The organism is Capnocytophaga sp. oral taxon 336 str. F0502, from assembly GCF_000411575.1.
In the GTDB taxonomy this organism is placed as follows: domain Bacteria; phylum Bacteroidota; class Bacteroidia; order Flavobacteriales; family Flavobacteriaceae; genus Capnocytophaga; species Capnocytophaga ochracea.
Map to the genome: position 1 here is coordinate 1 of NZ_KE150493.1, position 57,671 is coordinate 57,671.

General features: G+C 40.8%; 46 protein-coding genes and 2 pseudogenes (1 of these 48 running past the window's edge). 31 read left to right on the forward strand and 17 right to left on the reverse strand.

The window, feature by feature from the left end; translation table 11 throughout:
* The 3 genes from HMPREF1528_RS12675 to HMPREF1528_RS10775 form a co-directional block, all read left to right on the forward strand.
* A partial coding sequence (locus HMPREF1528_RS12675; protein ID WP_016479770.1) for a gliding motility-associated C-terminal domain-containing protein occupies nt 1-720 on the forward strand: 720 nt, incomplete at its 5' end.
* 637 nt (nt 721-1,357) lie between these two features.
* Complete coding sequence (locus HMPREF1528_RS10770; protein ID WP_016479771.1) at nt 1,358-2,275, forward strand: hypothetical protein; 918 nt, start codon at nt 1,358-1,360, stop codon at nt 2,273-2,275.
* A 15-nt stretch (nt 2,276-2,290) separates the two neighbouring features.
* Complete coding sequence (locus HMPREF1528_RS10775) at nt 2,291-3,157, forward strand: bile acid:sodium symporter family protein (RefSeq protein ID WP_016479772.1); 867 nt, start codon at nt 2,291-2,293, stop codon at nt 3,155-3,157.
* A 151-nt stretch (nt 3,158-3,308) separates the two neighbouring features.
* Here the strand turns inward: HMPREF1528_RS10775 and HMPREF1528_RS10780 are convergent, their stop codons facing one another.
* Nucleotides 3,309-4,232: an aspartate carbamoyltransferase catalytic subunit gene (locus HMPREF1528_RS10780; RefSeq protein ID WP_009410853.1), complete on the reverse strand. Its 924-nt coding sequence runs from the start codon at nt 4,230-4,232 to the stop codon at nt 3,309-3,311.
* 118 nt (nt 4,233-4,350) lie between these two features.
* Nucleotides 4,351-8,808, reverse strand: coding sequence for a DNA polymerase III subunit alpha (gene dnaE, locus HMPREF1528_RS10785; protein ID WP_034568065.1), 4,458 nt, complete (start codon nt 8,806-8,808; stop codon nt 4,351-4,353).
* Nucleotides 8,809-9,288: 480 nt separating this feature from the next.
* On the opposite strand from dnaE, the gene HMPREF1528_RS10790 reads away from it, so the two are divergent.
* Together HMPREF1528_RS10790 and HMPREF1528_RS10795 are read left to right on the forward strand one after the other, a co-directional pair.
* A complete protein-coding gene (locus tag HMPREF1528_RS10790) occupies nt 9,289-9,657 on the forward strand; it encodes a DUF1573 domain-containing protein (RefSeq protein WP_002673576.1) in 369 nt (122 codons plus the stop codon).
* Nucleotides 9,658-9,747: 90 nt separating this feature from the next.
* Nucleotides 9,748-10,338: a hypothetical protein gene (locus tag HMPREF1528_RS10795; protein WP_016479774.1), complete on the forward strand. Its 591-nt coding sequence runs from the start codon at nt 9,748-9,750 to the stop codon at nt 10,336-10,338.
* Nucleotides 10,339-10,421: 83 nt separating this feature from the next.
* On the opposite strand, the gene asnS is transcribed toward HMPREF1528_RS10795, so the two are convergent.
* A complete protein-coding gene (asnS, locus tag HMPREF1528_RS10800) occupies nt 10,422-11,852 on the reverse strand; it encodes an asparagine--tRNA ligase (RefSeq protein WP_016479775.1) in 1,431 nt (476 codons plus the stop codon).
* Nucleotides 11,853-12,238: 386 nt separating this feature from the next.
* On the opposite strand from asnS, the gene HMPREF1528_RS10805 reads away from it, so the two are divergent.
* The gene (locus HMPREF1528_RS10805) at nt 12,239-12,550 is read left to right on the forward strand and encodes a hypothetical protein (protein ID WP_009410857.1); all 312 of its coding nucleotides are present in this window, start codon (nt 12,239-12,241) and stop codon (nt 12,548-12,550) included.
* A 42-nt stretch (nt 12,551-12,592) separates the two neighbouring features.
* Here the strand turns inward: HMPREF1528_RS10805 and HMPREF1528_RS10810 are convergent, their stop codons facing one another.
* From HMPREF1528_RS10810 to HMPREF1528_RS10820, 3 genes are read right to left on the reverse strand one after another with little or no spacing between them, the layout of a single operon-like run.
* On the reverse strand, nt 12,593-14,254 hold the full coding sequence (locus HMPREF1528_RS10810; RefSeq protein WP_016479776.1) for an MBOAT family O-acyltransferase: 1,662 nt from the start codon (nt 14,252-14,254) through the stop codon (nt 12,593-12,595).
* A 5-nt stretch (nt 14,255-14,259) separates the two neighbouring features.
* Entirely contained in the window at nt 14,260-15,723 is a 1,464-nt protein-coding gene (locus HMPREF1528_RS10815; RefSeq protein ID WP_016479777.1) for a hypothetical protein, read from the reverse strand.
* A 3-nt stretch (nt 15,724-15,726) separates the two neighbouring features.
* Complete coding sequence (locus tag HMPREF1528_RS10820; RefSeq protein WP_016479778.1) at nt 15,727-17,619, reverse strand: ABC-F family ATP-binding cassette domain-containing protein; 1,893 nt, start codon at nt 17,617-17,619, stop codon at nt 15,727-15,729.
* An 828-nt stretch (nt 17,620-18,447) separates the two neighbouring features.
* On the opposite strand from HMPREF1528_RS10820, the gene HMPREF1528_RS10825 reads away from it, so the two are divergent.
* The 3 genes from HMPREF1528_RS10825 to xerD all read left to right on the forward strand — a co-directional run bounded on the left by HMPREF1528_RS10825 (nt 18,448) and on the right by xerD (nt 21,069).
* The gene (locus tag HMPREF1528_RS10825; RefSeq protein WP_016479779.1) at nt 18,448-18,993 is read left to right on the forward strand and encodes a DUF1599 domain-containing protein; all 546 of its coding nucleotides are present in this window, start codon (nt 18,448-18,450) and stop codon (nt 18,991-18,993) included.
* Between the two features lie 12 nt (nt 18,994-19,005).
* Nucleotides 19,006-20,088, forward strand: a complete 1,083-nt coding sequence (locus HMPREF1528_RS10830) for a BT_3928 family protein (protein WP_002673587.1) — start codon at nt 19,006-19,008, stop codon at nt 20,086-20,088.
* A 69-nt stretch (nt 20,089-20,157) separates the two neighbouring features.
* The gene (gene xerD, locus HMPREF1528_RS10835; protein ID WP_016479780.1) at nt 20,158-21,069 is read left to right on the forward strand and encodes a site-specific tyrosine recombinase XerD; all 912 of its coding nucleotides are present in this window, start codon (nt 20,158-20,160) and stop codon (nt 21,067-21,069) included.
* A gap of 63 nt (nt 21,070-21,132) precedes the next feature.
* Here the strand turns inward: xerD and HMPREF1528_RS10840 are convergent, their stop codons facing one another.
* Nucleotides 21,133-21,510 (reverse strand): PUR family DNA/RNA-binding protein, encoded by a 378-nt coding sequence (locus HMPREF1528_RS10840; RefSeq protein ID WP_016479781.1) that lies wholly within the window; start codon nt 21,508-21,510, stop codon nt 21,133-21,135.
* A gap of 281 nt (nt 21,511-21,791) precedes the next feature.
* Complete coding sequence (locus tag HMPREF1528_RS10845; protein WP_016479782.1) at nt 21,792-25,310, reverse strand: efflux RND transporter permease subunit; 3,519 nt, start codon at nt 25,308-25,310, stop codon at nt 21,792-21,794.
* A 73-nt stretch (nt 25,311-25,383) separates the two neighbouring features.
* On the opposite strand from HMPREF1528_RS10845, the gene HMPREF1528_RS10850 reads away from it, so the two are divergent.
* The 12 genes and pseudogenes from HMPREF1528_RS10850 to HMPREF1528_RS10905 all read left to right on the forward strand — a co-directional run bounded on the left by HMPREF1528_RS10850 (nt 25,384) and on the right by HMPREF1528_RS10905 (nt 37,235).
* Nucleotides 25,384-25,644: a hypothetical protein gene (locus tag HMPREF1528_RS10850; RefSeq protein WP_016479783.1), complete on the forward strand. Its 261-nt coding sequence runs from the start codon at nt 25,384-25,386 to the stop codon at nt 25,642-25,644.
* A gap of 657 nt (nt 25,645-26,301) precedes the next feature.
* Complete coding sequence (locus tag HMPREF1528_RS10855; RefSeq protein WP_016479784.1) at nt 26,302-27,636, forward strand: TolC family protein; 1,335 nt, start codon at nt 26,302-26,304, stop codon at nt 27,634-27,636.
* A 64-nt stretch (nt 27,637-27,700) separates the two neighbouring features.
* Complete coding sequence (locus HMPREF1528_RS10860; RefSeq protein ID WP_016479785.1) at nt 27,701-28,930, forward strand: efflux RND transporter periplasmic adaptor subunit; 1,230 nt, start codon at nt 27,701-27,703, stop codon at nt 28,928-28,930.
* Nucleotides 28,931-29,680 carry an ABC transporter ATP-binding protein gene (locus tag HMPREF1528_RS10865; protein WP_034568067.1) on the forward strand — a complete coding sequence of 250 codons (750 nt, stop codon included), beginning with the start codon at nt 28,931-28,933 and terminating at the stop codon, nt 29,678-29,680.
* 93 nt (nt 29,681-29,773) lie between these two features.
* Entirely contained in the window at nt 29,774-30,298 is a 525-nt protein-coding gene (locus HMPREF1528_RS10870) for a TetR/AcrR family transcriptional regulator (protein ID WP_016479787.1), read from the forward strand.
* 12 nt (nt 30,299-30,310) lie between these two features.
* Nucleotides 30,311-31,150, forward strand: coding sequence for a type II CAAX prenyl endopeptidase Rce1 family protein (locus tag HMPREF1528_RS10875; RefSeq protein ID WP_016479788.1), 840 nt, complete (start codon nt 30,311-30,313; stop codon nt 31,148-31,150).
* A gap of 33 nt (nt 31,151-31,183) precedes the next feature.
* Nucleotides 31,184-32,168: pseudogene (locus HMPREF1528_RS10880) on the forward strand (alpha/beta hydrolase).
* A 219-nt stretch (nt 32,169-32,387) separates the two neighbouring features.
* Nucleotides 32,388-33,608, forward strand: a complete 1,221-nt coding sequence (locus tag HMPREF1528_RS10885) for an ABC transporter permease (protein ID WP_016479791.1) — start codon at nt 32,388-32,390, stop codon at nt 33,606-33,608.
* Nucleotides 33,609-33,645: 37 nt separating this feature from the next.
* The gene (locus tag HMPREF1528_RS10890) at nt 33,646-33,873 is read left to right on the forward strand and encodes a hypothetical protein (protein ID WP_016479792.1); all 228 of its coding nucleotides are present in this window, start codon (nt 33,646-33,648) and stop codon (nt 33,871-33,873) included.
* Nucleotides 33,870-34,865 carry a sensor histidine kinase gene (locus tag HMPREF1528_RS10895; RefSeq protein ID WP_016479793.1) on the forward strand — a complete coding sequence of 332 codons (996 nt, stop codon included), beginning with the start codon at nt 33,870-33,872 and terminating at the stop codon, nt 34,863-34,865. The genes HMPREF1528_RS10890 and HMPREF1528_RS10895 overlap by 4 nt, the downstream gene beginning before the upstream one ends.
* Before the next feature lie 655 nt (nt 34,866-35,520).
* Entirely contained in the window at nt 35,521-36,516 is a 996-nt protein-coding gene (locus tag HMPREF1528_RS10900; RefSeq protein ID WP_016479794.1) for an NAD(P)H-dependent glycerol-3-phosphate dehydrogenase, read from the forward strand.
* Nucleotides 36,517-36,650: 134 nt separating this feature from the next.
* The gene (locus HMPREF1528_RS10905) at nt 36,651-37,235 is read left to right on the forward strand and encodes a riboflavin synthase (protein ID WP_016479795.1); all 585 of its coding nucleotides are present in this window, start codon (nt 36,651-36,653) and stop codon (nt 37,233-37,235) included.
* On the opposite strand, the gene HMPREF1528_RS10910 is transcribed toward HMPREF1528_RS10905, so the two are convergent.
* The gene (locus tag HMPREF1528_RS10910) at nt 37,222-37,962 is read right to left on the reverse strand and encodes a lysophospholipid acyltransferase family protein (protein WP_016479796.1); all 741 of its coding nucleotides are present in this window, start codon (nt 37,960-37,962) and stop codon (nt 37,222-37,224) included. The genes HMPREF1528_RS10905 and HMPREF1528_RS10910 overlap by 14 nt on opposite strands.
* Nucleotides 37,963-38,253: 291 nt before the next feature.
* On the reverse strand, nt 38,254-38,697 hold the full coding sequence (locus HMPREF1528_RS10915) for a hypothetical protein (RefSeq protein ID WP_002676861.1): 444 nt from the start codon (nt 38,695-38,697) through the stop codon (nt 38,254-38,256).
* 821 nt (nt 38,698-39,518) lie between these two features.
* Between HMPREF1528_RS10915 and HMPREF1528_RS10920 the strand changes: the two genes are divergently transcribed.
* The 6 genes from HMPREF1528_RS10920 to rpoN all read left to right on the forward strand — a co-directional run bounded on the left by HMPREF1528_RS10920 (nt 39,519) and on the right by rpoN (nt 46,241).
* Nucleotides 39,519-39,983, forward strand: a complete 465-nt coding sequence (locus HMPREF1528_RS10920) for a DinB family protein (protein WP_016479797.1) — start codon at nt 39,519-39,521, stop codon at nt 39,981-39,983.
* Nucleotides 39,980-41,032 (forward strand): thiamine-phosphate kinase, encoded by a 1,053-nt coding sequence (gene thiL, locus HMPREF1528_RS10925; protein ID WP_016479798.1) that lies wholly within the window; start codon nt 39,980-39,982, stop codon nt 41,030-41,032. The genes HMPREF1528_RS10920 and thiL overlap by 4 nt, the downstream gene beginning before the upstream one ends.
* Before the next feature lie 6 nt (nt 41,033-41,038).
* Nucleotides 41,039-42,448: an alkaline phosphatase gene (locus HMPREF1528_RS10930; RefSeq protein WP_016479799.1), complete on the forward strand. Its 1,410-nt coding sequence runs from the start codon at nt 41,039-41,041 to the stop codon at nt 42,446-42,448.
* A gap of 31 nt (nt 42,449-42,479) precedes the next feature.
* Nucleotides 42,480-43,463: a cation diffusion facilitator family transporter gene (locus tag HMPREF1528_RS10935; RefSeq protein WP_034568069.1), complete on the forward strand. Its 984-nt coding sequence runs from the start codon at nt 42,480-42,482 to the stop codon at nt 43,461-43,463.
* 139 nt (nt 43,464-43,602) lie between these two features.
* A complete protein-coding gene (locus tag HMPREF1528_RS10940; RefSeq protein WP_016479801.1) occupies nt 43,603-44,742 on the forward strand; it encodes a glycosyltransferase family 4 protein in 1,140 nt (379 codons plus the stop codon).
* A 32-nt stretch (nt 44,743-44,774) separates the two neighbouring features.
* Nucleotides 44,775-46,241: an RNA polymerase factor sigma-54 gene (gene rpoN, locus HMPREF1528_RS10945; RefSeq protein ID WP_016479802.1), complete on the forward strand. Its 1,467-nt coding sequence runs from the start codon at nt 44,775-44,777 to the stop codon at nt 46,239-46,241.
* A gap of 149 nt (nt 46,242-46,390) precedes the next feature.
* Here the strand turns inward: rpoN and HMPREF1528_RS13110 are convergent, their stop codons facing one another.
* The 7 genes and pseudogenes from HMPREF1528_RS13110 to HMPREF1528_RS13030 all read right to left on the reverse strand — a co-directional run.
* The gene (locus tag HMPREF1528_RS13110) at nt 46,391-46,522 is read right to left on the reverse strand and encodes a hypothetical protein (RefSeq protein WP_255348477.1); all 132 of its coding nucleotides are present in this window, start codon (nt 46,520-46,522) and stop codon (nt 46,391-46,393) included.
* A gap of 47 nt (nt 46,523-46,569) precedes the next feature.
* Nucleotides 46,570-48,714, reverse strand: coding sequence for a S46 family peptidase (locus HMPREF1528_RS10950; protein WP_016479803.1), 2,145 nt, complete (start codon nt 48,712-48,714; stop codon nt 46,570-46,572).
* Nucleotides 48,715-48,755: 41 nt separating this feature from the next.
* Nucleotides 48,756-49,442, reverse strand: a complete 687-nt coding sequence (locus HMPREF1528_RS10955) for a TIGR00730 family Rossman fold protein (protein ID WP_016479804.1) — start codon at nt 49,440-49,442, stop codon at nt 48,756-48,758.
* A gap of 25 nt (nt 49,443-49,467) precedes the next feature.
* Nucleotides 49,468-50,187 (reverse strand): hypothetical protein, encoded by a 720-nt coding sequence (locus HMPREF1528_RS10960; protein ID WP_016479805.1) that lies wholly within the window; start codon nt 50,185-50,187, stop codon nt 49,468-49,470.
* Nucleotides 50,188-50,232: 45 nt separating this feature from the next.
* Nucleotides 50,233-51,399 (reverse strand): VWA domain-containing protein, encoded by a 1,167-nt coding sequence (locus HMPREF1528_RS10965; RefSeq protein ID WP_016479806.1) that lies wholly within the window; start codon nt 51,397-51,399, stop codon nt 50,233-50,235.
* Nucleotides 51,399-52,142, reverse strand: coding sequence for an outer membrane beta-barrel protein (locus HMPREF1528_RS10970; RefSeq protein WP_016479807.1), 744 nt, complete (start codon nt 52,140-52,142; stop codon nt 51,399-51,401). The genes HMPREF1528_RS10965 and HMPREF1528_RS10970 overlap by 1 nt, the downstream gene beginning before the upstream one ends.
* A gap of 139 nt (nt 52,143-52,281) precedes the next feature.
* Nucleotides 52,282-52,359 (reverse strand): annotated as a pseudogene (locus HMPREF1528_RS13030) (phosphinothricin acetyltransferase); the annotation flags it as partial.
* 687 nt (nt 52,360-53,046) lie between these two features.
* Between HMPREF1528_RS13030 and HMPREF1528_RS10980 the strand changes: the two are divergent.
* From HMPREF1528_RS10980 to metF, 4 genes are all read left to right on the forward strand, one after another.
* Nucleotides 53,047-54,024 (forward strand): alpha/beta fold hydrolase, encoded by a 978-nt coding sequence (locus HMPREF1528_RS10980; RefSeq protein ID WP_016479809.1) that lies wholly within the window; start codon nt 53,047-53,049, stop codon nt 54,022-54,024.
* A gap of 96 nt (nt 54,025-54,120) precedes the next feature.
* A complete protein-coding gene (gene thrA, locus HMPREF1528_RS10985) occupies nt 54,121-56,535 on the forward strand; it encodes a bifunctional aspartate kinase/homoserine dehydrogenase I (RefSeq protein WP_016479810.1) in 2,415 nt (804 codons plus the stop codon).
* Nucleotides 56,536-56,590: 55 nt separating this feature from the next.
* Nucleotides 56,591-57,184: a GrpB family protein gene (locus HMPREF1528_RS10990; RefSeq protein WP_016479811.1), complete on the forward strand. Its 594-nt coding sequence runs from the start codon at nt 56,591-56,593 to the stop codon at nt 57,182-57,184.
* Nucleotides 57,162-57,671, forward strand: the 5' portion of a protein-coding gene (gene metF, locus HMPREF1528_RS10995) for a methylenetetrahydrofolate reductase [NAD(P)H] (protein ID WP_016479812.1). It continues 444 nt past the right edge of the window; 510 of the gene's 954 nt are visible here — the first part of the coding sequence; its start codon is at nt 57,162-57,164; its stop codon lies off the right edge, out of view. Before HMPREF1528_RS10990 ends, metF begins: the two co-directional genes overlap by 23 nt.

Here is a 57,671-nt window from a genome sequence, read left to right on the forward strand (position 1 = left end):
CTCGACCCTAATACCGGTAAGGTAACCATTCCAGGTAATACCCCAGCAGGTAATTATACCATTACCTACAGTTATTGTGAGGTCTTGAACCCTACTAACTGCACCGGTACGCAAACCTTGGTGGTAACAGTAGTGGGAACAGCAACACCTACACCTACTCCGGTAGCGGTAGACGATAGGGTTTCTACAGCGTTGAATACTCCTGTAAATATTGCTGTGTTAGCGAACGATACCCTCAACGGAGCGACTACTCCTAATGTAGTAACTCAACCTGCAAACGGTACAGTAGTTGTAAATGCCGATAATACGGTAGAATACAGACCTCACACAGGCTTTGTAGGAACCGATACTTTTGTGTACGAAATCTGTAACTCCGCAGGCTGTAGCAGTGCTACTGTAACGGTTGATATAGTGAATAAGCTCATACCTTACAACGGTATGTCAGTAAATGGCGACGGTAAAAACGACCACTTCCATATTGGTGGCATAGAAAACTATCCGAACAATGTGGTACGTATCTACAACCGTTGGGGCGTGAAAGTATTTGAGGTAAGTGGCTACGACAACGTAACCCGCGTGTTTAAAGGTATCTCCGACGGTCGTGTGACAGTAGAAGCTGCCGATAAACTCCCACAAGGTACTTACTATTATGTGATTGAATACTACGATCAAAATAATAATAAACAATCTGAAGTAGGCTGGTTATATATCAAAAAATAGTACTTTTATAATAAACTAAAAAGGGCTGTCCAGAAACTCTCTGGCAGTCCTTTTTGTTTTTAAGCCTATTTCCTTATTTTCTTTACCCCTATCTCCCCAAACTTCTATCACTTTTCTTCACCTGCTTGTATGGCACGCACCGTCTTACTGCCGCCACAATTCCCTTTTAAAGAAAGTCCATATTCATCATTCGTCACTGGTCATTCGTCATTTCTCCCACTTTTCTATCGCTACATTCCCCCCTTTGAAGGGGGATAGGGGGATGTTATCCCCTAGTGTCTATGGCCTAAGGCCTAGTGCCTTTTCCCTTTCTTTCGCCTCGAAACCCCGTTTTTAACATTTTTAGCGCTGTTGTATTATATTATGAATCAACTATTTATATACCCTTTCTATACCAATCGTCCAAGATTCGTATAAGCTTCCTATAAGCTCTCTATAAGCTAACCCCACCCTTCTCATAGCCTTTTTTCACCAAAATTCCTCTCAGCTCTCTTTCGTTCTCCTCCGCTATATTTCGAACTCCTCAACCCTCCACATTTCCTCATTCTCTCATTTCCTACCCGTCCGTGTGGCTCACACTTCTTATTGTTAATTAAAAAATGTTTCGTACCTTTGTCGCCATAAAAGTATATAACCAATGAAAAAAACATTATTATTAGCCATAGGTCTTACACTTATTTTTCTTTCTTGTAAAAAAGACAACAATGATGAAACCACCCCCGGCGGTGCTTTTCCTAAAACAATAGTAGAGGAAACTATTGGTAGTATAGGCACTGTTAAAACTACTGAAACCTATACGTTAAGTGGTAATAAAATTACTGCTTTTGAAAGAAAAGTAGTCGATAACGGTACCCCCACTACTGATGAAGTCTACACTATCACTTATAACGGCGAGTTGATAACTGCTATCAGTATTAAAAGCAATTCTCAAAGCAACAGAAACTATATCTATAACTTTACTTATAACGGAAATCACTTACAATCTATCATTCGTAGTGATAATGTTCAAAAAATTACTTATGAATATCTTAATAACAAAGTAGCGAGTAAAACAACGGTTGATGGAACTGAAACAAAAAAATATAGTTATACTTATGAATCTAATAAAATAACAATAATAGCTCATAGCTCATTCGTTGGTTTTAACGACTATTATATTTATTCCCTCAATCCCGATGGTACAGTAGCTTCTCTTGAAAAAGCAACCTATGTAGGGGCTGTTCCTGACCAAAATACCAAAGGTACTTGTACTTACCAATACGATAATAAACCGAATATCTATCAGCAAGACCTCTTTAAATATTTAGCTGAAATAGAGTTGATAAGTAACTACAACTACTATGGCGATTATTACAGAGACCCTCTTATAAGAACCGCCGCTCACAATGTAGTTTCTTATACTAAAAACCTCCATAATAACACCCAAGCTGACTATAAAGATTTAGAGAATGCCACTCGTACTTTTAGCTATCAATGGTATAGCAACAATACACCTAAGTCCGCTGAATATAAGAAAAACAACGCTCATAAAGCTACCTATACCTATACTTATTAGAAAAGCTAATCGCTGATGTTTATAGATTACCTCCTTTCGGCAGTGCTGATGCTTATCACCTTTGCGATAGGCAGTTCGTTGCGTTTCTCCGATTTCGAAAACATATTCAAAAAATCAAAGCCCTTGTACTTAGGGCTTTTCTTGCAGATGGTCTTCTTGCCTATCTGTGCTTTTATCATTGCCGAGTTTTCTAATTTACCCCCTGCCGAAAAAGTAGGACTCATCATCGTATCAATATGTCCTGGGGGTACTACCTCCAATTTCATTAGTTATCTCATCAAAGCCGATACCGCTTTGGCAGTAGCCCTTACCGCTATCAATAGCTTGCTCATACTGTTTACCATTCCGGTGTTGTCTAATTGGGCAGTAGCTGTTTTTATGGGTGGTCATACCGAAGTGTCGCTCCCTATATTTAATATGGTCTGGGAAGTAGCCAAAATCATTATAATACCAGCTTTGTTGGGCTTATTCTTCAACCGATTTTTCCCTAACACCTCGCTTAAAATGCGTTTTCTTTTAAAGGTAACCAATACCATATTGTTAGGAATTGTATTCTTTATCAAGTTTTTCGGCGATGAACAATCAGGAGGAAGTGGTATTTCAGTAGATGAAATAATCCGACTCTTGCCTGCTACGCTTCTAATGCACCTCAGCGCGATGACACTTAGTTATTTTATCGCTCTGAAATCTTTTAAATTACCGGGCGTACAAGCAACGACTATCAGTATAGAAGTAGGTCTACAAAACACTGCTTTGGCAATATTGGTAGCTGGTACGCTTATGGGCAATACCGATATGACCAAACCCGCCCTTGTGTATGCTATATTCTCCTTTTTCACCACTTTTATCTTTGCCCTTATCACCATCAGAATTAGAAGATAACAACAATTAATAATTGACATTAACAATTAAAAAGCGCGATGTTTACTATTTAAACATCGCGCTTTTTTATCTTTTATTCACATACCCAGCTGTGAGCCCTCGCTGGCTTTACCTTTTATCTTTTACCTTTTATCTTTTACCTTTTACCTTATTAAATCTTGCTCGCCAACAAATAAATCACTGCCATTCGTATAGCTACCCCATTTTCTACTTGTTGTAAAATAATCGATTGGGAGCTATCAGCAACTTCGCTGGTAATTTCTACCCCTCGATTGATAGGTCCTGGGTGCATAATCACTATTTCTTTGTCAAGGCTATCCAATAGCTCTTTGGTGAGTCCGTATTGTTGTACATATTCACGGGTAGAAGGAAAATAACTGATGTCGAGTCGCTCATTTTGTATACGCAACATATTAGCCACATCACACCAGTTCAAAGCCTTGCGCAAATTGGTTTCTACCTTCACGTCCAATTTATGAATGTATTTAGGAATAAGTGTTTGAGGTCCGCATAGCATCACTTCAGCTCCTTGCTTGTGGAGTGCAAAGATGTTCGAAAGTGCCACGCGCGAGTGTAGTATATCCCCCACTATCACTACTTTTTTACCTGCTACATCTCCCAAGCGTTCGCGTATAGAATATGAGTCTAAAAGAGCTTGTGTAGGGTGTTCGTGAGCTCCATCGCCAGCGTTTACAATGGAGGCTTTCACGTGTTGTGAGAGGAAGACTCCCGCACCTGGGTTCGGGTGACGCATCACTACCATATCCACTTTCATCGAGAGGATATTGTTCACGGTATCTACTAAGGTTTCCCCTTTGGCTACCGATGATTGAGAAGCCGAAAAGTTAATCACATCGGCAGAAAGACGTTTTTCTGCCAATTCAAAGGAAAGACGAGTGCGCGTACTATTCTCGAAGAAGAGGTTGGCAATAGTAATATCGCGCAACGAAGGCACTTTTTTAATAGGACGGTTAATAACCTCCTTGAAGTGGTCAGCTGTTTCAAATATTAACTGTATATCCTTTTCGGTGATATACTTAATGCCCAACAGGTGATTAACGCTCAATGCACTCATTTCTTTTTCTTTTTAAGTGGTTGTGCAAAAGTACAAAATAATTGTAAACTACGAGTTACGATTGAAGATTTTTTTAGCTGTTAGGCGTTAGCAGTCAAAATAGAAATTAACTAATTGTCTACTCCGATAATCCCAAATCCTCCATTGCCATTTCCTCGTCGTCGTGAGTATCTTCTGTCTTTTTAGCAACTATTTTCTCCATTCTGCGGTCATTGAGATGATATTTTGCAAATAGAGCGTCTAAATCATCTAAAAAAGATTTAGTAATCGCCACCTTTAGATTACCATTTTCCATATTTAGGTGAATATTTTCATTGTGATGGTGCACAACAAAGTAAATAGACTGTTTTCCTTTGTGCTTTTGTAGTAAATCTTTGTATTTTGCAATCAAATCTTGGTTAATCTCCTCTATATTCATATGCAAAGTAAGTTTTTTAGAGAGGGTTTCCATCACATCTTGCAACTGCATCATCTGTAAAAACTGTATTCGAGGTTCGCCTCTTTGGTTGGTTTCCCTATTAAGAAATCCTTCTACCACCTTAAATTTGATATACAAAAACGCCCCTGGTACCATATATTTCTGATAGTTCAAATAATCATCTCCAAAGAGTTTAAACTCGTAAGAGCCGTCGTAATCCTCAAGAGTAAAAAAGCCGTAACCTTTTCCGTTCTTAGCCGTACGATGTTGCAGGTCAGCTACCATACCCGCTACTGTAAGTTCACGGTTAATAAAAGGTTGTAAGTCTTGCAATTCCGATAGATTGATATTGCAAAAGTTTTGTAACTCGTGCTTAAAATCGTCGAGCGGGTGCCCTGAGATATAGATACCTACCACCTCCTTCTCACGGCGCAACTGCTCGAGGTTACCCCACGTTTCACATTTAGGCACAGCAGGTTCAGGGATATCTACTTCACTCTCACCACCAAACAGACTCATTTGGGCGGAGTTCTTGCTCTCTTGGTATTTAGTACCAAAGCGAATAGCTTTTTCGAGAAAGGGAACGCCGTCAGCTTCAGCGTGGAAGTATTGTGCGCGGTGTACATTAGTGAACGAATCAAAACCTCCTGCCAAAGCGATACTTTCAAAAGCTTTCTTGTTGATACTCTTATAATCTACGCGTTTTGCCAAATCGAAAATAGAGGTATAAGGACGTTCTTGGCGTTGTTCTACAATGGTATCGACAGCTGCTTTTCCTACCCCTTTCACAGCCCCCATACCGAAACGTATATCACCGTTTTTATTTACGGTAAATTTATACAACGATTCATTCACATCAGGAGGTAACACCCTGATACCCATTCGGTGACACTCTTCTAAGAAGAAAGTAATCGTTTTGATATCATTCATATTGTTAGAGAGTACCGCTGCCATATACTCGGCGGGGTAATTGGCTTTGAGGTAAGCCGTTTGGTAACCCACCCAAGCATAGCAGGTGGAGTGCGATTTATTGAATGCATAAGCGGCAAACTTCTCCCAGTCTGCCCATATCTTTTCGAGTTTTTGGGTATCGTGACCTTTTTCAGAGGCTTGGGTAATGAACTTAGGCTTCATCTTGGCTAGTACGGCTATTTGTTTCTTACCCATCGCCTTACGGAGCACGTCGGCTTCACCTTTGGTAAAACCTGCCAATTTCTGCGATAGCAACATCACCTGCTCTTGATATACGGTAATCCCATAAGTCTCCTTGAGGTATTCCTCCATATCGGGGAGGTCATACTCAATAGGCTCAATACCGTGTTTCCGCTTGATAAAGCTAGGTATATATTCCAATGGGCCTGGACGATAAAGAGCATTCATCGCGATAAGGTCGGCAAAGACCGTAGGTTTAAGCTCTCGCATATATTTCTGCATACCGGTGGACTCGTATTGGAAAATCCCGACCGTTTCACCGCGCTGGAAGAGTTCGTAAGTCTTTTTATCGTCAAGCGGAAAAGCCTCTGCATCGAGCTCTATATTATGCGTTTGTTTGATATTTTCAATAGTGTCTTTGATAAGTGTGAGGGTACTGAGCCCCAAGAAGTCCATTTTCAGCAACCCTGCGCTCTCTACTACCGAGTTATCGAACTGAGTCACAAATAAGTCGGAGTCTTTGGCTAAAGCTACGGGCACAAAGTTGGTGATATCGTCGGGGGTAATAATCACCCCACAAGCGTGGATACCCGTGTTGCGCACTGAACCTTCAATAATATTTGCCTGCTGAATGGTTTGGGTACTCTCCTCCTCCCCTTCTCCTGCCAAAAGGCGTTTCAGTTCGTCTACTTTTGGCAGTTCTTCACTACGCACTTTTTCTTTGAGGGTTTTATCGTCCCAACCGAACATCTTCCCTAAAGATGACACTCCATTAGGCACTAAGCCCGCTAATCTATTTGACTCTTGTAGAGGTACATCCAGCACACGAGCCGTATCTTTGATAGCCGATTTGGCAGCCATTTTACCATAGGTGATAATCCGTGCGACCTGACTCTCGCCATACTTATCAATCACATAGTTGATGACATCTTGGCGACCAGAGTCCTCGAAGTCGATATCGATATCGGGCATAGACACACGGTCGGGGTTGAGGAAACGCTCAAAGAGGAGATCATACTTAATAGGATCCATATTGGTAATATCCAAACAGAACGCCACTGCCGAACCCGCTGCCGAACCCCTTCCAGGTCCTACTGATACGTTCATACGTCGCGCTGCTGCGATAAAGTCTTGTACAATAAGGAAGTAACCTGGGTAACCCGTTTTTTCAATAATAGAAAGCTCAAAATCCAAACGCTCCCGCACTTCATCAGTAATTTCGGGGTATTTGCGTTTAGCCCCTTCATAAGTAAGATGACGCAAATAGTTGTTTTCACCTTTCTTACCTGTGGGATCATCACTTACTTGAAATTCCTCGGGAATATCAAACTTAGGCAACAGAATATCACGCGACAATCCGTAAGGTTCTACCTTGTCGATAATTTCTTGAATATTGAGAATTGCTTCGGGTATATCCTTAAAGAGCGTCTTCATTTCGGCGGTAGTTTTGAAATAATACTCATTGTTAGGCATCCCAAAACGATAGCCACGACCGCGCCCAATAGGTGTTTTTTGTTTTTCGCCATCCTTCACACACAACAAAATATCGTGCGCATTGGCGTCTTTTTTATGTAGATAGAAGGTATTGTTAGTAGCAATGAGCTTCACTCCATATTTTCTAGAGAACTCTACAAGGGTTTCGTTTACGCGATTTTCATCTTCTTGGTTGTGGCGCATCACCTCTAAATAGAAATCCTCTCCGAACTGCTCTTTCCACCACAAAAGCGCCTCTTCCGCCTGCTTAGTACCGATGTTCAGTATTTTTGAAGGTACTTCACCATTCATACCTCCAGAAAGCACTATCAAATCGCTTTTGTACTGCTCTACAATTGCTTTGTCGATACGAGGTACATAGTAAAACCCTTTGGTAGAAGCAATAGAAGCCATCTTGGTAAGATTGTGATAGCCCTGTTTGTTTTTAGCTAAAATCACCACTTGGTAGCCGTTGTCTTGTCGGCTTCTATCCAAGTGATTTTCGCAGATATTGAACTCACAACCTATAATAGGCTTGATGAGTGTTTCGGTAGGGGTTTCGCCCTTTTCTTCAGCCTCTTTGTTTTTAGCTTCCGCCTCTTTGTTATGTCCTTGTACGGCTTGCACAAAGTGGAAGGCAGCCATCATATTGCCGCTATCGGTAAGAGCCACGGCAGGCATCTTCTCTTTGGCAGTAATTTTTACGAGGTCTTTTATAGACGTAGTAGATTGTAATATAGAGTGTTGTGTATGGTTGTGCAGGTGAGCAAACACCGCATTTTCTAACAATGAAGCATCGACGTGAGGTTCGGTAGTTTGTGCAGTGCTACTGCTTTTTCGCAAGGCATCGGAAGCCTCTTTGAGGTTCACGTGCTTGAGTCCGATAAGAGCTATAGGTGAGGTGTGATGCCCTTGAAATTCTTTGATATAGTCGCTACTGAAAGTACCTTCTTGAAAGCCTTCACCACGACGTATCAATTCAAAGAAACAGCGGGTGGTTGCCTCTACGTCGGCAGTGGCATTGTGTGCCTCGGCAAAGGGTACGCCAAAGAGGAAAGAGTGCAACTCGGTGAGGGTGGGCAACTTATAACGACCTCCTTTTCCACCAGCTATCTGGCAGAGGTTGGCAGTTGCCTCAGTACAAGTATCGATTACAGGCATCTGAGTAAGTGGACTCTCCACCCCATAGCGGTAAAACTCAGCCCCCATAATATTGATATCAAAGCCGATGTTTTGTCCCACCACATATTGCGCCTTGCTGAGTGCCTCATTGAACGCTTTGAACACCTCAGCGATAGGCACGCCTTGTGCTTCTGCTAATTGGGTAGAAATACCGTGTACTTTTTCGGCATCATAAGGCACATCAAAGCCATCGGGCTTTATCAAAAAGTCCTGATGCTCAATGAGTGTGCCCCACTCATCGTGCAATTGCCAAGCAATCTGCACGGCGCGAGGCCAGTTGTCACTATCGGTAAGGGGGGCATCCCAACGGCGGGGTAACCCCGTAGTTTCTGTATCAAATATTAAGTACATTTTTTTAGGTAAAGCCAGCGTTAGCTGGATATGTGTGTAAGAGTTTTTTTGAGATTTAAAGTGAGAGGGCAAAGATACAAAACAATTCACAATTAGCAATTAACCATTGATAATTTTAACACGACGCCATTTCCAACATCAAGTGCAATTTTTTAAGTTACCTTTTGGTAGAATAAGTCTTTAGTTTTTTTAAAAAAAAATCTAATACTTTTCTTGGACTCAGATTTACCTTAGCTTCACTCCTCTATAGATCATTGCCCGTTATATCGTATAAGACTTGTATTAAGCTAACCGTAATATCCAAATCCACCAATCTACTAATAATTTATCTGTTTGACTTACAATGTTTTCTCTTCGCTCAAACCCTTTTTTACTCTACACTATTAAATCTTAATTTTTACCTTAAAAAATACTCTTTGGCACGGTTGTTGTACTATTTATAACCGTAAAAACAAACTTATATTTTTAATTTTTTATACTATGAAAAAGTTTTTAACATTTGTATTTTTAGCATTTTTTGGTGTAATGGCTTATGCCCAAGACGCTGAGATTTCTTTTAAATCTGAAGAAATTGATTACGGTAACATCAAACAAGGTGCAGACGGTGTGCGTGTGTTCGAGTTTACTAACACTGGTAAAGCACCTCTTGTAATTACTAACGTAGCTTCTTCTTGCGGTTGTACCGTTCCTTCTTGGACAAACCAACCCGTAGCACCAGGAGCTAAAGGAAAAATTGAAGTAAAATACGATACTAATCGTGTTGGACCTATCAGCAAAACTATTACTGTTACCTCCAATGCCAAATCAAGCCCTGTAAAAGGCTTACGTATCAGAGGAAATGTTCAATAATCCATAACTATTTATATTTTAATTTACTCCTTAGTCGCCTGCGCTTCTTTCCTTTGCAGGCGACTTTTTTGGTGTTAAACTTTTGTAAAAATGCAAATGGTAAGCATATTTTCCTTATCTTTGCACCCTATAAGAAAACTAAATAATTTAACAGATATGAAATTACACACACTCACTTTGTTCGCTGGGCTATTCGTAGCTCAAGTGTCATTTGCTCAAGTAGACGAAATGGGAACTATGACTGATACCACTACTCCGGTAGTTGCTCCCGCTCCTGTTGAAGCTACTCAAGTCCAAACTAAAGAAGAACTAAAGGCTCAACAAAATTTGCAGAAAGAGCAAGAGAAGGCGTTAAAAGCTGAACAAAAGGCTACTAAGGAGCAAGAAAAAGCCGCTAAAGAACAACAAAAAGCTGCTGCTCGTGCTCAAAAGAACCAAGAACGCTTGTCCAAAGCTAACTCTGAGGTTTCTAAAATAGAGGCTAAAATTACCAAAGCTAAAACTGATTTAGCTAAGGAACAAAACAAGTATAATTTAAAGAAAGCCAAAGGAGCTCTGTCTCCTCAAGACGATGCTAAGTTCAAAGGAAGAATCCTCAACAAAGAGCAAAAGATTAATAGCTTGAATCTCGACCTTATCAAGGCTAAAGAAAAAGTAAACAAATACCAAATGGCAACTTAGTCATTGTTTTATTTTTTAAAATTACACAAGAAAACCGAGTTACTTTCGTAACTCGGTTTTTATATTTCCTAATGTAACTTACATTAAAACTCTGCGCTCTGTGGTGTGCGTGGGTAAGGTATCACATCACGGATATTGGTCATTCCAGTAGCAAAGAGTACCAAGCGCTCAAAACCTAAACCAAAGCCACTGTGTACTGCTGTACCGAACTTACGAAGGTCTAAGTACCACCAAAGAGTTGCCTCGTCCATATGAAGGTCGGCTATTTTTTGTTTGAGCACATCGTAACGTTCTTCACGTTGTGAGCCTCCTACAATTTCACCTATTCCTGGGAAGAGAATATCCATTGCGCGCACCGTTTTACCGTCTTCATTTAAGCGCATATAAAACGCTTTGATATTTGCTGGATAGTCGTATAGAATTACAGGGCACTCAAAGTGTTTTTCCACCAAATAGCGCTCGTGTTCGCTTTGCAAATCTACACCCCATTCGTTTACGGGGTATTGAAATTTCTTCTTTTTATTGTGATTGCTATTCTTTAAAATATCTATTGCCTCAGTGTAACTCACCCTCTTAAACTGATTGTGAATTACAAATTCAAGTTTTTCAATGAGTGACATTGTGCTACGCTCGTTCTGTGGTTTAGTCTTCTCTTCTTCTAAAAATCTTTTGTTCAAGAACTCAAGGTCGTCACGACGTACTTCCAAGGTGTATTGCAATACGTATTTAATAAAATCTTCCGCCAAATTCATATTGTCGATAAGGTCATAGAACGCCATTTCGGGCTCTATCATCCAGAACTCAGCTAAGTGGCGTGAGGTATTGGAGTTTTCAGCACGGAAGGTAGGGCCAAAGGTGTAAATCTTACCAAGCGCCATCGCAAAAGTCTCACCTTCTAACTGACCTGATACGGTAAGGTTTGTCTCCCTACCGAAGAAGTCTTTCTTGTAGTCTACTTCGCCGTTTTCATTAAGTGGTGGATTTTTGGCATCTAAGGTCGTTACACGAAACATCTCTCCAGCCCCTTCGGCATCACTACCCGTGATAATAGGCGTATTCACGTAGAAAAAGCCATTGTCTTGAAAGTATTTGTGAATAGCAAAAGCTAAAGTAGAACGCACACGCATCACTGCACTAAAAGTACTAGAGCGCACGCGCAAGTGAGCGTTTTCTCTCAAGAATTCAAGTGAGTGTTTTTTAGGTTGGATAGGGTATTCTTCAGGGTTGCTATCACCTAATATACTGATGTTACTTGCTTGTAACTCTACGTTTTGCCCTTTACCTTGACTCTCCACAAGTCGTCCTTTTACTTCAATAGCTGCTCCCGTGGTAATGCGTTTAAGCAATTCAGGGTCGGTATTTTCAAAATCTACTACTACTTGTAAATTGTCGATTGTAGAACCATCGTTTAGGGCAATAAAGCGGTTGCTGCGGAAGGTGCGCACCCAACCTTTAAGGGTAATTTCTCCTTGTATGTTTTTTCCGTCTTGTAATAATTTTTTAATCAAATACATAACGCATCTTATTTCTTATCTAATTCTGACGGCAAAAGTAATAACTTTTCAATAAATAACAAAGGAGTTTGGCTAAATCTCTAATTGTTTTTCACTTCTTACACTGTTCCGTTATAACATTCCCTCTAACTTTTAATAGGTTTCCATCGTCTTACTTTCGTCTCAGATTCGCTCATCTTTCAAACAGCTCTTAATTATTAAACTCTTCTCTTTCCTATAAAAACTTTTCAAGATTCACTTCCCATTTGCTAATTCTCAAATCTGCTAATTACATCTACTCGCGTGGCTTGTGTCTTTTACCTATAAAAAAGTTTTTTTAACTTGCAGTATAAATTCTTTGTTGTATATTTGTGGCATTAAAATCGAGTATTTATTGTTTAATAAAGATGGAAGAATTCAAGCAAAATACCCCAAACGACTGGTCGTTTATTCACAATAGGCAATATAACGATAACAACCTAAATAACAATCCCATAGGTCTGGTGGGGTTCATAACGTCTGTAGTGGCAATATTCCTCGTATTGCTCCCCATTGTGAATCTTATCATATGGCTCACCGGATTGATATTATCTATTATCGGAATGAGCAAGAAGCCTAAAACATTAGCCGTCGCAGGGCTTATTATTTCTGGAGTAACTTTTTTGGTGCTTATAGTCATTATTGCTTGTATCGTATTCTTAGCTACTAATTCCCAATAGGTCATCTCCCCCTTTTATCTTTTACCCCTACCTTTTACCTAACTAAAATTGGAAGTAAATAAACGGCTGAATATCGGTAGAATAAGCCTGATAGCAAATGAGCACTACTACTAAGGCTATCGCTATTTTCACAGCGTAATGGCTCTCGGCAAACACGTGTTCCACATAGTCTTTCCAATGCTGTGGTAGCCAATGGGTAATATAACCAATCAAGATAACGCCTAATGGAATATTGTTATGTCTAATCACTTCGGTAGCAGTATCCCAACTCATATTGTTCGCCACTTGTGCGAACCATAAGTTTATGCTCTCCATATCATTACCTCGGAAGAATATGCGTGTAAAGGTAATAAAAGCAAAGGTAAAGGCTATCTTCCAAGCGCGAGTGATCCACAGCTTACTTTGCTCGTACGGACTCACCTTGCGCCAATACTTATAAGCTACTACACCCAAACCGTTCAATCCACCCCATATAACAAACTTCCACGAAGCTCCGTGCCACAATCCTCCAATAAGCATCGTGAGCATAATGTTGATATTGGTAATCAAGTAACGCTCAAAAGGTTTGTAATAAAAAGCTACTACCGCACCTGCTATCAGCAATCCCCCTGTGATAAAAGTAAAGGCGAGGTTACCAATCGCTACTACCAATATCACTACAAAAAGCAAGGAAAACACAAAAGTTCCTAAGGTGCTATTGCGGTTACCTCCTAACGGAATGTACAAATAGTCCTTCAACCAAGTAGAAAGCGAGATGTGCCAGCGTTTCCAAAAGTCTCCACAGTTCAAAGCCTTATAAGGTGAATTGAAGTTTACAGGCAAATGGAAGCCCATTAATAGCGCTACCCCTATGGCTATATCGGTATAGCCAGAAAAATCACCGTATATTTGGAGCGAGTAACCTATCAGAGCTAATAAGTTAGAAAAGCCCGAGTGCATTTCAGGAGCATCAAATACCTTATCCAAAAAGTGCAACGCAATAAAATCAGCAAATATCATCTTCTTGATAAGTCCTTTAAGAATAAGGAATATCGCCTTATTAAACTCTTCTTTGCTAATCTCTGTTTTTTTGAGAATTTGAGGTACAAACTCTTCTGCACGTACAATAGGACCTGCTACTAACTGAGGGAAGAAACTCACATAAAAACCAAAGTCTAATATCGATTTCAGTGGTGCAACCTTTCTGCGGTAAATATCCACTGTATAGCTAATGGTCTGAAAAGTGTAGAAAGAAATACCTACGGGCAATATAATTTTATCAACTGAAAAGTATCCGTTATAGTCAAACCCATTTGCCCAATAGGCTAAATAGTTAAAGGTTTGGTGATGAGTGTGAAACAGCGCATTGTAAGTATCAGTAAAGAAATAAGCATACTTAAAATAACTAAGTACCAATAAGTTCACACAAACGCTAATAGTAACCCCTATTTTGCGTCTTCGCTCTTCTTGTTGATTATAGATATAATGCCCCAAATAAAAGTCAGTAACAGTACTAAATATCAATAACAATACAAAAAGCCCACTTGCCTTGTAATAGAAGTAAAAGCTAGCAAGCAACAAAAACAAGTTGCGCACGTGCTTACGCTTATAGATGAGCACAAACACCGCGTATACTAAAGCAAAGAATATCCAAAAGTCTATCCGTACAAAAGTAAGTGGGTGAGCCGACTCAAAGGTAAAGAAGTTTTTAAAGAAATCTATCATAGCTATTATTGCACTGTGGCAAGGTCGTTAAGTAGGCATTGGTAAAACACTTCCGAAATTAGTTTAGTCCCTTGTGGCGTAAAGTGTACGTAATCCGAAACAGCCATTCCTTTTTTCACCCACGCTGTCATCGAGTTTTCTCCTCCCATTGCTTCAAAGATACTAAAATAAGCAATCCCATTTTTCAAGGCTTCTTCCTTCATCAGCTTGTTCATTTTCGGCACAAAAGGATAGGTGATGAGTTGTCCATTACGCGAAGTTGTCATATCTCCAGGACCTAAAAGCATAAACATTGCATTGGGGTTGGCTCGCTTTACCCATTTGATATTAAATATCAACGCGTTTACATACTCCTGAAGCTGTTGGTCTGTTTTCATATAGGGGATTGTATTTCCTCCGTACTGAAAGATAAATATATCGGGTTTGCGGTCAGCACTCATCTGTCTGAAATGCTCGTAATTCATACGTGTAAATATACGTCCTGCTTCCCCTCGCATCGCTACGTTATCCATTCGTACCCCTGACGACGTATCAAGAGTAATCCCATAAAAATCCGGACTTATCTTGCCTTCCAATTCCACTTTTAGCTCCTTAGGAGTAGATGCGAAATTGAGCTTATAATTATGGTATTTACCATCTGAGATAAGAGTATCTATTCTTAGAATATTCCCGTCCTGATACACACGTATCTTCACTTTTGCCATCGCATTGCCATAATGCAACCCAAAGCGCGTGTAGTTTCTTAAACGTGCATACGATTTATCCGAAGGCTTAATCGTAAAGCTGGCTTTTGCTACGGGTAAGGCAGTTGTATCAGCAGTATTGCTCACATAATTAGTAAAACGTGAGAAGGTAGAGAACAAACCATACTTATCGTGCGCTACCGTTTTGCGTTGTTTGCGGTCGAAGAAAGCGTAGCGCGTCCAGTTAGGCGAAGCAATAATATCCACACTGTTTTGGCTGTACACTACTTTTATAGGGATAAAACCCGGTCCTCCGCCAGTATATGCCAATTGCAATCGGTTGCGCACATAGCCGGTGATGCGGTCTCCTTCTATTTGCGAATCACCATAATGCACTATTTGGCAGGTAGGCTGACACAGTTTCTCTTTAAGTCTTCTGATATAATCCGTATGATTCCCCGGATAATATATTTTACCTTCTATATTGGTTTCCGAAGTTTGTACCGTGTCCTTAACAATAGTATCCTTTTTTGCTAAATTTTCGGTTTTTTCATCTACAATGGTCTTAGTATCTTTAATAAGTTCGTCTACTTTATTATTTTCCTCTTCCCCTTTAAAGAGCATTCCCAATATATCAGGGGTCGGATAGCGCAACATCGCGTCACCAAACACTATACCCTCCCGCACCATTCCTTTGGCGGTGGTGTGATAACTGCTGAAAAGGGTCATTGTAAAGAGGGCTACCAGCACCCCCACAATAAAGAGTAAGATTTTTTTAGGTTGCATAACTTAACTCATTAATAATTCCCACTCGGTCATTAAATCCTCCAACTGCTGTTTTTTCTGTTCGTATTCCTTGTAAAAAGCATCGTTCTGTACGCCTTGTCCCATCTGCTCATTCATCGCTTTAAGCGCTTCTTCAAGAGCGGTAATGTTCTTCTCTATCTTGTTGAGCTTATTCTGAATGGCTTTCTGCTGTTTCTGTTCCTCAAACGAGAGTTTTTCTTCTTTCTGCGGTTCTTTTTCTACCTGCACAGGAGTGCTTTTGCTCTGCTGTTCTATCTCTCTAAAATTAACGGCAGCACGTTGTTCGAGGAAGAAATCGATGTCCCCAAGATATTCTTTCAGATGTTTGTTCTTAAACTCGTATACCTTATCGGTAAGCCCTTGCAAGAAATCGCGGTCGTGCGACACAATAATGAGCGTCCCTTCAAATTGCTGTAAGGCTTGTTTGAGTACGTTCTTCGATTTGATATCCAAGTGGTTCGTAGGCTCGTCCATCACCATTACGTTAAAGTCCGAAAGGAGCATCTTTGCCAATGCCAAACGGTTGCGCTCCCCTCCCGAAAGCACTTTCACTTTCTTGTCTACCTCATCGCCACGGAAGAGAAAAGCCCCAAGTATGTCGCGTATTTTAGTGCGATTGCTGTCGTTAGCTGCATTAAACATCGTATCAAGCACGGTGAGTTCTCCATCTAAGTAGTCGGCCTGGTTCTGAGCAAAGTAAGCCAACTGTACATTGTGCCCCAGCCTGATAGTTCCTTCATAGGGTATTTCGCCCACTATCATCTTGGCGAGGGTCGTTTTTCCCTGTCCGTTTTGTCCCACAAAAGCTACTTTGCTGCCTCGTTCTATAAGCAAACTCACGTGACTGAGCACCTCTTTTTCACCATAACTTTTCGATACATCATCTATTTCCAGCACTACCTTCCCTGGCGTTACCGATACGGGGAAACGTACGTTCATCACCGCATTGTCTTCCTCGTCTACCTCTATGCGCTCTATTTTGTCCAACTTCTTCATAAGCGACTGTGCCATTGAGGCTTTGGAAGCTTTGGCGCGGAATTTTTCGATGAGCTTTTCAGTGTGTTGTATCTTCTTTTCTTGGTTCTTTTGTGAGGCGAGTTGCAGTTCGCGCATCTCTTTTCTCAGTTCCAAAAACTGAGTGTAAGGCTTCGGGTAATCGTATATTTTGCCTACCGAAATCTCAATCGTCCGATTGGTCACATTGTCTAAAAACATTCTGTCGTGCGACACAATTACCACCGCCCCGCTATAAGTAGAGAGGAACTGTTCTAGCCAAATAATCGACTCTATATCCAAGTGGTTCGTAGGCTCGTCCAATAGCAATATATCGTTGTTCTGCAACAGCAGTTTTGCCAATTCTATACGCATACGCCACCCGCCCGAAAAACTATCGGTGAGCTTGTCGAAATCACTCCGCTGAAAGCCCAACCCCAATAGCACTTTCTCAGTTTCACCTTGGTATTGGTATCCCCCTATAAGGTCGAAACGATGCGTATAGTCGCTGAGTTTATCAAGCAAATCGTGGTACGCCTCGCTCTCGTAATCAGTGCGGGTTTCTATCTGGTGATGAATATCGTCCAACTGACGTTCCAAAGCCTTAATCTCAGTAAATGCCTGATAGGCTTCTTCCAAAATGGTACGTCCTTTCACAAAATCAATATCCTGTTTCAGAAATCCGATGCGTACATCTTTATCGGTAGCAATGCCTCCGGTATCGGGTTTAAGTTCGCGTGAAAGCAATTTGAGCATCGTCGATTTCCCCGCTCCGTTCTTGCCAATAAGCCCCACACGGTCGCCCGCATTGAGCATAAAAGCAACGTCCTCAAAGAGGTACTCGCCTTGAAAAGAAACAGATAGGTTGTGAACGTTCAGCATATGATATTCGTTATTTCGGGCGCAAAAGTACAAAACTATAAGTAATTAGCAATAAATAATGCCTAATTATTAGGTAAAATCAGTACAACCCTTCGCAAAAAATCCCTAATCACTAAAATCAAATCTCAAAATTCACAGCATTTTTCACTGCCTTACCTTCACCCACCGCTTATTATCTCTTCATTCATCAGCCTCTTTTTCTCCGCCTTTCCGTCACCACATTCCCCCTTTTCCGTCGCTACACTCCCTCTTTGAAGGAGGCTAGGGGGATGTTTCATTATTTTTTCCGTCACCACATTCCCCCTTTTTCCGTCATACTCCCCCCTATTGCCTATGGCCTAAGGCCTAGTGCCTTTTCCCTTTCTTTCGCCTCGAAACCCCGTTTTTAACATTTTTAGCGTTGTTGTATTATATTATGAATCAACTTTTTACATACCCTTCCTATACCAATCGTCCAAGATTCGTATAAGCTTCCTATAAGCTCTCTATAAGCTAAGTGTAGCCTCCTAATAGCCTTTTCTCACTAAAATCTCTCTTAGTCTCCTTATGAAATTTTCCGTTTCCTTTCGATAGCTCAGATATGTCACTTTTAGGGGTACACACTTTGCCAAAGTTTGAAACTTTGGCAAAGTTGATTGTTTGGTATTATTGGCATTATTGGTATTTACCTCATTTCCAAATTTTCTCATTCTCTCATTCTCCAATTCTCTCATTCTCCAATTCTCTAATTTTCTAATTCTCCCATTTTCTCATTTCCAAATTTCCAAATTTGTCCATTTGCTAATTACTTCGTACCTTTGCACTTTCATTACCTGTCACCTAATTAAAATGAACACTCTTAAACAATATAACACCGTCATTGAACAATGCCGTACGCTCTTTATCAACAAGATGAAAGACTATGGCTGTGCCTGGCGTATCTTGCGCCTCCCTTCTCTTACTGACCAGATTCTCATCAAAGCACAACGCATTCGAGGGCTACAAGAGAATACCGAGCATAAAATCGATGAAGACGAGACAGCCGAGTTTATAGGCATCATCAACTATGCCTTGATGGCTCTTATTCAAATAGATAAAGGAGTAGCTACCCAACCCGACCTTAGTATCGAAGAGGCAACGGCTCTATACGACGCTAAAGTTACCGAAACACGCTCCCTTATGGAAGCTAAAAACCACGATTATGGCGAGGCGTGGCGCGAAATGCGGGTGAGCTCTCTTACCGACCTTATCCTGCAAAAGCTCTTGCGTGTAAAACAAATTGAAGATAATAAAGGGAAAACATTAGTAAGTGAAGGTATTGATGCTAATTATCAAGATATGATAAACTATGCAGTGTTTGCTCTCATACATTTAAACAATCAACATAACAACTAAATAACAACTTATATGAAATATCTTATCCAGCTTTGTCGCATATTATTAGGCGTTACTTTTATCATCAGTGGAATGATAAAACTCAATGACCCTATGGGCTTTTCATTTAAATTGGAGGACTATTTTGCTCCCGATGTGCTCAATATGCCTTTTTTTGTACCATACACTTTAACTTTTGCCATTTTGGTATGTATTTTCGAAGTAGTTTTGGGGGTAACCTTATTGGTAGGCTATAAAAAGAAGCTCACTCTGTGGCTTTTGCTGGCTATGTTAGTATTCTTCGGCTTCCTCACCTTCTATTCGGCTTATTTTCACAAAGTAACTGATTGTGGTTGTTTTGGTGATGCTATCAAATTTACACCTTGGCAATCGTTTACCAAAGATATGGTACTATTAGTTTTAGCTCTCATCGTCTTTTGGGGGCAAAAATATGTACAACCCATTACCAAAGGCAATTTACCTTTATTAATTACAGTAATCTCTGTGCTTTTCTGCATAAGCTTTGTATATTACGTGTACAATCACTTACCCATAAAAGATTTTCGCCCATATAAGATAGGAACAAATATCCCCAAAGGTATGGAATTACCGCCCAATGCCGTTACTTATTATTGGACTTTCAAAGTAAACGGCAAAGAAAAAGTGATTGTAACTAAAGATGCAAGTTTCCCAAAAGTAGATGGTGAATATGTAAGCTCTACCTCTACTACCGAATTACCTCCTATACACGATTTTTATATTCAAGATAAAGATAGAGAAACAGACTATTTGCCACAATTTATGGCAGAAGAAAAGCTCTTGATGGTAGTTTCTTATCGCCTCGACCTTGCTGACCAAGAGGCTTTTAAGGCAATCAAAACAGTAACCGATAAAGCTCTTAAAAATGGTTATACCGTGATAGGTCTTACCTCACAAATGGAGAAAGCTCCTTATATTGTAAAGAAATACGAACTCAATTTCAACTTTTATTATAACGATGCTACTACCCTCAAAACAATGATACGTTCTAATCCTGGACTTATAGTGCTTTCCAAGGGTACTATTATCGATAAAAAGCATTATAACGACAGCGAAAAATTATCAATTGATAAATAACACACCTTTTACTCACATTTCCAGCTATCGCTGGTTTTACCTTTTATCTCTTATCTTTTACCTAAAAACGTGTGGCGTAAAGTAAATACCGATTATCAGAATTATTTGCGATTACAACGTGGTTTATCGCAGAATACTGTTGTGTCTTATGGCTTAGATATTGAGAAACTCATAGGGTATTTGGAAAAATACAATATCACTGAACCTGCCGATACTATTCAAGTAGATACCTTGCGCCAGTTCGTATACGAAGTCTCCAAAGAACTCAATGCACGTTCACAAGCCCGACTCATATCGGCTTTGAAGAGTTTTTTTAAGTTTATGATTTCTGAGAAAGGACGTGAAGACTTCCCTATGAGCCTTATCGACAGCCCTAAAATAGGTGTAAAACTCCCCGATACACTTTCCTTAAAAGAAATAGATGCTATGCTTGCCTCCATAGACCTCAGCACCGATGAGGGGCATCGTAATAAAGCTATTATAGAAACGCTTTACGGTTGTGGGTTACGAGTGTCGGAATTAGTCTCTCTCCGTCTATCCGACTTGTTTTTCGAAGAAGATTTCATTAGAGTAATGGGGAAGGGTAGCAAACAGCGCTTAGTGCCTATTGAAAGCTATACGCAGAAACAAATTAACAATTATATCAATAACCAGCGCAAACAATTAAAGATAGCAAAAGGTCACGAAGATTACGTTTTCCTAAACAGAAGAGGGAAACAACTTACTCGCGCAATGATATTTACTATTGTAAGACAAGTAGCTGAAAACATAGGATTACAGAAGACCATTAGCCCACATACCTTCAGACATTCTTTTGCGACACACCTATTGGAGAACGGTGCGAATCTGCGTGCCATACAGATGATGTTAGGTCACGAGAATATTACTACCACAGAAATATACGTACACGTAGAGAAGTCATATTTGAGGGAAGCTTTGGTGAAATACCACCCACGCCATAAAATGAACTTTACCCAATAGCCTATTATGTCATCACTCTATTACAAACAGATGAGTGAAGTTTTACCTTATTAGTTTTTTTAGCTATAGGTCTTCAAAATCAAGGTCTTTGTAAACACCATTACTATTGCTTACGCCTTCCAAGCGTTCATTGTAATAGTTCTTTTTAAAGTCTTTTTGATGACGTTCAGAAATTACCTCCTCTCCTTTTTCATCAAAAACATAGTTAGTCATTTCGTTTAAAATATCTTTAAACATTTCAAAATCCTCTTTATATAGATAGATTTTGTGCTTTTTGTAGTGAAATGAGCCATCATCGTGAGTAAACTTCTTACTTTCGGTAATAGTCAAGTAATAATCATTAGCGCGCGTTGCTCTCACATCAAAAAAATAGGTGCGTCTGCCTGCTCTTAAAACTTTTGAGAATATCTCTTCATTGTCTAATATTTCTTTTTCTCCCATCGTTATGTACGTATTTTTAAATTATTCTGTCGGCAAAAGTCTTCATTTTTTATAGCAAGTGCAAATATTTATAGTATGAATTTTACTTTATTTCCTTATTTTAGTATAATTTTAAGGTTTCACACTTGAAAAAGACTACTAACCATAATTTTATCAAAAGAATATCGCTTAAAAATTACCAATTAACTTCGCCAACACCTTCTCCTTCATCTTAGCTTCGCTTTACCTTCTTCTTAGGTTCGAATAAGCCCTATCTTTCAGCCTAATTAAGCGCTACTTCCTTATCCTATTACGACTTCTCTCCCTTCAACTACTATTTCAAAATCTCCCTCTGGACGCTCTTTTACGTATTGTATTTTGCGAATTTTGGTGAGGTAACTATGCTGTGCAATGGCGCGCTTCTCGTCATCGGTGATAACGGATACAATTTCACGCTCAGGATAAGTGAGCAATAGCAAGAAATCTAACTGACCATAATCATTGGCGATATGCAAAATACGGGCTTTTTCGGGTAGTGAATGCAAGAGTTCGTGATAGTGTTCGCGATGCTGCTGGTAATCTCCTTTTACAGCGCGCACTACATAATTTTCCTTGTATAAATAGTTTAAAAACAGTTTCTTCTTTAGGTAATCCACTCCTTCCAATTGTTTGCGCAAAGCGAGGAATTGCTGGCGATAGAAAGCACCTATCTGTTTGGCACGCTCGCGTGGAGTATTGCCAAAACGCTCATCGTTAGGAGCTATGGGTTCGCCTACTACTACCGTAATAGCACCATCATAAACAATTATATCGCCTTTGGGTTGCACTTCCGAACAACCGTGAATATACACGGGTACAAGAGGCGTTTGGAAATGTTCGGCTATTAGGAAAGCACCTTTGTGAAAACGGTGTATTTGGTTGGTATCAGAGCGTTTGCCCTCTGGGAAAATCATTACTGAAATACCGTTCTTCAAGTTCTTTTCGAATAAGGGCATTCCTTTTTCTATACCTTCAGAGGCTGGAAAGAAGCCCATTGACTGAACATAACGTCCAAATACTACCGAGTTATACACCCAATCATTTACCATATAACTGATGCGATGTGTGAAGAGCCCTATGGCTAAGGTATCGAGCCACGAGGTATGATTGGAAATTACTACCGAAGGAGTTGTAAGCTGTATATGGTGTGGATTCTCTACCTTTTTGCGCACAAAAGGATTGGCATAAAGCACTGAAGTAGTGAGCGAAGCTGCTAAACGTCTGAGCCACATAGTGCGTTTAGGAGTTATTTTAGCAAGTAGCCAACCTATATTGGAGAGAATTATAGACGATAGTGCATAATAGGTAGTTAGCAGTATGGATTGCAGCAAAAGACGCAAACTCACCGGAGAACGCCCCCTATCAGGACGACGGAAGATACAAAACTTGAATATCGTAGGGTAAAATACAAAAGTTATCGCCAAAGCAGTGAAAATACCTATCACCGATACCGATGCAATTGACTTTAATGCAGGGTGTTTGGCAAAAATAAGCGTACCGATAGCTAAAAAGGTAGTAATAGACGCCAAAAGCACTGACACTTTGTACACGGGAAGTTCATTTTTACCATCGGTATAGTCTTTTTGTAGCGCACAAGTCATAAAAATACTAAAATCTACCGAATGACCTAATACCAAAGTGCAGACAATCATACTAAACACATTGAACTCTATGCCAAAAAAGTTCATTAAAGCAGATGTAACTATCCCTGTAACTCCAATAGGAATAAGAGTGAGTAACACCAACTCTACACGCCTAAAAAACAAGAGCAGTATGAGGAAAATAGCAATAGACGAATAGTTTACTAACAGCAATATATCGTCTTTGAGTTTCCCTAAAAACGTTTCACTTAGGTTCTTGCGGTCGATAACAACGGTAGGCGTGTGTTTTTCTACTGAATGAATAAAAGAGTCACGCTCGGCAGGAGCGAGTTTTACGAGATTGGCAATGGTATAAAAGCCCTCTTTTTCGGTAATAAAATCTTCTAACGGAATGGCTGAAAGCGCTTTATAAGTATCAAGGTCTTTTATAACTTCAAAATCACCTGCTATACTTTGGTAGAAAGGTGCATAGGTTTCTTCTTTAAAACCGACTTCATTTCCTTTTCCTATGAGTTGTTGTTTTAGAAATTGCTGTCTTTCGGCATTCCAAAAATCTTTCCATCGTTGTAAACGCGCTTCTTGTTCTTTTTTAGGCAATACAATCCCCCCAATAGAACTGAATTGCTTGATACTATCGTGTGCTTTATAACTTTGCAACTGCTGATATAGTGTATAATTGCGCTCTAAGGCTTCCTCTAACGAGTTGCCATAAGCAGCGGCATAGAGCGATTTGTATTCGCTATCGGTGATGTTTTCTAATTGATGTTCAGCTGCTTTATAACGTTCGTTGATATAGTTGATATTGGCAATATCGCCATTGAAACGGACATTATGAAAAGTAAAACAACTCACCGCTATCAGCAGTAAGCAAGCTCCAACTACCCACTTGTTGTGATGAAATGGATAAGCCCCTATACGGTCTAAAAAGGTTTTGCGCACCTCGATAGTGCGATTGCCACGGTAGAAATGAGGCACGAGCACCAACGATAATATGGCTGATACCATTATGCCCACAAAAGCAAACACGCCTAAATCTTGCATCACCTCAGAATGCACAAAGAGCAAGCAGAGGAATGAAATAGCGGTAGTTATACTACTGAGCAATATAGGCACAGTTACAGCACGGTACAACTCGGCGGTGTTTTTAGCTACCTTGTAATGTGTGAGGATATGTAGCGAATAATCAATCGTAACTCCTAAGAGTACCGCTCCTAAACTGATAGAAATTGCCGAAATACTGCCTTTGAGCACATAGAGTGTTGCCAAAGCGGAGAGCACCCCAAAAGCAGAAGGGATAAAAGCGATAAACGGAATATAAACACTTCGATAAAAGAAGACAAGCAATAAATAAAGTGCTGATAGTGAAATGAGTACTGTGGTGAGAATATCGGTTTTGATTTGAGAGGCGTTGCTCACCGAGATAAAGGGAGCCCCAAAGAAATCTACACGCACTTTCCCTTTATACTGGGCGTTGAGATGGTCTTGCAACTCGTCTAACCCTGCGACGAAAGCGGCATTGTGCTCGCTATCGTTACCATCGTACTTAGGGTTGATAAAGAAGAGTATATGCTGCTCGTCGTTAGTAGTAAGGAAACCATTGGCAATCTTAAAATCATTGCCTGTATTGAGCTCTTGAAGTTTGCGCAAACCGCGAAAAGTGAGACCAAAAGGGTCTTTACGGATAAACTGTTGTGCCACCATACCCGCAGGAGTGAGCATCGTTTTGTACTGACTCTCCACCATTGATTTGAGGCTATCGGGGGCTAAACGACGTTCTAAATAAGCGTAATCTTCATCGTTTAGAAAAAGAGGTAAGTGGTCGTTTACAAACTGCCAAGTCTCATCGATTTCTTCTTCGTTTATAATCCCCTGAATACTGGTGATATACTTCGTCATAGAAGCGTTGAGTGTATCGCGCAAAGTTTCGGCAACTGCCTGCATATCGGTGAGTGTTCCGCCTTTTTCGGCTGTTACCATTACCGAAATTTTATCAGCGAAATTGAGTTGCTTGAGCACCTTGGAAGTGATGTTCGTCTTATCGTTTTGAGGGAGTACTTTGGTGATATCCTCTTCAAACCGCAACTGACTCAAGCCATAAATAGCAATGAGTGCCCAAGCGGTGAAGAATGAGAAGGTAGCGAGTTTATGAGTGGTGATATATTGGTAAATTCTGTTTAACATCTGCGTTTATTTATCGGACAAAAGTATAGAATAATTAGCAAATAGACAAATTAGAAAATGAGAAAATTTGGAAATGAGAAAATTAGAAAATGAGAGAATTAGAAAATTAGCAAATGAGGTGAAGGCTACAAGAAACGCCAGCGAAAAGATTGTCAGTTTATTCAACTTTGCCAAAGGTGCGAGCCGCACGGGCAGTGTGAGCTACACGGGCAGGGAAAAAATTAGCAAATTAGGGAATGAGAAAATTAGCAAATGTGGAGGGTTGAGGAGTTCGAAAGATAACGGCGAAGAACGGAAGAGAGCTGAGAAGAATTTTGATGAAAAAAGGCTATGAGGAGGGTGGGGGTAGCTTATAGAGAGCTTATAGGAAGCTTATACGAATCTTGGACGATTGGTATAGAAAGGGTGTGTAAAAAGTTGATTCATAATGTCATACAACAGCACTAAAAATGTTAAAAACGGGGTTTCGAGGCGAAAGAAAAAGAATCCTTACCCCTGCCCTCTCCCAAGGAGAGGGGGTGTAGTGACGAATGACGAGTGATGAATAACGAATGCGGACTTCCTTTAAAGGGGGAATGTGGTGACGGAAAGGCGAAGAAATGAGGAATGACAGGGGACGAATGACGAGTGATAAATGACGAATAACAGATTTTTGAATGAACAATACATAAAGATAAAAGGAAGATAACTTGCGAGAGTTATTGGAGGAAGGAGATGTACGGGCAGTTGTTGGACGAGGCTGATGGGGCGGAGAAGGAGAACGAGATAGATAGGGTAGACTAGATGGAGTGAGCGGACAAGGTGGATAAGGCAGAGCAGTTGGACGTTTCTGACGACTAAAATTAACACCTTATAACTAGAAATTAACTGCTAAATATTGCTTTTTGTCGATAAAATAAGGCTTTTCGTCGATTATTTTTGCGGACTCCGCCCGTATTGCAGTACCTTTGTCACAGCTAAATGACAAAAAGTTGCTTAAAAACTAAAAACGATGAAAAGAACTTTGTACATATCTTTTTTGTGTCTCTGTCCTTTGTTAGCAGGGGCTCAAGCGAAACAATGGTCGCTGGCTGACTGTATCAACTATGCGGTACAGAACAATATTTCTGTAAAGAAGACGGAACTGAACCAGCAGACGGCTGAAATCAATTACAGTCAGGCGAAGAGCAACCGCTTGCCTACGGTAAGTGGCTCGGCTTCGGCAAACCAGAATTACGGTTCGGCAATCAATCAGATTTCTAATGAGCGGGTGTCGCACCGTACGTTCTCCAACAATTTTGGGGTATCGGCATCTATGCCACTCTATCAGGGCAATAAACTGAACCTACAAGTAGACCGCAGCAAATTATTGCTCGAACAGAACGAACTGTACGTGCAAGAGGCGAAAAACAACATCACTTTGAGTGTGCTTGAAGCTTATCTGCAAGCCCTTTACAGCTATGAGGGAATAGAAGTAGCTAAGAATACGGCGCGCTCTTCGGGTGAGGAATTAAAACAAGCACAGGGCAAGTTTGCCAATGGGTCTATTGCTAAACTGAGTTTAGCTGAGATAGAAACGCGTCACGCCAACAACGAGTATGCTATTATCAAAGCAGAAAATGAATACGAAAGTAGGGTACTGACCCTCAAACAACTGTTGGAGCTTCCTCCTAATAGTGATTTCGCTATTGCGCTCGACCTTCCCGCAGATGATGAAACGGCGATTATCCCTAATAAAGATGTGGTTTTTGCGGAAGCCAAACAAAAGCTCCCCAATCTAAAAATCTATCAATCACAACAAAAGATAGCTGAAAAAGATATTAAGATAGCCAGAGCGGGCTATGCCCCTACTCTATCGCTACAAGCAGGGGTAAATACAGGATATTCAAACCTCAACGATTTGAGCTATCGCACCCAGTTGGACAGCAATTTCGGTCAGACCATAGGAGCATCGCTCAATATTCCTATCTTTTCGCAGTTCAGAAATAAGAACAATGTGAAGCTGGCTAAGGTTACCCAACAGCAAGCGGTGCTCGACGAACAACAAGCAGAAAAAGACCTCTATACCAAAATAGAAACCGCTTGGCAGAATGCTACCACTTACCAAGCACAACAAGGAGCTTCGCGCACGGCTCGTGACAATGCTAAATTGGCATACGATTTGGCAGTAAAAAAGCACGAATTCGGTGGACTTACCAATACCGAGCTTCTCGTAAGCGAAAACGCTTACCTCAACGCGGAGCAAACCTATTTGCAAAATAAGTATATGCAGGCGCTGTATGTACAGTTGCTGAAGTTTTATATGGGAGTCCTCCCCCTAACCCCCTCCCAAGGAGGGGGAATGTAGCGATGGTCATCTTTCTGAAAAAATAATTTATAGAATATTATCTAATAACTAACGACTAAATACAATGAAAAAACACATCAAAAAAATTATTATTATTGTGCTATTAGCGATAGTGGCTTTTGGGGTGTATCACTTCTTTATGAAGGAAAAACCTACTTTTATCGTCCTGCAAACCGATAAGGTAACCGAAGGTGACGTTACTACCGAAGTAACTGCTACTGGTAGCGTACAGCCGGTGGACGAGGTAGAAGTAGGTACCCAAGTATCGGGATTGGTAAGCAAGATTTACGTAGATTACAACAGCCAAGTGAAGAAAGGACAGCTACTGGCGGAACTCGACAAGACGAACCTTCAAGAAATGGTTGTAAATGCTACTGCCAATTACCAATCGGCACTCAACGAACTGAATTACTACCGTCAGAATTACGAACGACAACAGAAAATGTACAATGCCCAAGTGATTAGCAAATCGGACTACGAGCAAGCATTGTATCAGTTCAACAACGCGAAAACAAATGTAGCACAACGTCTTACGACCCTCAATCAAGCAAAAACCAATTTGGGATATGCCAATATCTATTCGCCTATCAATGGGATTATCCTCAGCAAAGAGGTAGAAGAAGGGCAAACGGTAGCCGCCTCGATGAGTGCACCTACACTCTTCAAAATAGCCAAAGACATCAAGCGTATGCAGGTGGAAGCCGATGTAGACGAAGCCGATATAGGACAAGTGAAAGTAGGACAACGTGTGAGCTTTACCGTAGATGCTTACCCCCAAGAAGAGTTTTCGGGGAAGGTAACCCAAGTGCGTCTATCACCTACTACGACTTCGAACGTGGTGACCTATACGGTGATAGTAGAGGCGGAGAACCCCGACGAGAAGCTCAAACCTGGGCTTACCGCGACCATCGCTATCTATACCAATGAGCTGAAAAGCGTAACCATAGTGCCTGCGAAAGCGATGAATTTCACCCCAGACATCGACCTACTGATGCAGTATTACGCTCAGAAAGGCATTAACGCTCCAATGCCCAAAGTACAGCACGGCAAGGGTAAAAATAAATACGTATGGGTAGTGAACACCGACGGTAGTCTTGCCCAACAAAGCATCAGCATTGGTAGCAACGATGGTATTAATGTGCAGGTGCTCAGTGGGGTAACGGTAGATACAGAAGTGGTTACATCCTTAGCAAATATGAACCCGCAAGCCAATGCGGAAAAGAAAGATAGTGGCGACAGCGGTAGTCCGTTTATGCCTAAACGTCCTCGTCGTGATAACTCAAAAGCTAAATAAATGAAAAAAGCAATCATGAACATACGCGATATGAAACGCGAGTTTAAGATGGGCAACGAAATGGTTCACGCCCTGAAAGGCATTAACCTCACCATTCACGAGGGTGAGTTCGTAACCATTATGGGACCGAGTGGTTCGGGTAAATCAACCTTATTGAACATATTAGGTTGTTTAGACCGTCCATCGTCAGGCGATTACTTTTTGGACGGCATCTCGGTGAAAGATATGAGCAAGAACGAACTCGCAACGGTACGCAACACCAAGATAGGCTTTATCTTTCAGTCGTACAATCTTTTGGCGCGTACCTCAGCTATCGAGAATGTAGAGCTCCCTTTGATGTACAACTCTAAAATCTCGGCTAAAGAACGTCGCGAGCGCGCTATTGAAGCTCTCATCAGCGTAGGTTTAGAAAGCCGATTGAACCACTTGCCCAGTGAACTATCGGGTGGACAACAGCAACGGGTAGCCATTGCGCGTTCCTTAGTGAACCACCCGGTGATACTCCTTGCCGATGAGGCTACCGGTAACCTTGACACTAAAACCTCTTATGAGGTAATGGAGCTTTTCCAACGCCTTAACGACCAAGGTAGTACGATAGGGTTTGTAACCCACGAGAACGACATCGCTCTTTTCAGCAAGCGCACTGTTGTACTCAAAGACGGGCATATCATCAGCGATAAGGAAGTAACCAATAGGCTGAATGCAAAGGAAGAATTAGCACAATTACGAAATACGAATGACGCAGACTGAATCTTTTTTAATTAAAAATTTGCAGGTTAAAAAAAATGTACTACTTTTGCAAAAATAACAGATGTTATATTACAGATGTTATAACAAAGTTTTATGCCGAAATCAACAACAATAACGCAAGAAGTAATTATAGGAACCGCCTTTGAAATGGTGCGAAAAGAAGGCTTTTCAGTCCTTTCAGCCCGAAATATTGCCAAGCAAATAGGTTGTTCCACTCAGCCCATCTATTGGTGCTATAAAAATATGGATGACCTTAAAGCCGAAATCTGCAAAAAAGCACTGCCCTTCCTACAAAGTGTAGTGCTCAGTTACTCAAAAACAGGCAATACTCTTTTAGATTTAGGACTCGGATACGTGCGAATGGCACACACCGAACCCGCCTTATTCAAGGCTTTTTATATGGATAATGTTACCAATGTAAAACTTACTGACATTTTCCCCGAAAGTGAGCGAGTGGTAGAAATAATGAAAAATAGCGAGGAATGCCAAAACCTATCTGATGAAGAGCTGAAGAATGACATTGCTAAAGGTTGGATGTTGGCACACGGTATCGCTTCATTGGTTGCTGTTGGTATGCTTGTTTACGACGAAGATAAAATTTTAGAAATATTAAAATAAACCTACCTTAATATGAGAACCAATAAAAAAACACTTCGGAATGTAATCTTATTTAGCTTGGTAGCCATCTCTTGCGGATGGATAGGCGTTGGGGTAAACCAGTTGCTTGGTGAGCCTTCTAATTTAGAGTCACTAGGGTCGTTGATTTTTATTGCTACACCTATTGTGTGTATGATTTTGCTTCGTCTTTTGGGTGGCGATGGTTGGAAAGATTTTCCTTTAAAACCTCGTTTCAAGCAAAACACTCGCTGGTATATCTTTGCTATTGCAGTCTATCCCGTGGTTATTGGTATAACACTGTTTGTTGGGAAGCTATTAGGTTGGGTAGATGTGAGTAAGTTTAGTGTTGCTGCCTATCTTCCTGTTTTTGCTACTGCTTTCTTACCCATTTTTATCAAAAATATCTTAGAAGAGACGGCTTTTCGAGGTTATCTCACTATAAAAATGGAACAACTCACCAAAAACGAATGGGCAATTTATTTAGTGGTGGCATTCGTCTGTCAAATATGGCACCTGCCATACAATCTCATATTCTTAGACGATGCTTATCAGGCAACCTTTTTCCCTTATAGCAAAGTGTTATTTGTTTTCGTGAGTTTTGTGGTTATTGCTGTTTGGACAATAATGTATACCGAAATTTTCTTTCTCTCACGTTCTCTTTTATTGGTAGTTTTGATGCACTCAATGAAAGACGCTCTTAATCCTCTCATTTCAGAAGGATTTACAGTTATTTCACCCGATAAAATACTTTTAGTATCTCCTCTTTTTGGTATCATTTCAACATTAATATACTTGGCTATAGGCTTGTATTTAAGAAGAATACGCAAAAGTAAAGAGCGTCTTCAATCATAATGAATAAATCGTATAAACTAAAATTTCAATAATATGAGCACAAACAATGAAAACCCTATAAATGTTGCTTCTTGGGATAAGATTTTCCCTAAAAGCGATAAAGTTGAACACAAAAAAGTGTCATTCAAAAACCGTTATGGCATCACCCTTATTGGCGACTTGTACTTCCCGAAAAACAGCGAAGATAAAAAACTTGCTGCCCTTGCTGTTTGCGGTGGATTTGGAGCTGTAAAAGAACAAGCTTCAGGATTTTATGCCCAAACAATGGCTGAAAGAGGTTTTGTAACCTTAGCTTTCGACCCCTTCCTATACGGGAGAAAGTGGTGGAGAACCTCGCAATGTAGCATCACCCGATATCAACACCGAAGACTTTTCGGCAGCGGTAGATTGCTTAGGAATTCAACCCTTTGTCGATAGAGAAAAAATAGGAATCATAGGTATTTGTGGTTGGGGAGGCTTTGCACTGAATGCTACAGCCATCGACACACGTATCAAGGCTGTTGTCACTATGGTAATGTACGATATGTCACGTGTGTTTAGCAAAGGCTATTTTGATGCCAATACGCCCGAAATGCGTATGGAAATGAAGCGTTCACTCAATGATATTCGTTGGAAGGATGCCGAGACAGGAACCCCTACACCAGGTTACCCTATGCCCGATACCCCATCGGATAAAGTACCTGAATTCTTGAATGATTATATTGAGTTTTACAAAACGCCACGAGGTTTCCACGAGCGTTCAGTTTCTAATCACGTTTGGACAGCTACTACCCTGCTTTCATTTATGAATTTTCCACTACTGTCGTATGCCAACGAAATTGAGGTACCAACCCTTATGATTGCAGGAGAAAAAGCCCATTCTCGCTATATGAGTGAAGATGCCTACAAGTTAATTGGAACTGAGAAAAAAGAACTACTGATTGTCCCTAATGCACGTCATACTGATTTTTACGACAATCAAGCTGGAGTAATTCCGTTTGATAAGTTGGAGGCGTTTTTTAGTGAGCATCTTCAATAAAATGAAGTATAAAAACAAGTCTCAAGCTAATTTTACTGAAAGAGAGGGAGGTAAAAGTAAGAAGAACTTAAAATAACTTTATCCCGCTTTGTTTTTGATACATTATGAGGTCTGCTGGCAAATAGTAAAAGGCGAGTACAAAACGCGTATCATAGGAGAACCTTTCTAGTCTCACAGAATTTGCTAATCTGCTAATTTTCTAATTCACTAATTAATATTATGAATATACAAAACCTTTTTAAAATAGCGTGGCGTGCCCTCTTGCTCAACAAAACAAGGGCGATGCTTACAATGTTGGGCATCATCATTGGGGTGGGCTCAGTGATAACGATGCTTGCCATTGGCGAGGGTTCTAAAAAGAGCATCAAGGAGAATATCTCTAAAATGGGTACCAATATGCTCAATATCCGTCCAGGTGCGGGTATGATGGGCGGTGTGCGTATGAGTATGAGCGATATGCAATCGCTGAAAATGACGGATTACGAAGCCCTCAAAAAAGAAGGTACCCTACTGAAATATGTATCGCCGGTAGTAAGTGGCAATGGACAAAGTATAGCAGGGGGCAACAACTGGCCTACCTCTATCTACGGCGTGAATACCGAATACTTGCCCATACGGGAGTGGAGTGTGGCAGAGGGAAGTATGTTTGGTGAAGATGAAATTACTAACTTTGCCAAAGTAGCTGTTATAGGACAAACAGTAGCTAAGAACCTCTTCACTAATGACGAAAATCCTATTGGGCAAACCATACGCTTTAAGAATATCCCATTTAAAGTGATAGGTGTACTCGCTAAAAAAGGTGAGAGCAACTTTGGTCAGGATCAAGACGATGTAATTATCGCCCCTTATACTACGGTACAAAAGCGTATTTTGGCACAAACTTTCTTGCAGAGTATTGTGGCTTCGGTAATAGATGAAAGTCAGTCGGAGAATGCAGTAAACCAAGTAAAGAAAATTTTGGAGCGCACACATAATCTTTCGGCTACACAAGAGAATGATTTCAATGTGTTTTCACAACAAGAGCTTATCAGTACATTTAGCTCTACCAGTGAGATGCTTACTGTGTTATTGGTAGCTATTGCCAGCATTTCGCTCATCGTGGGGGGAATAGGCATTATGAACATTATGTACGTATCGGTAAAAGAGCGCACTAAAGAGATAGGCTTGCGTATGGCTATTGGAGCTAAGGGAAAGGATATTTTGGCACAGTTCCTCATCGAGTCAGTGCTTATTAGCATTACTGGGGGGGTATTAGGGGTAATTATTGGCTTATTAGCAACGGTAGGCGTATCGCTGTTTATAGGCTGGCCAGTGAGTATTACCTTGTATTCTATTGTAATATCCTTCTTAGTATGTACCATTACAGGGGTATTCTTCGGTTGGTATCCAGCCCGCAAAGCAGCCGAGTTAGAACCTATTAGCGCCCTCAGATACGAGTAGTGCGAGTCGCACAGGTAATTAGAAATAATAAAAACTGATGAATATAACTTTACCTCCTTATGCTACAACAGAAGACCTGCAAAAATGTATGGTTATTGTTAGAGAAATATTAGATAGCAAAGCCATTACTATTAATGATGAGCAGTGCCAAGCTATAGCTTTAGAAGTTATGGGTATCTCTTATGCCAAAGGAGGAGACTATTCCCCTGAAATCATCAAGAGTTTTACAGAAAGTTATTTAAAAACATCAAAGTATAAAGAATGAAATTCTTAACACACATAGCTGCTTGGGCAGTGGTTTGTATTTTACCTGCCCTTATTTTTATCTCCGAAAGCAATCACCGATTTGAGGAGGCACTTTACCGTTCGATCATATCATTGCCTTTCTTGATGTTTTTGTTCTACATCAGTTTCTATTGGCTTATTGATAAACTGTGGTTTAAAAAACGATATATACTTTTTATATTGGTAGCAGTGGCACTCATTTTATGTATTTCGTACAGCAAATATGAGCTTTTTTCGTACTTTAATCCCCGCAAAGATGGACGCAGGATGCCTCCTTTCCACGCTTTTGTCTATTTTGATTTCCTATCGAACCTCTTACCAGTAGTCTTTGCAATGGCAATACGCTATGCACAACGCAACTTTTCTTTGGAAATCGCTCAGAAAGAAGCCCAAGCACACAAACTACAAGCCGACCTTACCCAACTGAAATACCAACTCCAACCGCATTTCTTTTTCAATGCGCTCAACAATATCTATTCGCTTATAGAGTTTGACCCTCAAAAAGCACAACAGAGCGTGCATAGCCTTAGCAAACTGATGCGTCACTTTATGCAAAACATTGACCAAAAGCAGATTAGCCTTGCAGAGGAAGTAGATTTCTTGCAACAGTACATCAGCTTAATGCAGTTACGCCTGACTGATAAAACTACTGTACGGGTAGATTTCCCGAAGCAACTACCCCCACTCACCATAGCGCCTTTGCTGTTTATCAGCTTGGTGGAAAACGCTTTTAAGCACGGTGTATCGGCGACTGAGGTAACAGAATTGTCGTTTAGCTTGAGAGTGGAAGAGAATAAGGTAATATTTAGAAGTGAGAACACTATAATTCCTAAACAAGAAAGTTTGTATAACTCAGGTATTGGCATTGAAAACTTAAAGAAACGGCTAACACTTCTTTATCCTAAAAAACATCAATACAATATCGAAGAAAAAAACGGAGAATACATTGCTCAATTGACAATTGAGAATTGATAATTGACAAATGTGAGGTTTTTAGACCAAAGACAAGAAATTTTCTTAAAAAAGAAGTACTTTCGATGTGAGGACAGTGTAGCTTACGCTACAGAAATCTTACAAATCAAACAAATAGGTAGCAAGCTACCTGAAAGTCTCGAACTGACCTATACTTCATAATTTTGCGCAGTTGCTCTGCGGGACGTCTGACGGACTTTTAACAAACCTTAAACGAAACTACAGTGGTTTTATAGTGGGTCTACAGTGGGTCTACAGTGGCTCTACAGTGGGTCTACAGTGGGTCTACAGTGGCTCTACAGTGGGTCTACAGTGGGTCTACAATAAAGGTTAATCGAATTATAATAGAACATTGATTGAACTTATGGTGCTACTATCTCCTCACATCACTCGTTCTAGTGTTTAAACTTGTTGTACTTAAAATAAGTAACAACTTAAATCAAAGGCTCGAAATTTTCTTTAAAAAAAGAAATACATCTGGCGGTACAGAAAAGAGAATCTTTTGCTTAATTATTTAATTGATTTTCACATAATTTATATAGCGTAAGCTATATTTCCTCTTTTGGTGTGTTTGGTCTGTGGTTTTAGTAGGCACTTTTTGGTAATACAGCATTATTTTCGTACCTTTGCCCCAAAATAATAATAGCTAACAATTGTGGAAACCAAAATATCAGTTATCGGAGGAGGAAGTTGGGCAACGGCTCTGATTAAGATTTTTACCGCCAATATCGACCAAGTGTGTTGGTATATGCGCAATGAACAGGCTATTGAGCACATCAAAGCGACCAAACACAACCCTAACTACCTTAGCGATGTACATTTAAACATCAGCAAGCTACACCTCACCAACGACATCAACGAGGCGGTAGCTTTTAGCGATTATGTCGTCTTTTCTATCCCTTCTGCTTTCTTAAACGAAGAATTAGAAAAACTCACCGAACCGCTATCTAATAAAAATATATTTTCTGCTATCAAAGGTATCGAACCTAAGAGCGGACTTATAGTAGGTGAGTATTTCAACAAAATACATCACGTACCTTATGCACAGATAGGCGTTATAGCAGGTCCTTGCCACGCCGAAGAGGTAGCTCTCGAACGTCTGTCGTACCTCACTATTGCCTGTCTCGATGAGGAAAAAGCGCGCTTTATGGCTGAAGCAATGAAACGCCATTATGTGAAAACCAAAATATCCGACGATGTGGTAGGTATTGAATACGCTGCTATGCTGAAGAACATTTATGCCCTTGCTGCGGGTATTGCACACGGATTGGGCTATGGCGATAACTTCCAAAGTGTGTTGATGAGCAACGCCATTCGCGAGATGCGACGCTACATCAAGCATATTTACAAAATCAAACGAAATATTAACAATTCCGCTTATTTAGGTGATTTACTCGTAACCGCCTACTCGCTTTTCAGTCGCAACCGTATGTTCGGCACGATGATAGGTAAAGGCTATACTGTAAAGAGTACAATGGCTGAAATGAATATGGTAGCCGAAGGCTATTACGCCACCAAAAGCGCTTACCTCATTAACAAAAATCAAGAAAAACCCAGTCGCACCCCTATACTCGATGCTGTCTACAAAGTGTTATACGAAGGCAAAAGAGCCAATGTAGCATTTGCAGAACTGACAGGAGAACTGGATTAGCTTCCTCCCCCTGCCCCTCCAAAGGAGGGGAGTTCGTGAGAAAATCATTGTTAAACTTTTATTTCACCCTTCTTAAATCCTCTTTATGGATTTATCCTCTCTTCTTTGGAGAGAGGAATGGGATAAGGATTATTATGTTCACAGGAATTATAGAAGAAATAGGTAAAATCGTACAGATAGAACGCGAAGAGGCGAATCTGCATTTATACGTAAAAAGTTCGTTTACAAATGAACTAAAAATAGACCAAAGTGTTGCTCACAACGGCGTATGCCTTACGGTAGTGGCTATCGATGGCGATGTATACCGAGTAACCGCTATTGCCGAAACTCTTACCAAAACCCACTTGGGCAGTTTGCAAGTAGGTAATGCGGTAAACTTAGAGCGCGGTATGCTTCTCAACACACGCTTAGACGGACATATCGTGCAAGGTCACATCGACCAAACGGGCACTTGTAGTGCTATCCAAGAAGAAGCAGGTAGCACCCGCTTTACTTTTGAGTACGACCCCTCTACTGGTAATGTGGTAATTGAAAAAGGCTCTATTACTGTGAATGGTGTAAGCCTAACGGTAATAGATGCAACTTCCCATAGTTTTAGTGTAGCAGTAATTCCCTATACTTTAGCACATACCAATCTGCAATATTTACAAATAGGTAGTGTTGTAAATTTAGAATTCGATGTGATTGGTAAATATGTCGCCCGACTTATGCAACGGTAAGGCGTTGTAAAATAAGAGAACGTACTTCTTCACGTAAGGACTCTTTATCGTCAAGGGTTTTGCCTTGGGTAGGAATAGAGCGCAATATATCTACTCGCATCATGCCCATACTGCCGGCAAAGAAGCGGAAGGGAAAGCGTTTTTTAGTATCGTAGAATACCATTGGCACTATGGGAATTTGGCATTCTATCGCAATACGGAAAGCACCATCTTTAAAACTATCGAGTACTATACTTTCATCATCTGGGACACCTCCTTCGGGGAAAATACAAATGCTCAGCCCTGCCTTTATTCTCTCCATCGCTTGGGCATAAACCTCCTTCCTACTCTGCGGACTCTTTCTATCTACCATTATCGCAACACGTTTGTAGAAATAACCAAACAATAGCGTCTTGCTCAGTTCCTTCTTCCCTACAAATACAAACGGATTTTTACTACAATAGAACATCAACATTATGTCCATCATACTGTAATGATTGGCGACCAGCATATAGCTATGGCGGTCGTTAGGCACGGTATATTCCCTGTGTATTTTCGGCAAAAAGCCCATACCATACAATATAGGCGTTGCCCATAAGTTCCGGGCTACCCAATAAAATGAGCGATACCATTCTGCTCGTGCTGTAAGAATAAACAACAAGGGCAACCACAGGAGAATAAGAATGAGTACAAGCAAGTAAAACCAGCTCTTCCACAAGAGCCAAAAGGTGTATTTCAGGAGTTTCATTTAATGTAATCTTATTATTATCCGGTAGGAGCAAATATATTACTGATTTCTAATATATAAACCTCAACATCACCGCTTAACGCTCTCTTTTTGCAATGTAAAAGTATCGTTAAAACAGTAATAAAGTTTTGTTAAAATCGATTTTTTCTTTGGTAATTCAAAAATTTGCCGTACCTTTGTCAGCGCAATGAGGGTGGTAGCTCATTGTAAAACTTCAAATAATAGTTTTCATAATTTAAAGTTTTGGTTGGTTAATGGAAAAGTCCGATATTATTATCGGACTTTTTTTTCTTATACAGACCACCATAGCTTCCAAGGAATCATCGAGAGCAAGCACACCAGTGCAATACCGTAAAACAAGGCTATTTTTCCGTACATCTTGCGCACTTCTGTCTGTTTTTTAAGTTTTACCCAGCCCACAGTAATCAGCGTTACTGCAATGATATTCATTATAGGGTGCTCCACCAATAACTGTCGCAATAAGCTGTCTTTCATCACCACTTTAGCCCCCTCACTCCACATCTGCAAACGAGGGGTAGTTACATAGACTAATAAGCCCAATAATAATTGAATATGAGAGAATACCAAAGCAAACAAACTCAAGCGGAGGTCTTTTATTCCAAAGTATTTTCTTTTGCCAAAAAATCCGATAAGCGCATTGATAACTGCTATGATAAGCACTGCCAATACTAAATAAGCACATAGTGAATGTGTCTGTTTAATTAGTTGATACATAATATTCTTTATAAATTTGCGGGCAAAAATACAAATCTTTTTGAAATTCTTTTCTTTCTTCAAAGTATTTTTTGTACTTTTGCCTTTGGATGATAGTTATGAATTATTGACGAATGAGGAAATGAGAGAATTGGAAAATGAGGAAATTAAAGAATTTGACTAATAAAACAATAATTAATTATGACAACCTTTTTTAGGAGGTGACAATCAGTTTATTCAACTTTGCCAAAGTTTCAAACTTTGGCAAAGTGCGTACCGCAAAAGCGATGTGTTAGGACTGTTAGGAGCGCTCGGAAGGGAACGGAGAAATTCGCAAGAAGGTTGAGAGGAGATTTGATGAGAAAAGGCTGTAAGGAGGGTATGGTTAGCTTATAGAGAGCTTATAGGAAGCTTATACGAATCTTGGACGATTGGTATAGAAAGGGTATATAAGTAATTGACTTATAACACGATATAACAGTGCTAAAAATGTTAAAAACAGGGTTTCGAGGCGAAAGAAAGAGGAAGAGGTGCTAGGCCTTAGGGCATAGGCAATAAGGGAAAACATCCCCCTAACCCCCTTCAAAGGGGGAATGTGATGACGGAAAAGAGAAGGAATGACGAATGCTAACTTCCTTCGAAGGGGGAATGTGGCGACGGAAAATCAAAAGAGACCTCTCCTCTAATTCACTTAGTTAGCAATTGCTGATAACCCTCGATAGGAGGAATTGGCGATAATCATTATAGACGAGTTATATAATTTTCAGTGAAACAATACATTAATTCTCCTACTCTCGATTGACACTAATGATAATAACTAACGACAAAAAACTAACAACTATATGACAGAACAAGTATTTGCCTTACACGTGGCAACCCGCAACAATCTTTTAACTTATTTGGAGAATATAAGTCCTGAACAATTAGCGCAAATCCCCACAGGGTTTCACAATAACATCTGGTGGAACATCGCTCACTGCGTGGCGCAACAACAAATACTCTGCTACAAACTATCAGGACTCAATTTTGTTGTACCCGAAACTTTTGTAGATACTTATAAAAAAGGTACTTATCCCGATGGACACATTCCTACCGCTGAGGAAATTCAAGAATTGCGCAGTCTGCTCATCAGCAGCCAAAAACAACTGCAAGCCGACTACGAGCGTGGGGTATTCTCTAATTTTACTCCTTACACTACCAGCTATGGCTATGCGCTTACCTGCATTGAAGATGCGATACATTTCAACAATACTCACGAGGGAATGCACCTTGGGGTGGTAATTGCTTTAAACTATTTTGCTAAATGATAGAAGATAAAACGCCTCACCGTACCTCATTAGCCGATTTGGGTGAATTTGGACTCATCGACCGCCTGACGAAGGGATTTGAAATCCACAATCCTTCCACTCTTAAAGGCGTAGGCGACGATGCGGCGGTAATGGATTTTAAAAATAAGAGAACTGTCGTCTCTACCGACCTACTTATTGAAGGTGTACATTTCGACCTTAGCTATGTACCGCTGAAGCATTTAGGATACAAGTCGGTAGTAGTGAACGTATCAGATATCTATGCGATGAACGCTACGGCTACCCAGATAACCGTATCGATAGCGGTATCCAATCGCTTTCCGTTAGAAGCCTTAGAAGAGTTCTATGCAGGCATTCGCCTAGCCTGCAAGCATTATAAGGTAGACTTAGTAGGAGGCGACACGACCTCATCTACACGCGGACTCATCATCTCGGTAACGGCGATAGGTGAAGCGGAAGCGTCGGACTTAGTATATCGCAACGGAGCGCAACCTAACGACCTTGTGGTACTCACGGGCGATATAGGGGGTGCCTATATGGGTTTGCAGATATTGGAACGCGAAAAGGCGGTCTTTCAGGTAAACCCAAACTCTCAACCCGATATAGAGATGTATTCTTACATTTTGGAACGCCAGCTCAAACCCGAAGCCCGCAAGGACATTCCGCCACTGCTCAAACAATTAGGTGTAAAACCTACTGCTATGATGGATGTAAGCGACGGATTGTCGTCAGAGATATTGCACATTTGCAAACAATCGGGGGTAGGTTGTAGGTTATATGAAGACAAAATACCGCTTGACCCACAAGTAATTAGTACTTGTGAGGAATTCAATTTAGATAGCACCACCATAGCCCTGAGCGGAGGCGAGGACTACGAACTGCTGTTTACTATTGCCCAAGCAGATTACGATAAGATAAAAGGCAACCCTAATTTTAGCGTAATAGGTTACATTACCGATAAAAGCGAAGGGGTAAACCTCATCACCCGTGCAGGACAGTTTATACCGATTATAGCAAAAGGGTGGAACGCTTTAACAATTAACAATTAACAAGATATGAAAAGAAGAGCATTTTTTAAACGTGGGGCTTTAGCAGCTTTAGGAGGCTTAGTACTTCCTTCATTCGATTTACAAGCGCAAACCCTTGGGGAAGCCCATAAAAACAAACGCACTAAAAACATCATCTTTATGGTGAGTGATGGTATGAGTTTCGGCACTTTGGTAATGGCTGACCTGTATCTAAAACGCAAATTCGGTCGCCCTTCCAGCTGGATAGGATTGTACGAAAGTAACCTCGCACAGCGCGCCGTAATGGATATGGCATCAGCAAGTTCAGTAGTCACCGACTCCTCAGCAGCGAGTTCGTCTTGGGGTGGTGGAGTACGTGTAAAGAACGGTAGCCTAAATATCAGTCCAGATGGCAAAGAGAATATGCCTATCTTACAAAAGTTCAAAAAAGCAGGCAAGAAAGTGGGTTGTATCACTACCGTAATGGTAAACCACGCCACTCCTGCAGGCTTCTGTACGTGGAGTAAGAGTCGGAATGCTATGGACGAGATAGCCCTCAACTACACCGAATTAGGCTTTGATGTGATGTTAGGCGGCGGTAGCAAATACTTTGACCCTGCCCATCGCAAGGACAAAAAAGACCTCTTTGCTGTTCTCAAAAAGAAAGATTATACGGTAGCTCGCACTCGCGGTGAAATGCTGAAAGCACCTACTAATAAACCTCTCTATGGGCTCTTTGCTGAAGATGCCCTCCCCTACTCTATCGACCGCGCTCAAAGCAGTGAAGAACAAGCTAAATCGCCTACTCTTGCCGAGATGACTGCTAAGGCTATCGACCAACTTAAAAGTCACCCTAACGGCTTTGTAATACAAGTGGAAGGTGGTAAAGTAGACTGGGCGGCACACGGCAATGATATAGGGGCTTTGCTGTACGACCAGGTAGCTTTTGACGAGGCTATAAAAGTAGCCCTCGATTTTGCAAAAGCTGATGGCAACACTCTTGTAGTGCTTACTTCTGACCACGGCAATGCCAACCCTGGACTCATCTACGGCAAAGAATGTAATGACAACTTTGACAGATTGCAAAACTTCACCCATTCTAACGACTGGATATTGCAACAAATCAATTCTAACGACTCGGTAGCCAAAGTGCGTGAGCACGTTGCTCAATGCTGCGGTGGAATGAACATCAATGAGGAACAAGCTAAAGAACTCTTAGGCTATTACGCTAAAACCGAAAGAAAAGAAGACGGCTTGTACAACTACAAACACCTGCCTTATCGATTGTTTGCCGAAATACAAAAATCACATACTTCGGTAGGCTGGATAAGTATGGATCACTCATCGGATTACACCGAATTGGCAATGTATGGACCAGGTAGCGAGCGACTTAAACCTTTTATGCGCAATACCGATATGCACAATTTCTTGTTGGAGGCAGCGGAGGTTAGAGTTTAGAAGTTAGAAAGTAGAAATCAGAAATTAGAGGGTGAAAAGTTTTCAGTTTCAGAAGCTCGTTACTTTTATAGGAATATTGCTCTTCATCGTGAAGTTGATAGCGTGGTACATTACCAATTCTAACGCTATCTTTTCGGACACGATGGAGAGCATCGTGAATATTATTGCCGCTTTTATGGGGCTCTATTCGCTATACCTCTGCAACAAACCTCGCGATACCGACCACCCCTATGGACACGGCAAGGTAGAGTTTGTTACCGCTGGCATTGAGGGGATGCTCATAGCCATCGCTGGGGTACTTATTCTCATCGAAGCCATTTCGTCACTTATAGAGGGAATACATCTCGCCAAATTAGATTGGGGGATTGCCCTTTTCGGGTCTACCGCCATAGTGAATTACGCTATGGGGTATATTTCTTACCAAAAGGGAAAGAAAGAAAACTCGTTAGTACTGATGAGTGCGGGCAAGCATCTGCAATCGGATACTTTTGCGACTTCGGCAATTGTATTGAGCTTACTATTGGTGCATTTCACCGGTTGGTTATGGCTCGACCCTCTAATCGCCATTGGTTTTGGTAGTTATATCATTGTGATAGGCTGGAAGATAGTGCGCAAAGCCCTCAGCGGTATTATGGATGAACGCGATGAAGCACTCTTTGCTGAATTGATAGCTATCTTGCAAGCGAATCGCAAAACCGAATGGATAGACATTCACAATATGCGCATTCAGCAGTTTGGGGCTCACTTACACATCGATGCTCATATCACTCTGCCTTACTATTATTCTTTAAAAGAAGCACATCAAGAAATGGAAAAGGTGATTCATTTATTGGTAGAAAAAGTAGATAGAACGATAGAATTCAACTTTCACTTAGACTATTGCAAACCCTTTTCGTGTGAAATTTGTGCTATCGAGTGTCCCTTTAGAGAAAAACCTTTTGTGCGGACTATACAGTGGGACGTGAAGAACATCGCTGGAGTAGCGAAGCATAGATATGAACCACTAAAACAATAATGCAAATTAGATACTATAAACATTGGTTCTTTGAGGTTTAATTTTGATGTACTTGACCTATCGTAAATAACTAACAGTATTCTTCTTGCTCGTTTAAAGTATATTTATTAATTTTGCACCAAAATATTGCCTTTATAATATGATAACTACTTTCTTTTCAGAAAATTTAGGGTTTACTACCATATGCGTTTTTCTACTCTCTTTGGGAGTAGCATACTTTTCTTTGCCAAGTATTATATACGTGTCAAAGTACAAAAACCTAATGGATAAACCTAATGCACGTAGTTCACATAAAGAAAAAACACCTACCTTAGGAGGTATTTCTTTCTTCGTAAGTTTAGTTTTTACTCTCTTTTTACTCCGTTTTTTCGATAATGACAATGTAGGTATTAACATCTTATCTGGTGTAGGTGTACTCTTTTTCGTTGGCTTAAAAGATGACCTCGTAGGTGTAAATCCTAGTACTAAAATTATAGGTCAAATTATAGCTACCCTGATGCTTTTCTTAGGGACTGGGCTTAAAATCACTACTCTTGATAATTTCTTAGGCATTACTGATATTCCATATTGGCTTTCTATTTTTATGAGCTGTGGTATGATGATGATGATTGTAAACTCTTACAATCTTATTGATGGCATTAACGGCTCAGCTGCAATGGTAGGTATTGTAATTTTTGGCGCTTTTGCTTATGTTTTCTACGATGCTCAACTGTACTACTACTTCCTGTTATCAATCCTATGTATAGGTTTTTTATTAGCCTTTTTACGCTATAATCTATCGGTAAGGAAACGCGTTTTTATGGGAGATACAGGCTCTATGATTGCGGGTTTTCTCATTGCAGTTCTCGCTATTAAATTCTTTGCTCTAAACACTGAAGCCTTAGAAAGTGCTATTATACACCCCACAAATAAAATATGGGTACTTCTTGCAATTATTTTCATTCCCTTTTTTGATACTACCCGCGTGTTCACCACCCGCCTATTGCGTCACGGACAACCTTTTAAAGCCGACCGCAGTCATATCCACCACGTGATGATTGACTATATGAAACTGTCGCATTCACAAGCAAGTGTACTATTAGCACTCATCAATTTAATCGTTTGTGTGGTGATTTTATATCTCAATACTTTTTTATCTTCCCTTTATTTAGGAATTGTTTTAGGTGTTATTTTTATAGGATTGGCAGGACTTCTCTTTTACGTAAACAGAAGCTATCACATCCGTAAGAAAAAACAAAAAATAAGACATATTGTCAAGGGGATTATAAAAAAGAAATAATTTTCGTACCTTTGCGCCCTATCTCATAAGAAATGCTCAAACAGAATTTACAACTTAAACTCTCACAAAAACTTTCACCTCAGCAAATACAGCTGATGAAACTCGTGCAACTCCCCACTCTTGCTTTTGAACAGCGCGTGAAACAAGAGATGGAAGAAAACCCCGCTTTAGAACCAGGGCGCGAAGAAGATGCCCTTGATGAGTTTCACGATGAGTTCGATAACACTGCCGATGAATATAACGATAACGATGTAATTGATATGGACGATATCAACATCGATGAATACCTGAGTGATGACGAAATACCCGACTATCGCTTGCACGCTAATAACTATAGCGACGACGATGAGGATCGCGATATTCCTTTCAGCGCAGAGGTGTCGTTTCACCAATCTCTTATCAACCAATTGAACACCTTTACCCTCTCCGATGAGGATTACTTAATTGCTGAGTTCCTCGTGGGTAGCATAGACGATATAGGCTATATACGCCGCTCTATTCAAGACCTTACCGACGACTTAGCCTTCACCCAAAATATCTATACCGAAGAGGAACACGTAGAACAAATACGCCAACAGATTATATTTCAATTAGACCCTGCAGGAGTAGGTGCTGCCGACCTGCAAGAGTGCTTGCTCATACAACTGCGCCGCAAAAAACAAACACCTGCTATAGGGTTGGCAATAGAAGTGCTTACCGAAGCCTTTGAGTCGTTCACTAAAAAGCATTACACCAAACTGCAACAGCGCTTTTTGGTAACTGAAGAACAACTGAAAGAAGCGGTACAAGAGGTGGAGCGCCTAAACCCTAAACCTGGGAGTTCCTACGTGGGCAACAATGTGCATATAGAACAAATTATCCCCGACTTTACCGTAAAAGTGGTAGACAACGAGTTGGAACTTTCCCTCAATGGGCGTAATGCTCCTGAACTACACGTTTCTAAGGAATATAGCACTATGCTCGATACTTATAAGAAGAGTAAAGAAAAGAGCAATTCACAAAAAGAAGCAGTGTTCTTTATCAAACAGAAGTTAGATTCTGCTAAGTGGTTTATAGATGCCATTCGTCAGCGACAACAAACGCTCCTCATCACGATGAACGCCATTATGGAGCACCAACGCGAGTACTTCCTCACAGGTGATGAGCTGAAAATAAAACCGCTTATTCTCAAAGATATTGCCGATAAGGTAGGTATGGACATCTCTACCGTGTCGCGGGTAGCGAGCAGTAAATACGTGATTACCCCTTACGGTACCAAACTCATTAAAGATTTCTTTTCGGAATCTATGAAGAACGACCAAGGGGAAGACGTTTCTACTCGTGAAATCAAGCAGATATTACAATATATTGTCGCTAAGGAAGACAAAAGTAAACCCCTCCCCGATGATGAATTGGCACAGCTCCTGAAAGAGAAAGGTTACCCCATTGCACGCCGTACTATCGCCAAATACCGCGAACAAATGGATATACCTGTAGCACGCCTCAGAAAAGAGCTGTAAGTGTGAGTCTCACAGGCAAAATATAAAGAAACTCCAGTATAGTGACAGACTGTACTGGAGTTTTTTTGTCGTAACACAACAAGCCGTTTTACAAATTAAAAGAAGCTTTTAATTCATTATACACCTGTTTGATAATCGAAGTTGGTTGCTCAAAGATGTGGAATATACATAGCTACAATTTCTTTATTTCCTACTTTGTAATAATAGAAGCTCTTGCCTTTATCGATGAGTGCGTTTTCTTCAGATTGATATTCACCTGTATTTTTAGGGTAATCTTTCAATCTTCTTTTTCAAGCAAATCCGAAAGTTTTCAACTCATCATTAACCATTATTTCACTATCTTCATCTCATTTAGCAAATACCCTGCTCCGGCGTATTTATCGATGATAAACAGCACATAGCGAATATCTACCATAATATTGCGACATATTTTAGGGTCGTAGTGTATATCGCTCATTGTGCCTTCCCACACGCGGTCGAAATTGAGACCGATAAGGTTACCTTGTGCGTCTATCGCAGGACTGCCTGAGTTGCCTCCCGTGGTATGATTGGTTGCTACGAAACACACAGGCATCTTGCCGTTTTTGCCGTAAATACCATAGTCTTTTTTCTCATAGAGCTCGCGCAGTTTGGCGGGCACATTAAATTCGTAGTCGTTAGGCACGTATTTCTCCATTACACCGTCTAAATAAGTCATATAATCATAGGTTATAGCATCCGAAGGTGAGTAACCCGCTACCTTGCCATAAGTAACGCGTAAAGTGCTATTGGCATCAGGGAAAATGCGGTCTTGAGGTTTCGAGAACTCCAAGATAGCCTTCATATAAGTACGCTGTAAGGCGGTAATCTCGCTATCCAACTGTCGGTAAGTAGGCACTACAGCTCCGTAGAAATGAGCGACAATTTGCTGTACAAATTGTACGCCTATGTCATTTTTGAGGCGCCTTTCAAAAACTTCATCGGGTAGGTTGAGTACTTTTTCCATTTCGGTTTTAGAAGCCAAAAACGACTCTTTATAGAGTTTGTCAGCCAGTGTGTGTATCTCAAACTGCTGTAAGTTAGGCGAGAGTAGGGGTTTAGGCATCGCCTGAGCATAATACACTACCGCTTTTTCAAATACGGCTTTATCTACATTCACATCGTAGTTTTTAAATACCGTTTCAAAGTTGTTTAAAAGGTTCTTCTTGCGGTCTTTGAACGATTGTGTTCCTTTCTCGTGCAGCGTATTTTGCAGTTGAAGGATTTTATAGCCATTTGCCAGCAAGTCGATATTGCGCTGTACCAACTCCGAAAAGAGGTCTACTGCCAAAGCATAGTTTTGTATTTGAGTGTATTTTTCAGTAAACTGAGGTAAAATATAACCATATTCAGCAGTTTTACCTGCTTTTTCTATCTCTTTTTGAAATTTCTGTTCTTGAGCGCGTTTGATAGCTACCGCATCCGATTTTTTCAAACCTTGTGTTTCACCTATCCACTTTTTCCAATAGTTGGCAACGCTGGCGTATTTAGAGGCGTATTTTATTTTTATTTCGTTGCTGTTGCGCATAAAGCCGTCTTGCACTTTGAGCACCACATCGCGAATGCCTATCTTAGCAGGATTCAGTACATTCACAATTTGTTCCACTGCTACGGCAGGTAAATATTCTTCAGTACGACCTGGATAACCGAAGACCATTGTAAAATCGCCTGCTTTCACCCCTTTTAACGAGATAGGAAAGAAGTGTTTGGGGCGATAGGGCACGTTGTCTTTGGAGTAGGCTGCGGGGCGGTTGTTTTTATCGGCGTATACACGGAAAAGCGAGAAGTCCCCCGTATGGCGAGGCCATACCCAATTATCGGTATCCGAACCGAATTTGCCTATAGCCGAAGGCGGTGCACCTACTAAACGCACATCTTTAAAAGTTTCTACTACAAAAAGGATATACTGATTGCCCTCGTAGAAAGCACGAACCCGATTCTCTTGCCACGCTTCTTTAGGCGAGTTTTTCACCAAAGAGGCAATATTGCGTTCTATCTGAGAGGCGCGAATGCTCTCACTACTTAGGTTTTGAGTATCGGCGAGTACTTTTTGGGTAACATCTTCAATACGTACAATAAAAGTAACTTCTAAATTCTTGTTAGGCAACTCTTCCGATAGATTTTTAGCCCAAAAACCATCGGTAAGGTAATCGTTTTGCACTGAGGAATGCGCTTGTATCTGTCCGTAGCCACAATGGTGATTAGTGAGCAGTAGCCCTTTATCCGAAATCATTTCGGCAGTACAGCCTCCATTGAAATGAGGCACGGCGTCTTTCAAGCTCGACTTATTGACGCTATAAATATCACTCACCGACATTTTCATACCTAAGGACTTCATTTCTCTGGCATTCATACCCTCCAAAAGCGAAGGAATCCACATACCGCCTTGCTGTGCCGTTAAGGTAACAGGTAACAAGTAAAAGCTAAAAAGTAATAAAGAGATAAACTTCTTCATAGTCACTGTTTAAATTAAAGTGCAAATATAGGGAATATTTTTTAAAAATTTGGTTTTAACTGTTGTTTGTTGTTGTAGAAATCTTCAATGACTTTAATCACTTCGTCTTCAGTATCTACTAAGTGAAACAAATCCAAATCCTCAGCACTAATATTATTAAATTTCTCTAATAATATCTTCTTTATCCAGTCTACAAGCCCGCTCCAATAATCTGTACCGACTAAAATAATAGGAATTTTGTCTATTTTATAAGTTTGCACGAGAGTGAGGGTCTCGAAGAGTTCATCGAGGGTACCAAAGCCCCCAGGCATTGCTACAAATGCCTTAGAATACTTTACAAACATCACCTTACGCGCAAAGAAGTAGTTGAATTTGATATTCTTATCGTGGTCGATATAAGAGTTGATTGCCTGCTCAAAAGGCAAATCAATATTCAGCCCTGCCGATACACCTTTGTTGAGGTGCGCACCTTTGTTGCCCGCCTCCATAATACCAGGTCCACCGCCGGTGATAATACCGAAGCCCTCATCTACTATCTTTTGGGCAATACGCACAGTGAGTTCGTAATAAGGTGTTTCAGGCTTAATACGTGCCGAACCAAAAATACATACACAAGGTCCTATGGAGCTCATCTGCTCATAACCGTGTACAAATTCACCCATTATTTTAAAAATCGACCAAGAGTCGTGTGTTTTAGTTTCGTTCCAAACTTTAGAATGTTTTTTCATTGAGTTAAATATTAAAAGTTAAGAGTTAAGGAATATAGTTTTTCCAACCATATTCGTAATATTTTTCAGTAGGCATAAACTCGGCAGCTCCACCGTCTAAATCGCCTGCGCAAGGAATACGGTGTAACCCCCAATTACAAGGCTTGGTTTTGCGCGTTTTGTAGCTCGTCCAAGTGCCGAGAAAGCTGTTGTTAAAATAAGCGTCGGAATCGTTATCTATATAGTCATACAAAAATCGGTTTTTGTTATCTACATACCATTTAACGAATAGCTTTCCTTTAAAAACACCCATAGCACTCTGTTTAGGGTCTTCTTTCAGTTCATAGGTAGCAATAACAATGCCTTCTTCTTTCACTTTTCCCTTGTACTCATCGTCTACTCCATAGGAAGGTAGCGCAAAAGCATATAGTGTATCAATAGTGATGTTCCCTTCAAAAGTGCACTCGTTCTTATCTACCATAGTGCTACCTTTCATTGTATAAGTGCGCTTTCCTTGCTTTTGTACTGTAAAGTCAATCCTCAATCGCTTCTTGTGTGCCCCTATAAAACCGAGATAAGGTATCTTTTGCATTAACAAAGGCGAGATATCTTTCTCATTGATATTTATTTTAGCTTTTATCAATGGAGATTTTCTGCCTTGTTCAGTGCTAAAAGGGGTCATTGCGTCTATAATGCCCTTCTGCGTACAAGTATTTTGTGCATAAGAGAAAATAGTGATAATATATAATAAAAAGAATAGTTTCATTATTTAGGTAACTGTTTTTCACTTTTGCCAAATTGGCTAATTGTCTCAAATTTCCTTATCTGTGCGACTTGCACTCTCAAATTTCTTTAGGTCATTCCCTTTGAGGGCGTTCTCTACGAGTTCGGGAAGGCGGTCAGGAGTACAGGCAAAGCAGGCGATGCCGAGTTTGCTGATTTCTTTACCGAGTTTCTCATCGTAATCAGGACGACCGCTGTCAGAAAGGGCTAAGAGCACCAATACCTTTACGCCTTCTTGGTGCATCTCGTTCAGACGACGCAAGAGTCCAGCGCGTACACCTCCTTCATAAAGGTCAGAAATGAGAATAAACATCGTTTTGCGCGGATTCTCAATTAGTGTTTGGCAATACGCCACCGATTTATTAATGTCTGTCCCTCCTCCTAACTGTACCCCAAAAAGCATATCCACAGGGTCTTCACGACAGACTTCCGTAAGGTCGGTTACTTCTGTATCAAACACTACCACGTGCGTATCAAGGGCTGGCATACTCGCAAAGATAGACCCCATTACTGACGAATATATAATCGAATCACACATCGAACCACTCTGGTCGATGTCCAAAATCACTGTCCAGTTCTTTTGGCGCTGGGTGCGTTCAAAAAAATAGAACTTTTCAGGAATAAGTCGCTTGGTAGCGGTATCGTAGTTCTTGAGGTTGCGCTGAATTGTACGCTTCCAGTCGGTCGACGAGAAGTTGGTAATAGGTGTATGCGCTTTTTTGTTGAGCGCACCGGTAACAGCACGGCGTAGGTCTTGCTCCATACGCTTCATAATCTCATCGACTACCTCTTTCACCAATTCGCGTGCGGTATTTTTAGATTTGGCAGGTATTTGCCCTTTGAGCGCCATCAAAGTGCCCACCATAGAGATATCGGGCTTTACGTTTTTAAGGGTTTCAGGTTCAAATAGTAGTTTGGTGAGTCCTTTGCGCTCAATGGCATCACTTTGAATCACGCTTACCACATCGGGAGGAAAGAACGAGCGCACATCGGTGAGCCACTTAGCTAAGTTGGGTGACGAACTACCTAAGCCTGCTGAGCGTTTGCCTCCATTATTACCGTTGCCTTCGGTATCGTCGTAGAGGGCAGCCAGCGTGGCGTCCATCAGCGATTGCTGCTCATTGAGCGATACCTCACCCAAAGCATTCAAATCCTGACCCAAGATGAGTCGCCAACGTGTAATTAGGTCGTCCATTATAAAATATAAAAAAGTAATCCTAATTGTAACACATTCGATTTGAGGCTCGTGCCATCAGTAGTTTTAGCATCTTTCAGCAAAGGGGTAAGATTGTACTGCACATAGAAGTTCAAGGCGTTATACCCAAAGGCAATAAAAGGCTTTACCTGAAACGTATAAGCTATATCGGAGTTCTGAAAAGCTATAGAAACACCATTGGCAGTATACAAACTTCTACCGCTGAAGATATAGGCAAAACGCGCTCCTGTATACACGCGCCAAAACTTATGACTGTAAGGAGTAGAGGTGCGAAAGCGAAACTCTACGGGTATTTCTACCGAATGCGTCTCGAAGAAATTACGAGTGATGTTCCGGTCGCTGAAACGTTCTACTATCTCATAGCTCACGCCCGAAACCGTTTTGTTAGCCACCATATTGTTGTACACCAAATCGTAAGCATAGCCTATGCCCACCCCAAAGCCTATATTACGCGCTTTGTTCATAGGTAGGTCGCGAATGAAACCTACGTGAATCCCTCTTGAAAGGTTGTGTTGCACCACGTTATTTGCTTTACCAGCCAAATAGTCATAAGTAAGACCAAAGTAAAATTGGTCTTCGAGGTAGTGCAGGTCTGCCTCCGTATCGGTAGCAGTAGCCGTTTGTGGGGTGCTTATCATTCCATCATCGTTATCCTCTTGAGCAAAAGTAAAGAGCGAAAAGTGAAGAGCGAAAAGCAACAGTATCCTATTTAGTTTGTTCATCTTTTTTGTTGCATATTTTGGGCAAAGGTAAGAATAATTAGCAAATTAACAAATTTGTTAATTTCCAAATTTTCTAATTCTCTAATTTCCCAATCCGCCCATTCTCTTTCCGTCCCTACACTCCCCTTTTGAAGGGGCTAGGGAGATGTTTGTCACCTTTTCCAGCTTGTCCCCTTTCGGGGGTTCGGGGGCTTACCAAATAAATAACTCGCCACAGTTTCCCTCTTGAAGGTAGCCATCGACAGCTGGGTATCTGTAAAGGGAAATGTTTCATTATTTTTTTCCGTCACCACATTCCCCCTCTCCTTGGGAGAGGGACGGGGTGAGGATTCCTTTTCTTTCGCCTCGAAACCCCGTTTTTACCATTTTTTGCATCGTTGTATTATACTATGATTCAATTACTTATATACCCTTCCTATACCAATCGTCCAAGATTCGTATAAGCTTCCTATAAGCTCTCTATAAGCTAACCCCACCCATCTTACACCCCTTTTTCACCAAAAATCCTCTCAGCCCTCTTCTGAAATCTTCCGTTTCCTTCCGATAGCTCAGATATGTCACTTTTAGGGGTATACACTTTGCCAAAGTTTGAAACTTTGCCAAAGTTAAATAAACTAACAATCCCTCCTCTAGCGCGAAATTGTAGCTCCACTTCATTCTCTCATTTCCTCATTCTCTCATTTCCTCATTTCCTAATTCTCTTGCCTTTCTGAATGATTCTAATAAATGTAATAAAAACTATTTGTCTATTTAGAAAATTATTTTTACTTTTGCGCCTTTCAAAATCAATATAAAAATAATAGCGTTTTAACACAGAATTATTTTCCGATTAGAGTATCTGAAAAAGAAAATAATTCTAAATATATCTAAATGCTTTTCATATAAACTATTTCGCAACGCCTTTATGTCCGATATTCTACATTACCCTCTTACTGATTTCGTTACCTCTTGTGGGGTGCGTATTCCCGCTCTTAGGGTGTATTATCAAGTGTTTGGAAAAGCCTTAGGCACAGCTCCAGTAGTGGTAGTAAATCACGCTTTTACAGGCAATTCACAAGTTACGGGTGAAAACGGTTGGTGGAAAGAAGCCATCGGTGAAGGGAAATTGATAGATACCCTTAAATACACGGTAGTAGCTTTTAATATCCCTGGCAATGGTTTTGGAGCACGCGAAGAAGATATGATTCCTAACTATGAGCATTGGGCGGGTATAGATATAGCGCGCATTTTCAACCAAGGGCTCACCGAGCATTTAGGACTTAAAGAAGTATTTGCCCTTGTAGGGTGCTCGTTAGGAGGCGGTATTGCTTGGGAAATGGCTGCTCTCGCCCCTACCCTTTTCAAAGAACTCGTAATCGTAGCTGCCGATTGGAAAGCAACAGACTGGATTATAGGCAACTGCCTCTTGCAAGAGCAGATACTCAAAAACTCTACACACCCCTTGCACGATGCACGTCTCCACGCGATGTTGTGTTACCGCACGCCTCAATCGTTGAAACTGAAGTTTGAGCGCACCACCAACATTCCGTTGCAGTTGTACAATGTAGAAACGTGGCTCTTACACCACGGCGACAAGTTGCACAAACGCTTCTCACTCTCCGCCTACAAACTGATGAACCAATTGGTAAAAACGATAGATATTTCAAAAGAACACGGTAGTTTTGCCGAAGCAGTAGCGCCTATCACCGCACACATTACCATCGTAAGCACTGATTCCGATTTGTATTTCGTTCCTCAAGAGAACCGCGATACCGTAACTGAACTCCGTGAAATGGGCAAACCCGTAGATTATTACGAAATCCACTCCGTACACGGTCACGATGCTTTCCTGATAGAACACAAACAGTTAGAACAGTATTTAAAGAAAGTTTTTGTTAGGTAAGAGATAAGAAAAGCATCACTACACTTTGCTAAAGTTTCAGACTTTGGCAAAGTTGAAAATTAATTATGATTTGTTAATTGTCAATTGTCAATTATTATGAAGATATTAAAATTTGGTGGAAAATCACTTGCCAATGACGGCATTGAAAAGATACTCAGTATCATTGCTGGGCTTGCTAAAACTGAACCTATATCAGTAGTAGTTTCAGCGCGAGGCAACACTACCGATGAATTAGAGGCTTTGCTCGAAAAAGCGAGTAAAGGCGAGGATTATACTGCCAACTTTCAACAACTGAAAGACGAACAGCAGTATGACTCTCGTGTGTCATTTGAGCCCGAATTTCAGTTGCTCGAAAAACTCCTCGAAGGCGTTTCGCTACTGAAAGACTACAGCCCTAAGACCAAAGATTTGGTATTGGCACAAGGTGAACTGATGTCGGCTAAGCTTGTGGCAGCACTACTCCAGCACAAGGGCTTGGAAAGTACTTTTGTGGATAGCCGTGAAATCTTCAAAACTGATGCTGTGGTAGGCAATGCCCAAATCATCAACTCAATATCCGAAAAACTAACCCGTGACCGCTTTGCAACCATTCCTCCTAATTGTGTGGCAGTGGTTACGGGCTTTATCGCTTCCACCGAAAAAGGCGACACTACTACCTTAGGGCGCAATGGCAGTAACTATTCGGCAGCACTTTTGGCTAACTACCTCAACGCTTCCGAACTGCAAAACTACACCCACGTCGATGGTATCTTCACTGCCAATCCTGAGTTAGTACCCGAAGCCAAAATTATACGTCATCTTTCTTACGAAGAAGCCAATGAATTAGCTAACTTTGGAGCTTCTATACTCCACGCCAAAACCATTATCCCACTCATTGAAAAAGGCATTCCGTTGCGTATCAAAAACACTTTCAACAGTGAAGACGCCGGCACACTCATTCACCAAGAAAGCGTGCAAGAAGGTATCAAATCGATTTCAGTAATTAAAGACAATGCCCTTATCGTGATGGAAGGTCGCGGACTCTTGGGCAAAGTGGGCGTAGATGCTCGTATTTTTAAAGCGCTCGCACAAAAAGGTATCAGTGTGAGTATCATCTCACAAGGTTCGTCGGAGCGCGGGGTAGGCTTGGTAGTAGCTTCAAAAGATGCTAAACTTGCCAAAGCTGCTATAGACGAGGAATTCTCACACGATTTCTACACCAATGATGTGAGCAGTGTGAGCATCGTAGAAGATGTAGCTGTAATTTCTATCGTAGGACAACCGCTTGCAACTTTCCACCACCCTTATAACGCTTTGATACGCAACCAAATCGTTCCTTTGCTCATCAACAATGCCGTAACGGGCAAAAACGTGAGTTTGGTACTCAAAACCGAAAAACTCCACAAGGCATTGAACGTAATTCACGGTGAAATCTTTGGGGTTTCACGCCGTATCAACTTGGTAATCTTTGGTAAAGGTACCGTAGGGGCTACCCTCATCGACCAAGTGATTGCTGCACACGACAATATACTCCACCGCAAGAATATCAGTTTGCGCATCGTTGCTATCGCCAATTCACAACAAGTGCTCACCAATGCAAAAGGAATAGGCAACAATTGGCGCTCTGCCTTCGATAAAGAAGCTGTGCCTTATAGTTTTGACACTTTGCAAGCCTTTGTAGATAAACATCACTTAGAGAACCTCATCGCCGTAGATGTAACCGCCAGCAAAACCTTTGTAGACAACTATATTCCACTTATCAAGAGCGGTTACGACTTGGTTTCAGCTAATAAAATAGCAAATACTATTTCGTTTGGTTTCTACCAAGAACTGCGTAAAACCCTCAAACAACACCAAAAAACTTATCTCTACGAAACCAATGTAGGGGCAGGCTTACCATTGATAGACACTATTCGCCTCTTGCACCATTCGGGCGAAAACATCACCCGTATCAAGGGAATTTTCTCAGGAACGCTCAGCTATCTGTTCAATACTTTTTCAGCAGAAAACAAGCCGTTTAGCGAGGTGCTCCAACACGCTATCAACAGTGGTTATACCGAACCCGACCCTCGTGAAGACCTTTGTGGTAATGATGTAGGGCGCAAACTGCTCATCTTAGCCCGCGAACTCGATTTAGGTAATGAGTTCACCGATGTGAAGATACAAAACCTTATCCCCGAGCATTTGAGAGAAGGCTCTGTGGAAGACTTTTTACAACGTTTAGATGAGTTCAACGCGCCTTATCAGCAAATCAAAGAAGCCCAAGCCCCCGACCACGTACTGCGTTATGTAGGTGACCTTCACGGCGACTTAGCTTCTACCGAAACGGTACAGTTAGACGTATCGCTCGTATCGGTTCCGCGCAATAGTGCCCTTGGTCAGGTAAAAGGAGCTGACTCTATCTTTGAAATTTACACTGAATCTTACGGCGATAACCCTATCGTAATACAAGGAGCAGGAGCAGGCGCTTCGGTAACCGCACGTGGGGTATTTGGCGATATTTTAAGATTAGCAGAGAAGAGTAGGTTTTAGTAGAAATAGGGGTTAGGTATCAGGTGTCAGGTGTCAGGTGTTAGGGACTAGAACTATGAATAAAGAAGAAAATCCTTTGTTAAAGATGTCGTTGCAGGAATTGTGGCAACTGTTTCCTATCAATCTTACGCAGCACAACCCGTCGTGGAAAGAATGGTATGAGGAAGAACGCAGTTTCCTTTTAAAACAATTGCCCTCTAACGAAGTAGTACGGCTAAGCCATATAGGCAGTACTGCTGTTGAAGGGATACAAGCCAAACCTATTGTAGATATGTTATTAGAAGTGAAAAAGGACAGTTCATTTCAGAAGCTAAAAGAACTCATATTACAATCAGGTTATCTATGTATGAATGAAACAAACGATAGGATTTCTTTTAATAAAGGCTATACTATTAATGGGTTTGCAGAACGTGTATTTCATCTGCACTTGCATTATGAAGGCGACAATGATGAACTCTATTTTCGCGATGAACTGCAAGCACACCCATCGGTAGCCAAAGAATATGAAAGGCTTAAATTATCACTTTGGAAGCCTTTTGAGCACGACCGAGATGCTTATACCGCTCACAAAACAGACTTTGTGAAACAATATACACTGATAGCAAAAGAAGAATTTAAAGGAAAATATGAAAATAACAGACCATATTAAGAATGCCAAAGGAAAAACACTCTTCTCCTTTGAAGTAGTACCTCCTAAAAAAGGAAATAATATTGAAGAACTATACCGAAACATAGCCCCCCTAATGGAGTTCAATCCTCCGTTTATAGATGTAACTACCTCACGCGAGGAGTATTATTACATTGAACACCCTAATGGGCTATTGGAAAAGAAAGTAACCCGTATGCGCCCTGGTACGGTGGGTATTTGCGCGGCTATTCAGCATAAATACAAGGTAGATACTGTGCCACACGTGCTTTGTGGTGGTTTTTCAAAAGAAGAAACTGAGTACCTTTTGGTAGATTGCCTCTACTTGGGTATAGACAACGTAATGGCTTTGCGCGGTGATGCGATGAAAGAACAACGCTACTTTCAGCCTACTGAGGGCGGACATACCTACGCTACCGAACTCGTTACTCAAATCAGCAATTTGAACAAGGGGATTTACCTCAACGGCATTGCTGCCGACCATAAGGCT

Coding starts and splice junctions, on each gene's coding strand:
- HMPREF1528_RS10770 (WP_016479771.1), top strand. CDS start 1,358: ATGAAAAAAACATTATTATTAGCCATAGGTCTTACACTTATTTTTCTT.
- HMPREF1528_RS10775 (WP_016479772.1), top strand. CDS start 2,291: ATGTTTATAGATTACCTCCTTTCGGCAGTGCTGATGCTTATCACCTTT.
- HMPREF1528_RS10780 (WP_009410853.1), bottom strand. CDS start 4,232: ATGAGTGCATTGAGCGTTAATCACCTGTTGGGCATTAAGTATATCACC.
- dnaE (WP_034568065.1), bottom strand. CDS start 8,808: ATGTACTTAATATTTGATACAGAAACTACGGGGTTACCCCGCCGTTGG.
- HMPREF1528_RS10790 (WP_002673576.1), top strand. CDS start 9,289: ATGAAAAAGTTTTTAACATTTGTATTTTTAGCATTTTTTGGTGTAATG.
- HMPREF1528_RS10795 (WP_016479774.1), top strand. CDS start 9,748: ATGCAAATGGTAAGCATATTTTCCTTATCTTTGCACCCTATAAGAAAA.
- asnS (WP_016479775.1), bottom strand. CDS start 11,852: ATGTATTTGATTAAAAAATTATTACAAGACGGAAAAAACATACAAGGA.
- HMPREF1528_RS10805 (WP_009410857.1), top strand. CDS start 12,239: ATGGAAGAATTCAAGCAAAATACCCCAAACGACTGGTCGTTTATTCAC.
- HMPREF1528_RS10810 (WP_016479776.1), bottom strand. CDS start 14,254: ATGATAGATTTCTTTAAAAACTTCTTTACCTTTGAGTCGGCTCACCCA.
- HMPREF1528_RS10815 (WP_016479777.1), bottom strand. CDS start 15,723: ATGCAACCTAAAAAAATCTTACTCTTTATTGTGGGGGTGCTGGTAGCC.
- HMPREF1528_RS10820 (WP_016479778.1), bottom strand. CDS start 17,619: ATGCTGAACGTTCACAACCTATCTGTTTCTTTTCAAGGCGAGTACCTC.
- HMPREF1528_RS10825 (WP_016479779.1), top strand. CDS start 18,448: ATGAACACTCTTAAACAATATAACACCGTCATTGAACAATGCCGTACG.
- HMPREF1528_RS10830 (WP_002673587.1), top strand. CDS start 19,006: ATGAAATATCTTATCCAGCTTTGTCGCATATTATTAGGCGTTACTTTT.
- HMPREF1528_RS10840 (WP_016479781.1), bottom strand. CDS start 21,510: ATGGGAGAAAAAGAAATATTAGACAATGAAGAGATATTCTCAAAAGTT.
- HMPREF1528_RS10845 (WP_016479782.1), bottom strand. CDS start 25,310: ATGTTAAACAGAATTTACCAATATATCACCACTCATAAACTCGCTACC.
- HMPREF1528_RS10850 (WP_016479783.1), top strand. CDS start 25,384: ATGAGAAAATTAGAAAATGAGAGAATTAGAAAATTAGCAAATGAGGTG.
- HMPREF1528_RS10855 (WP_016479784.1), top strand. CDS start 26,302: ATGAAAAGAACTTTGTACATATCTTTTTTGTGTCTCTGTCCTTTGTTA.
- HMPREF1528_RS10860 (WP_016479785.1), top strand. CDS start 27,701: ATGAAAAAACACATCAAAAAAATTATTATTATTGTGCTATTAGCGATA.
- HMPREF1528_RS10865 (WP_034568067.1), top strand. CDS start 28,931: ATGAAAAAAGCAATCATGAACATACGCGATATGAAACGCGAGTTTAAG.
- HMPREF1528_RS10870 (WP_016479787.1), top strand. CDS start 29,774: ATGCCGAAATCAACAACAATAACGCAAGAAGTAATTATAGGAACCGCC.
- HMPREF1528_RS10875 (WP_016479788.1), top strand. CDS start 30,311: ATGAGAACCAATAAAAAAACACTTCGGAATGTAATCTTATTTAGCTTG.
- HMPREF1528_RS10885 (WP_016479791.1), top strand. CDS start 32,388: ATGAATATACAAAACCTTTTTAAAATAGCGTGGCGTGCCCTCTTGCTC.
- HMPREF1528_RS10890 (WP_016479792.1), top strand. CDS start 33,646: ATGAATATAACTTTACCTCCTTATGCTACAACAGAAGACCTGCAAAAA.
- HMPREF1528_RS10895 (WP_016479793.1), top strand. CDS start 33,870: ATGAAATTCTTAACACACATAGCTGCTTGGGCAGTGGTTTGTATTTTA.
- HMPREF1528_RS10905 (WP_016479795.1), top strand. CDS start 36,651: ATGTTCACAGGAATTATAGAAGAAATAGGTAAAATCGTACAGATAGAA.
- HMPREF1528_RS10910 (WP_016479796.1), bottom strand. CDS start 37,962: ATGAAACTCCTGAAATACACCTTTTGGCTCTTGTGGAAGAGCTGGTTT.
- HMPREF1528_RS10915 (WP_002676861.1), bottom strand. CDS start 38,697: ATGTATCAACTAATTAAACAGACACATTCACTATGTGCTTATTTAGTA.
- HMPREF1528_RS10920 (WP_016479797.1), top strand. CDS start 39,519: ATGACAGAACAAGTATTTGCCTTACACGTGGCAACCCGCAACAATCTT.
- thiL (WP_016479798.1), top strand. CDS start 39,980: ATGATAGAAGATAAAACGCCTCACCGTACCTCATTAGCCGATTTGGGT.
- HMPREF1528_RS10930 (WP_016479799.1), top strand. CDS start 41,039: ATGAAAAGAAGAGCATTTTTTAAACGTGGGGCTTTAGCAGCTTTAGGA.
- HMPREF1528_RS10940 (WP_016479801.1), top strand. CDS start 43,603: ATGATAACTACTTTCTTTTCAGAAAATTTAGGGTTTACTACCATATGC.
- rpoN (WP_016479802.1), top strand. CDS start 44,775: ATGCTCAAACAGAATTTACAACTTAAACTCTCACAAAAACTTTCACCT.
- HMPREF1528_RS10950 (WP_016479803.1), bottom strand. CDS start 48,714: ATGAAGAAGTTTATCTCTTTATTACTTTTTAGCTTTTACTTGTTACCT.
- HMPREF1528_RS10955 (WP_016479804.1), bottom strand. CDS start 49,442: ATGAAAAAACATTCTAAAGTTTGGAACGAAACTAAAACACACGACTCT.
- HMPREF1528_RS10960 (WP_016479805.1), bottom strand. CDS start 50,187: ATGAAACTATTCTTTTTATTATATATTATCACTATTTTCTCTTATGCA.
- HMPREF1528_RS10965 (WP_016479806.1), bottom strand. CDS start 51,399: ATGGACGACCTAATTACACGTTGGCGACTCATCTTGGGTCAGGATTTG.
- HMPREF1528_RS10970 (WP_016479807.1), bottom strand. CDS start 52,142: ATGAACAAACTAAATAGGATACTGTTGCTTTTCGCTCTTCACTTTTCG.
- HMPREF1528_RS10980 (WP_016479809.1), top strand. CDS start 53,047: ATGTCCGATATTCTACATTACCCTCTTACTGATTTCGTTACCTCTTGT.
- thrA (WP_016479810.1), top strand. CDS start 54,121: ATGAAGATATTAAAATTTGGTGGAAAATCACTTGCCAATGACGGCATT.
- HMPREF1528_RS10990 (WP_016479811.1), top strand. CDS start 56,591: ATGAATAAAGAAGAAAATCCTTTGTTAAAGATGTCGTTGCAGGAATTG.